Annotated in this window: 38 protein-coding genes; 12 read left to right on the top strand and 26 right to left on the bottom strand. The window is 64.1% G+C overall.

Going from position 1 to position 40,664, the window contains the following annotated elements; genetic code table 11:
- The 8 genes from GGD61_RS37985 to GGD61_RS37950 form a co-directional block, all read right to left on the bottom strand.
- Nucleotides 1-988: IS30 family transposase (locus GGD61_RS37985; RefSeq protein ID WP_210311335.1), on the bottom strand; the 988-nt coding region annotated here is incomplete at its 3' end.
- Nucleotides 989-1,072: 84 nt separating this feature from the next.
- Nucleotides 1,073-3,769, bottom strand: coding sequence for a nitrate reductase (locus GGD61_RS37980; RefSeq protein ID WP_092259672.1), 2,697 nt, complete (start codon nt 3,767-3,769; stop codon nt 1,073-1,075).
- Nucleotides 3,770-3,797: 28 nt separating this feature from the next.
- Entirely contained in the window at nt 3,798-5,015 is a 1,218-nt protein-coding gene (locus tag GGD61_RS37975; RefSeq protein ID WP_177237257.1) for an NAD(P)/FAD-dependent oxidoreductase, read from the bottom strand.
- Nucleotides 5,016-5,025: 10 nt separating this feature from the next.
- Nucleotides 5,026-5,454, bottom strand: a complete 429-nt coding sequence (locus GGD61_RS37970; protein ID WP_092259963.1) for a globin family protein — start codon at nt 5,452-5,454, stop codon at nt 5,026-5,028.
- A gap of 119 nt (nt 5,455-5,573) precedes the next feature.
- The gene (locus GGD61_RS37965) at nt 5,574-6,953 is read right to left on the bottom strand and encodes an MFS transporter (RefSeq protein ID WP_018322790.1); all 1,380 of its coding nucleotides are present in this window, start codon (nt 6,951-6,953) and stop codon (nt 5,574-5,576) included.
- Between the two features lie 336 nt (nt 6,954-7,289).
- Nucleotides 7,290-8,084 carry an ABC transporter ATP-binding protein gene (locus GGD61_RS37960; protein ID WP_183232272.1) on the bottom strand — a complete coding sequence of 265 codons (795 nt, stop codon included), beginning with the start codon at nt 8,082-8,084 and terminating at the stop codon, nt 7,290-7,292.
- A 13-nt stretch (nt 8,085-8,097) separates the two neighbouring features.
- Nucleotides 8,098-8,994, bottom strand: coding sequence for a nitrate ABC transporter permease (gene ntrB / locus GGD61_RS37955; protein ID WP_092259678.1), 897 nt, complete (start codon nt 8,992-8,994; stop codon nt 8,098-8,100).
- A gap of 61 nt (nt 8,995-9,055) precedes the next feature.
- Nucleotides 9,056-10,375 (bottom strand): CmpA/NrtA family ABC transporter substrate-binding protein, encoded by a 1,320-nt coding sequence (locus GGD61_RS37950; protein ID WP_092259680.1) that lies wholly within the window; start codon nt 10,373-10,375, stop codon nt 9,056-9,058.
- Nucleotides 10,376-11,048: 673 nt separating this feature from the next.
- On the opposite strand from GGD61_RS37950, the gene GGD61_RS37945 reads away from it, so the two are divergent.
- Nucleotides 11,049-11,888, top strand: coding sequence for a formate/nitrite transporter family protein (locus tag GGD61_RS37945; protein ID WP_092259682.1), 840 nt, complete (start codon nt 11,049-11,051; stop codon nt 11,886-11,888).
- Between the two features lie 60 nt (nt 11,889-11,948).
- On the top strand, nt 11,949-13,685 hold the full coding sequence (locus GGD61_RS37940) for a bifunctional protein-serine/threonine kinase/phosphatase (RefSeq protein ID WP_018322785.1): 1,737 nt from the start codon (nt 11,949-11,951) through the stop codon (nt 13,683-13,685).
- A gap of 834 nt (nt 13,686-14,519) precedes the next feature.
- On the opposite strand, the gene GGD61_RS37935 is transcribed toward GGD61_RS37940, so the two are convergent.
- Entirely contained in the window at nt 14,520-14,669 is a 150-nt protein-coding gene (locus GGD61_RS37935; protein WP_177237258.1) for a hypothetical protein, read from the bottom strand.
- A gap of 389 nt (nt 14,670-15,058) precedes the next feature.
- Nucleotides 15,059-15,976 carry an intradiol ring-cleavage dioxygenase gene (locus GGD61_RS37930; RefSeq protein WP_092259684.1) on the bottom strand — a complete coding sequence of 306 codons (918 nt, stop codon included), beginning with the start codon at nt 15,974-15,976 and terminating at the stop codon, nt 15,059-15,061.
- 159 nt (nt 15,977-16,135) lie between these two features.
- Between GGD61_RS37930 and GGD61_RS37925 the strand changes: the two genes are divergently transcribed.
- Nucleotides 16,136-17,410, top strand: a complete 1,275-nt coding sequence (locus GGD61_RS37925; RefSeq protein WP_092259686.1) for a serine hydrolase — start codon at nt 16,136-16,138, stop codon at nt 17,408-17,410.
- 52 nt (nt 17,411-17,462) lie between these two features.
- Here the strand turns inward: GGD61_RS37925 and GGD61_RS37920 are convergent, their stop codons facing one another.
- From GGD61_RS37920 to GGD61_RS37910, 3 genes are all read right to left on the bottom strand, one after another.
- A complete protein-coding gene (locus GGD61_RS37920; RefSeq protein ID WP_092259688.1) occupies nt 17,463-18,782 on the bottom strand; it encodes a TRAP transporter large permease in 1,320 nt (439 codons plus the stop codon).
- Nucleotides 18,779-19,294, bottom strand: coding sequence for a TRAP transporter small permease (locus tag GGD61_RS37915; protein ID WP_018322779.1), 516 nt, complete (start codon nt 19,292-19,294; stop codon nt 18,779-18,781). The genes GGD61_RS37920 and GGD61_RS37915 overlap by 4 nt, the downstream gene beginning before the upstream one ends.
- An 84-nt stretch (nt 19,295-19,378) precedes the next feature.
- Complete coding sequence (locus GGD61_RS37910) at nt 19,379-20,377, bottom strand: TRAP transporter substrate-binding protein (protein ID WP_092259690.1); 999 nt, start codon at nt 20,375-20,377, stop codon at nt 19,379-19,381.
- Nucleotides 20,378-20,919: 542 nt separating this feature from the next.
- On the opposite strand from GGD61_RS37910, the gene GGD61_RS40985 reads away from it, so the two are divergent.
- Together GGD61_RS40985 and GGD61_RS37900 are read left to right on the top strand one after the other, a co-directional pair.
- Nucleotides 20,920-21,279: a DUF1236 domain-containing protein gene (locus GGD61_RS40985; RefSeq protein WP_143109074.1), complete on the top strand. Its 360-nt coding sequence runs from the start codon at nt 20,920-20,922 to the stop codon at nt 21,277-21,279.
- 87 nt (nt 21,280-21,366) lie between these two features.
- A complete protein-coding gene (locus GGD61_RS37900; RefSeq protein ID WP_092259692.1) occupies nt 21,367-22,824 on the top strand; it encodes a sensor histidine kinase in 1,458 nt (485 codons plus the stop codon).
- Between the two features lie 39 nt (nt 22,825-22,863).
- Here the strand turns inward: GGD61_RS37900 and GGD61_RS37895 are convergent, their stop codons facing one another.
- The 3 genes from GGD61_RS37895 to GGD61_RS37885 all read right to left on the bottom strand — a co-directional run bounded on the left by GGD61_RS37895 (nt 22,864) and on the right by GGD61_RS37885 (nt 25,810).
- Nucleotides 22,864-23,328 (bottom strand): DoxX family protein, encoded by a 465-nt coding sequence (locus GGD61_RS37895; protein ID WP_092259694.1) that lies wholly within the window; start codon nt 23,326-23,328, stop codon nt 22,864-22,866.
- A gap of 87 nt (nt 23,329-23,415) precedes the next feature.
- Complete coding sequence (locus tag GGD61_RS37890) at nt 23,416-24,774, bottom strand: MFS transporter (protein WP_092259696.1); 1,359 nt, start codon at nt 24,772-24,774, stop codon at nt 23,416-23,418.
- Entirely contained in the window at nt 24,743-25,810 is a 1,068-nt protein-coding gene (locus tag GGD61_RS37885; RefSeq protein WP_092259698.1) for an amidohydrolase family protein, read from the bottom strand. The genes GGD61_RS37890 and GGD61_RS37885 overlap by 32 nt, the downstream gene beginning before the upstream one ends.
- A 177-nt stretch (nt 25,811-25,987) precedes the next feature.
- On the opposite strand from GGD61_RS37885, the gene GGD61_RS37880 reads away from it, so the two are divergent.
- Genes GGD61_RS37880 through GGD61_RS37875 form a run of 3 tightly spaced genes read left to right on the top strand, consistent with a single transcriptional unit; the run spans nt 25,988 to nt 27,779 of the window.
- Nucleotides 25,988-26,542 carry a MarR family winged helix-turn-helix transcriptional regulator gene (locus GGD61_RS37880; RefSeq protein ID WP_177237259.1) on the top strand — a complete coding sequence of 185 codons (555 nt, stop codon included), beginning with the start codon at nt 25,988-25,990 and terminating at the stop codon, nt 26,540-26,542.
- Between the two features lie 18 nt (nt 26,543-26,560).
- On the top strand, nt 26,561-26,848 hold the full coding sequence (locus GGD61_RS41340) for an FAD-dependent oxidoreductase (RefSeq protein WP_283814585.1): 288 nt from the start codon (nt 26,561-26,563) through the stop codon (nt 26,846-26,848).
- 22 nt (nt 26,849-26,870) lie between these two features.
- Nucleotides 26,871-27,779 carry an FAD-dependent monooxygenase gene (locus tag GGD61_RS37875; protein WP_312012801.1) on the top strand — a complete coding sequence of 303 codons (909 nt, stop codon included), beginning with the start codon at nt 26,871-26,873 and terminating at the stop codon, nt 27,777-27,779.
- Nucleotides 27,780-27,810: 31 nt separating this feature from the next.
- Here the strand turns inward: GGD61_RS37875 and GGD61_RS37870 are convergent, their stop codons facing one another.
- Together GGD61_RS37870 and GGD61_RS37865 are read right to left on the bottom strand one after the other, a co-directional pair.
- The gene (locus tag GGD61_RS37870) at nt 27,811-28,542 is read right to left on the bottom strand and encodes a cytochrome c biogenesis CcdA family protein (RefSeq protein WP_092259704.1); all 732 of its coding nucleotides are present in this window, start codon (nt 28,540-28,542) and stop codon (nt 27,811-27,813) included.
- Nucleotides 28,543-28,748: 206 nt separating this feature from the next.
- On the bottom strand, nt 28,749-29,015 hold the full coding sequence (locus GGD61_RS37865) for a hypothetical protein (RefSeq protein ID WP_018322768.1): 267 nt from the start codon (nt 29,013-29,015) through the stop codon (nt 28,749-28,751).
- 481 nt (nt 29,016-29,496) lie between these two features.
- Here GGD61_RS37865 and GGD61_RS37860 point away from each other — a divergent pair, with 481 nt between their 5' ends.
- From GGD61_RS37860 to GGD61_RS37845, 4 genes are all read left to right on the top strand, one after another.
- On the top strand, nt 29,497-30,546 hold the full coding sequence (locus GGD61_RS37860) for a LysR family transcriptional regulator (RefSeq protein ID WP_092259708.1): 1,050 nt from the start codon (nt 29,497-29,499) through the stop codon (nt 30,544-30,546).
- A gap of 29 nt (nt 30,547-30,575) precedes the next feature.
- Entirely contained in the window at nt 30,576-30,947 is a 372-nt protein-coding gene (locus GGD61_RS37855; protein ID WP_020608151.1) for a helix-turn-helix domain-containing protein, read from the top strand.
- 272 nt (nt 30,948-31,219) lie between these two features.
- Complete coding sequence (locus GGD61_RS37850) at nt 31,220-32,041, top strand: enoyl-CoA hydratase (RefSeq protein ID WP_092259965.1); 822 nt, start codon at nt 31,220-31,222, stop codon at nt 32,039-32,041.
- A gap of 103 nt (nt 32,042-32,144) precedes the next feature.
- Nucleotides 32,145-32,432, top strand: coding sequence for a hypothetical protein (locus GGD61_RS37845; RefSeq protein ID WP_092259710.1), 288 nt, complete (start codon nt 32,145-32,147; stop codon nt 32,430-32,432).
- A gap of 66 nt (nt 32,433-32,498) precedes the next feature.
- Here GGD61_RS37845 and GGD61_RS37840 read toward each other — a convergent pair whose 3' ends face one another.
- From GGD61_RS37840 to GGD61_RS37805, 8 genes are all read right to left on the bottom strand, one after another.
- Nucleotides 32,499-33,578 (bottom strand): isocitrate/isopropylmalate dehydrogenase family protein, encoded by a 1,080-nt coding sequence (locus GGD61_RS37840; protein WP_092259712.1) that lies wholly within the window; start codon nt 33,576-33,578, stop codon nt 32,499-32,501.
- A 129-nt stretch (nt 33,579-33,707) separates the two neighbouring features.
- Nucleotides 33,708-34,775: an alcohol dehydrogenase gene (locus tag GGD61_RS37835; protein WP_183232271.1), complete on the bottom strand. Its 1,068-nt coding sequence runs from the start codon at nt 34,773-34,775 to the stop codon at nt 33,708-33,710.
- A 75-nt stretch (nt 34,776-34,850) separates the two neighbouring features.
- The gene (locus GGD61_RS37830; RefSeq protein WP_092259716.1) at nt 34,851-35,822 is read right to left on the bottom strand and encodes an ABC transporter ATP-binding protein; all 972 of its coding nucleotides are present in this window, start codon (nt 35,820-35,822) and stop codon (nt 34,851-34,853) included.
- A complete protein-coding gene (locus GGD61_RS37825) occupies nt 35,819-36,811 on the bottom strand; it encodes an ABC transporter ATP-binding protein (protein WP_092259719.1) in 993 nt (330 codons plus the stop codon). Before GGD61_RS37825 ends, GGD61_RS37830 begins: the two co-directional genes overlap by 4 nt.
- Entirely contained in the window at nt 36,808-37,680 is an 873-nt protein-coding gene (locus tag GGD61_RS37820; protein WP_092259721.1) for an ABC transporter permease, read from the bottom strand. The genes GGD61_RS37825 and GGD61_RS37820 overlap by 4 nt, the downstream gene beginning before the upstream one ends.
- Entirely contained in the window at nt 37,667-38,617 is a 951-nt protein-coding gene (locus tag GGD61_RS37815; protein ID WP_092259722.1) for an ABC transporter permease, read from the bottom strand. Before GGD61_RS37815 ends, GGD61_RS37820 begins: the two co-directional genes overlap by 14 nt.
- Nucleotides 38,618-38,624: 7 nt before the next feature.
- On the bottom strand, nt 38,625-40,169 hold the full coding sequence (locus GGD61_RS37810; RefSeq protein ID WP_092259724.1) for an ABC transporter substrate-binding protein: 1,545 nt from the start codon (nt 40,167-40,169) through the stop codon (nt 38,625-38,627).
- 131 nt (nt 40,170-40,300) lie between these two features.
- The coding region (locus tag GGD61_RS37805) for a CoA transferase (protein ID WP_246786162.1) at nt 40,301-40,664 on the bottom strand (364 nt) is incomplete at its 5' end.

Here is a 40,664-nt window from a genome sequence, read left to right as displayed (position 1 = left end):
CGCCATGCCCCGCCAACCGGGGAAGGTGCAATAGCATTGTGAAGCGCGTCGTGCGCTCGACCAATGTGCCGATCGCCGAGCTGCCAAGACCCAGGATAAGATCTCCCTCCCAATGTCCCGGCACGGCTCGATCGGCTGCTTCAGCGGGGCGCTCACTGATCATGATCTCCGGCGAGACAAAGCCCTTGCCCCGCCTGCGTACGCGTCCCCTGGGCACGCGCAAGACGCGCCCGGTTCGTAAGCAGGCCGTCAGCTCGCTGCGCAGTACACCGCGGCCCTGAACGAAGAGAGCCTGATAGATGGCTTCGTGGCTGATGCGCATGGTCTTGTCGTCCGGGAAGTCGATCAGCAAGCGTCGGGCAATCTGCTCAGGGCTCCATGCCTTGGCCCATCGTCGATCCTTTCGTCGACCATGCCGGCGGCCGTTCCACCGAACGGAGGGGCCAGCAATACAAGCTCCGCTCGGGGCTACGACGCCGCCGGCTAGTCTCTCCTCCACATAAGTGCGCAAGGCGGCGTTGAGCGCAAGCTTGGTCGGTTTGGGCCGGCGGGCAGATCGGTCTGCATGCCATTGGGCAGTTGTTGCCCGATACTCCAACCCGCCGCCGCGGGTGGCCGCGTTCCTACGCAGTTCACGGGAGACCGTCGAAGCAGCTCGCCCCAAGCGGCGCCCGATCTCCTGTATGGAATGGCCCTGCACCTTTAAAAGGGCGATGTCCTCACGTTCAGCCAACGAAAGGTAGCGCCCGGAGAGAGGGGTGGCCGAAGATCTGAACATCGCTGGTGGCATGCCGCCCGCCCTCCGGAATAATCTGCTTCCGACAGGTTGCGATAATCCAGCCTCAAGCGCAGCATCTTCACTGCTCTGCCCTGTGGCAATCGCCCTCCAAAATCTATTCTGTTTATCGCGTCCTGCAACAGACGGCCGGCCTGGCGATGGCAATGGCGCCCGTCCTGACCGCGCCGATCGCCGATTTACAACCTTCATCGCAGCCTCCAACGTCATGGTGTTGCCACGACCGTTTGAATCCGCCCTGGATCGCCCGGTCAAGCCGGGCGATGACAGCCGAGCCTATGCGACGACCTTCGCCTGCTTCACCGGTGCCACGTCCGTCGTTGCAATCAGGCGTTTCAGCTCCGGAATGCAGGAGCCGCAATTGGTGCCGGCCTTGAGCTTGGCGCCGATCTCGGCAGCCGAGCGCGCGCCGGCCGCGATGGTCTCGCAGATGGTGCCGCGGCCGACACCGAAGCAGGCGCAGACGATCGGCCCGGTCGAGGCGGCGCCCTCGCCGGACTTGCCTGACAGCAACATGCGGCGCTGATCGTCGCTGACGTGGTCGGCCACGAACAGGCTCTTCACCACCTCCCAATCGCCGGCGTCATGCGCGGGACCGACGAACAAGCAAGTTTCGATCTGATCACCCGTGAACGAGGCCGCACGATAGACCCCGCCGCCGAAATCGCGATAGTCGGCGACGTCCTCGCCGGCGACGCTCTCGACCCAGGCCGGCCAGCGCGAAAGGTCGGCGTTGTCGGCGAAGAGATAGCCGAAACCGCCGGTGACCGTGACGCGGGTCCACAACAGGTTCGGCGGCAGATCGAGCTGCTTCCGCGACAGCGCAAAGCCACGGAAGACGAATTCGTAAGGCGCGATCGCGGCCGGCGTCGCCTTGGATTCCGGCTGCCCCGAGAACGGATCGGTGAAGGACTGAACCAGTGCTCCGACGCGGCCATGCGAGGCATTCATCGCGCTCCAATGGATCGGCGCGAACAACGTGCCACGCTGAGTGCTGTCGCTGACGACGACCTTCAGGATGCACTGACCATAATCGGTGGTAACGCGGGCATAGCCGTCGTGAACGATGCCGTATTTGCCGGCATCATCAGGATGGATCTCGACGAAGGGCTCCGGCAGATGCGCGCCCAGCCGCTGGCTGAGACCCGTGCGCGTCATGGTGTGCCACTGGTCGCGGATGCGTCCGGTATTGAGCCTGAGCGGGCGCGAGGCGCCGGTCTCGCCGCGCAGCGACGGCACCTCCGGCGCGACGAAGCGGCCCTTGCCGTCATTGGTGAAGAAGCCGCCCTTTGCAAAGAAGCGCTCGCTGGACGTCTCGCCTTCGCGCACCGGCCACTGCACCGGCTTCAAGGCGTCGAAGGCCTCGTTCGACAGCCCGGTGAGCGCGCCGATGTCGAAATCGCGGCTACCGTCGTTCTCGAACGCCGAGAGCGCAGCATGCTCGCGGAAAATCTCCGCGGCGGATTTGTAGTTGAAGCTGTCGCCGAAGCCGAGACGCTTTGCCGTCTCGCTCAGGATCCACCAGTCCGGCCGCGCCTCTCCCGGAGCCGGCAGGAATGAGCGCTGGCGCGAGATGCGGCGCTCGGAATTGGTCACGGTACCCGACTTCTCGCCCCAGGCGAGCGCCGGCAGCAGCACATGCGGACCGGCATCGACCGTGTCGTTGGAGAGCACGTTCTCGGAGACCACGAACAGCTCGAGCTTCTTCAACGCCTCGCGCACGAAGTCCGCATCGGGCAGCGACACCGCGGGATTGGTGCCCATCACCCAGAGCGCCTTGACCTCGCCGCGATGGATCGCCTCGAACAGCTGCACCGCCTTCAAGCCCTCATGGGTGGCGATGCGCGGCGCCTTCCAGAACCGCCTGACACGATCGATGTCGGGCGGCGTGAAGCCCATATGCGCGGCGAGCATATTGGCGAGACCGCCGACCTCGCGGCCGCCCATCGCGTTGGGCTGGCCGGTGAGCGAGAACGGCGAGGCGCCGGGCTTGCCGATGCGTCCCGTCGCGAGGTGACAGTTCAGGATCGCGTTGACCTTGTCGGTGCCCTGAGCCGACTGGTTGACGCCCTGCGAATACAGCGTGACGACGCGGTCCGTGTCGCGGAACATCTTGAAGAAGGTGGCGACGTCCTGCTCGGAGAGGCCCGTCGCGAGCGCCGTCGCAGTGACGCTGCCGGCGATGCTGCGCGCACGCGCCAGCGCATCGTCGAAACCGCTCGTGTTCTGCGCGATGTAGTCCTGGTCCAGCGCACCATTGTCGGCGAGATGGACGAACAGACCGGAGAACAGCGCGGTATCGGTGCCGGGCTTGAGGCCGAGGAACAGATCGACATCGCTCGCAGTGTCGGTGCGGCGCGGGTCGATCACGATCATGCGCGCACCGCGCTCCCCACGGTTCTTCAGCATGCGCTGGAACAGCACCGGATGGCACCAGGCCGCGTTCGAGCCGACGAAGACCAGCAGATCGGCCTGGTCGAGATCCTCGTAGCAGCCGGGGACTGTGTCGGCGCCAAAGGCGCGGCGATGGCCGGCGACCGAGGACGACATGCAGAGCCGTGAATTGGTGTCGACATTCGCCGTGCCGACAAAGCCCTTCATCAGCTTGTTGGCGACGTAGTAATCCTCGGTGAGGAGCTGACCGGAGAGATAGAACGCGACCGCGTCGGCGCCGTCGCGCGCCACGATGTGCTGCATGCGATGGGCGACATGATCGAGCGCATCGCTCCAGGCGACGCGTTCGAGCGCGCCCTTACAGCGGATCATTGGATAGAGCAGACGGCTTTCGAGGCCAACGGTCTCGCCGAGCGCTGAGCCTTTCGAGCACAGCCGGCCGAAATTGGCGGGATGGTCAGGATCGCCCGCGATCGCCGCACCGCCCTTGCCATCCGGCGTCGCCAGCACGCCGCAGCCGACGCCGCAATAGGGACAGGTCGTCTTGGTGGCACGAAGCGCGGGATCGATCGCCGTCATATCAAGCTGCCTTGTCACGCCGGCTCTATCAAGCCGCCTCGGAAGAACGCGCAAGCGCGCGGCCGAACATCATGTCGGTGCGGATCGCCGCCACCTTTTCGCGATTGCGGATCAGCTCGAGATACCAGAGCGCATCGACGGTATCGCCGATCAGCACCGCGCCGGTGAGCCGGCCGTCGGCGATCACGAGCTTCTTGTAGGTGCCGCGCCTGCGGTCGGTCAGCACCAGGCTCTCGCTGCCCTCCCCGCCCATGAAGTCGCCGGCGGAGAACACGCTGACGCCAGAGACCTTCAAATTGGTCGAGACCACGCTGCCCTGATAGGCGGCGGGCCGGCCGGCCAGATGCCGTGCCAGCACCCGCGCCTGCTCATAGGCGGGCTCGACCAGGCCATAGCAGGTGCCGCGATGCTCGGCACATTCGCCGAGCGCGAAAATGTCGGGCGATGCCGTCTGCATCACATCGTTGACGACGATGCCGCGGTTGACGGCGATGCCGGCGTCCTTGGCAAGCGCCACGTTCGGCTTGATCCCGGCGGCGAAGATCACCGCATCGGCCTCGATGCGGCTGCCATCGGCAAGCTCGACGGCCTCGACATGACCATCGCCATGGATGCGGGCGGTCGAGGCATTGAGCAGGATGCGGATGCCCTTGCGCTCGACCAGCGTCTTGAGCAGGTCGGCGGCCGGCCCATCGAGCTGACGCTCCATCAGCCGGTCCATCAAATGCAGCAGCGTCACCGGCGCACCGGCCTTGGCAAGGCCGTAGGCTGCCTCGAGCCCGAGCAGGCCGCCGCCGACGACGACAACGCGCTTCTTCGCAGCGGCCAGCGTCAGCAAAAGGTCGACGTCGCGCGTATCGCGAAACGTGTGCACACCGGCGAGATCGGCACCCGGCAAATTCAGCCGCAGCGGCGTCGATCCGGTGGCGAGCACGAGCTTGGAATATTCCATGCTCTCCTCGCCTTCGATCTTGAGCTCGCGGCGGCCGGTGTCGATCTCGGTGACGCGATAGCCGTAGCGCACCGTGACGCCGCGATGGCGCCACCAATCGGCCGGGCGGAGCTCGATCTCGTGCGAGCCGGTCTCGCCGGCCAGCACGGATGAAAGCAGCACGCGATTGTAAGCGAGCCGCGGCTCTTCGCCGATCACGGCGACCGCGTAGCGGCCGAGTGCGGACTTGGCGAGCTCGTCGACCAGACGCGCGGCTGCCATACCGTTACCGACGATGACCAGCGGTTCACTCACGAGGCATCTCCTATTCAGCGGCCTGCGCTTGCGCGCCATAGGCCTCGGACATCATGTAGCCGGACAGCACGCCGTAAGCGTCGGTCCAGGCCTTTGCCAATTCCGGCGTCCAGGCGTCGCCAAGGCCCTTCTCAAGGGTCCACAGCAGGGTCTCGCCGACCACGGGGTAGTGCTTGGCGGTGGCGCCATAGGCGACATGACGCTTGGCGAGCGCGGAGGCCGCGGGAAGAATCGTCTCCAGGTTCGAGAGGCCGCTGACGACGGCGGCGAGCATGCCCATCAGCTTCTTGCGCTGCTCGGTCATGTCTTCAGGGAACATCGCACGCACGGACGGCGCCACTTCGAACAGACGATCGTAGAACAGCACGGAGGCAGCTTGCGAAATCGGCGCGACCTTGGCGAAGCTCTGCTGGATGAGGGTGATCTGTTCTGGCGTCATGATGTTCTCCTGCCTGTTGGGTTTGCCTTGGTGCGCGCCATTGCGAACCAGGTTCATGGTCAAACTGTCGGGCAATGCTTCTCCCCGCGTACGGGGAGAAGCGAGATTCGTACCAAGTGTCAGACTCGCGCCTCCGCGAGGCTTGACGCGCCCTCACCCTGCGGGCCGCGACGCAGGTAGAACCACCACGTCAAGCCGAGGCAGCTGGCGTAGAAGCCGAGATAGATCGCGAGCGCGAGCTGGGGGCCGCCGGTCAGGGCGATCGACTTGCCGAAACCGGTCGGGATCAGGTAGCCGCCAACGGCGCCGATCGCGCCGATGAAGCCGACCGCCGCACCACTCTCGATGCTCGCCGTCTTCAGCGCGAGCGCGCGCGCCGCATCGCCCTTGCCGCGCACCTTGAACAGGTTCTCTTCGCGGAAGATCGAGGGGATCATGCGATAGGTCGATCCGTTGCCGATGCCCGTCGTCACGAACAGGATCAGGAACATCGACAGGAAGCCGATGAAATCCTTTTGCCCGACGAAGTAGAGCACGCCGACCGTTGCGCCCGCCATCACGATGAAGTTCCAGAAGGTGATGACCGAGCCACCGATCTTGTCGGCAAGCCAGCCGCCGAGCGGCCGCGACAGCGAGCCGACCAGCGGCCCCAGGAACGCGATCGCAATCGTGATTTGCGGGAACTGGGTCTTGATCAGCAGCGGAAACGCAGCCGAATAGCCGATGAACGAGCCGAACGTGCCGATATAGAGATACGCCATGATCCAGGTGTGCTTGCGCTTGACGATCGCAAGCTGGTTCTTCACCGACGACTTCGCCGTGGTCAGGTTGTTCATGAAGAACACGGCACCGAACACCGCGATCGCGATCGGCAGCACCCACATCAGGCCGGCGTTCTGCAGGAAGATGCCGTCGACCGGCGTCGCCTGGAACAGGTTGAAGACGGCGAGCGTCATCAGGATCGGGGTCAGGAGCTGCACGCTGGAGACGCCGATATTGCCGCCGGCCGCGTTCAGGCCGAGCGCCCAGCCCTTCATCCGGTCGGGGAAGAAGAAGGAGATGTTGGTCATGCTGGAGGCGAAGTTGCCGCCGCCGAGACCCGCGGTCGAGGCGATCAGCAGCATCAGCCAGAACGGCGTATCGGGCTGGCTCACGAAATAGGCAAGCGACAAGGTCGGAATGAACAGGATCGCCGCGCTGAAGATGGTCCAGTTGCGACCGCCGAACGTGGTCACCGCGAAAGTGTAGGGAAAGCGCATCAGGGCACCGATCAGCCCCGGCACCGCGATCAGCTGGAACAGCTGGTCGGTCGAGTAGTGAAAGCCCGCCTGCGGCAGCTTGGTGGTGACGATGCTCCAGATCAGCCAGACCGAGAAGCCGATATGCTCGGCCACGATCGACCAGATCAGGTTGCGTCGCGCGATAGTCTTGCCAGTCGCATTCCAGAACGCCTCATCTTCGGGGCGCCAGTCTGAAATCCAAGTAGGATTCTTCGTCATTGAGTATCCCTTCCAGGCTCACCGCTGCGTCGTTGCAGGCTCTGCCTCACATGGAGGCGCGCTCCGAGGCTTCACCCCGGTGGCGAGTTCACGATGCTGATTGATGATGTTGAGGGACGTCGTCGTTGGCGTCGCGCAAAGACATTTCAATTTCCGTGCCAGTTGCGCGCACGCTGGAAATACAGGGATTTCAGGACGTTATTCGTATTGCCAGAAATTTTTGCAGGGCTTTTTCGCACGCAAAATTTGCGATTCGCTCAATCCTTGTGCGACGCACAAGGATTGAGCGGGATGTCGATTATTTGTGCGCAGGCATCCGCTTGCGTTAACTCTTCGTTACGCGGCCTCGACGAAGCGATGACGCTCATAGAGGAATTCGAGCACGCGCTGGCGGCACTTCAGATAGGTGGTGTTGGTGGCGAGCTCGAGCCGCTTGCGCGGGCGCACCAACGGCACCTCCAGCACCTCGCCGATGCGCGCGCTCGGCCCATTGGTCATCATCACGATGCGGTCGGACAGCAGCACGGCCTCGTCGACGTCGTGAGTGATCATCAAAATGGTGTTGCCGAGCTTCTGATGCAGCGCCATCACCGAGTCCTGCAAGTGAGCACGGGTCAGTGCGTCGAGCGCGCCGAACGGCTCATCCAGCAGCAGCACCTTCGGCTCCATCGCCAGCGCCCGCGCAATGCCGACGCGCTGTTTCATGCCGCCGGAGATTTCGGAAGGACGCTTGTCCTTGGCATGGGCCATCTGCACCAGATTGAGATTGTGCAAGACCCAGGCGTCGCGCTCGGCGCGGGACTTGGTCCTGGCAAAGACCTTGTCGACGCCGAGTCTGACGTTCTCGTACACGGTGAGCCACGGCAACAGGCTGTGGTTCTGGAACACCACGGCGCGGTCGGGCCCCGGCGAGTTGACCTCGCGATTCTCCAGCAGCACGCCGCCGATGGTGGCGTTGGTCAGCCCCGCGATGATGTTGAGCAGGGTCGACTTGCCGCAGCCGGAATGGCCGATGATCGAGACGTATTCGCCCTTCTCGATCGTGAGATTGATCTCCTTCAGCACCTCCGTGGTGGCGGCGCCGCGGGTGAAGACCTTGTCGATGTGGTCGAGCTTCAGATAGGCGGTCATGTACCCTCTCCTCTCAGTTCAGCGCGGTGCCGCGGGTGACGACCTTGCCGAGGCCCGCGATCACGCGGTCCAGCACGAAGCCGACGATGCCGACATAGAACAGCGCCAGGATGATCTCGCTGATATGCGAGGAGTTCCAGGCGTCCCAGATGAAGAAACCGATGCCAACACCGCCGATCAGCATTTCCGCCGCGACGATCGCCAGCCACGACAGGCCGATGCCGATGCGAAGGCCGGTGAAGATGTAGGGCGCGGCCGCCGGGATCATGATCTTGGCGAAGAATTCCAGCGGATTGAGCTGCACCACCGCGGCGACGTTGCGATAGTCCTGTGGGATGTTGCGGATGCCGACCGCGGTGTTGATGATGATCGGCCAGATCGAAGTGATGAAGATGACGAAGATCGCCGAGGGCTGACCGTCGCGGAAGGCCGCGAGCGACAGCGGCAGCCAGGCCAGCGGCGGAATGGTGCGCAGCACCTGGAACAGCGGATCGAGCCCGCGCATGGCCCAGACCGACTGCCCGACCAGGACGCCGAGCGCGATGCCGGCGATCGCCGAGAGCGAATAGCCCAGGGCAACGCGCTGCAGACTGGCGGACAGATGCCAGAACAGGCCCTTGTCGATGCCGCCATGGTCGAAGAACGGATCGAGGATCAGCTCCTTGGTGTCCTTGAATACTTTCGACGGCGGCGGCAGCGCCGAGCCGGCGCGGCGGCAGACCAGTTCCCAGACCAGCGTCAAAAGCGCGATCACGACCAGCGGTGGGATCACGCGCACGGCAGTTTCCCGCGCCATCCGTGCATAGGCTTCCGTGCGCGGCGGGCGCTTCGGCGTCAGCGCGACGACCGGCGCGGCAACGGCCGCAGGCGACGCGATCTCAAGCTCAATCTTGGTGGCAGGAATGTTCATCGAAAATCCCTCTCCGGCTTCAAAGGACGAAGCGGCCGCCTGACGGCGGCCGCAGGCTCCATCAGACTTCGACGCGCTTGATCGCGAGCGACTTCAGATAGGCTGCCGGATTTTCGGGATCGAACACCTTGCCGTCGAAGAAGGTCTCCTTGCCACGCGAGGTGGAGGTTGGAATTTCCGCGGCGGCGACGCCCAGAGTCTTGGCCGCATCGCGCCACATGTCCTCGCGATTGACCTTGGCGATCAGCGCCTTGGTGTCGAAGCCAGGCTCGTACTTGCCCCAGCGGATATCCTCGGTGAGGAACCAGAGGTCGTGGCTCTGGAACGGGTAAGAAGCGAAGTCGCGCCAGTACTTCATGATGTGCGGCGAGTTTTCGACCACCTTGCCGGGGATGCCGTAGTCGAACTTGCCGGCGCTGCGATCGAGCACGTCCTCGACCGGGCAGTTCATCCACTGCCGTTTGCCCATGATGGCGGCGAGCTCGGCCTTGTTCTCGGCCTTGTCGGCCCATTGCTGGGCTTCCATCACGGCCATCAGCAGCGCCTTGGCAGCCTTCGGATATTTGTCGACGAAGGCGGCGCGCATGCCGAAGGACTTTTCCGGATGCTTGTTCCAGAGCTCGCCGGTGTTGACCGCGGTGTAGCCGATCTTCTGATTGATCAGCTGCAGATTCCAGGGCTCGCCGACGCAGAAGCAGTCCATGGTGCCGACCTTCATGTTGGCCACCATCTGCGGCGGCGGCACCACGATGGTCTCGATGTCCTTGTCGGGATCGATGCCACCCGCGGCGAGCCAATAGCGGATCCAGAGATCATGCGTGCCGCCGGGGAAGGTCATCGCGGCCTTCACGGCCTTGCCGGAGACTTTCTTCTTCTCCAGCGCCGCCTTGAACGGCGATGCGTCGACACCGAGCTTGAGGTCCGCATATTCATTGGCGACCGAGATGCACTGACTGTCGAGATTGAGCCGCGCCAGGATGTACATCGGCGTCGGCTGGTTGTTCTGCGTCACCTTGCCGGCCGAGATCAGGTAAGGCATCGGGGTCAGGATGTGCGCGCCGTCGATGCCGTTGCCTTCGGAGCCGAGCACGAGATTGTCGCGCGTGGTGCCCCAGGAGGCCTGCTTCTGCACGTCGGTGTCGGGCATGCCATATTTGGCGAACAGGCCCTTGTCCTTGGCGACGAAGAGTGGGCCGGCATCGCTCAGCGCGATGAAGCCGAGCTTGGCACCCTTGACCTCGGGGCCTGAATCCTGCGCGAAAGCGCCGGCGGGGAAATTCAGTTTTGCGGCGGCGAGAAGTGCGGCGGTCGAGCCGGTGGCCTTCAACAATTGACGGCGGCTGAGGCCACTCTCCGAGGGCCGGCGGGTGCGCTTGGTCATAGGCAGTGTCGTCCTTTGCATCGTTGCAGAATTGATGGCGTCAGTGCACACGAGCAGCCCGTCCGTCCGGCGGCGCCGCCTTTGGCGCATGCGAACGCACGGCGGGGAGACCCCCGCCTGATGGCGTCGGCAAGTCGGATGAGAAGTCTCGCGGGACGGCTTCAATGGCGTCGGCATGGAACTATTCAAGCTTCATGCCAAGCCCGACACACCGAAAACTTATTATAGATCAGTACATTAAAGAGACTGCGCGCGACTGTCGCAGGTCCAGCCCGCATGCGAAAGTTGCGGCCTGCTTAATTCTTGTGCGGCGCACAAGCCTTGTGCAACCGATCAAGCAACAGGCCGCCAAGTGCTGTGACGCCGGATTGGGCCTAGATCCATGTTATTGATGTGACTATATTTTTCTTGCCGGACGGCGCGGCACGCAACTTGCTTCTCTATGAACGTCAACGAAGACTGCGGCTCGCCGCATTGTGCAGCCTCTGGCGGCTGCATCCGGAAGCTCAACTGCCTCGCGGCCGTTCCTGGCTTTAGTCCTCGTGACGCGATTCCCAAGGCTTCCAGACATTCCATAGCCCTCGTGCGCGGCAGGCCAGCCGGCACGGCCCATGACGTTGCAGCCGCGCTCCCGGGCGCGTCGATCTCTCTTACGAAGCAAAAGGAACCATTGATGTCGTATCTCGCGCCTTCGGAATTCGTCACCAAGATGGTGGATGCGGGCGAGTCCAAGATCTTCATGTCCACCCGGGATACCATCATCCGCGCCTACATGGCCGGCGCCATCCTCACGCTCGCCGCATGGTTCGCCGTCACGATCAACGTCAACACGGGTCAGCCGCTGGTCGGCGCGCTCTTGTTTCCGGTCGGCTTCGTCATGTTGTACCTCCTCGGCTTCGACCTCCTGACCGGCGTGTTCGTGCTCTCGCCGCTTGCCCTGATCGACAAGCGTCCCGGCGTCACGATCGGCGGCGTGCTGCGCAACTGGGGCCTTGTCTTCATCGGTAATTTCGCCGGCGCGTTCACGGTCGCCTTCATGATGGCCTTCGTCACCACCTTCGGCTTCACGCAGCCGCCGGACAAGGTCGGCACCGCCATCGGAATCATCGGCGAGAGCCGGACGCTCGGCTACGCCGCGCACGGTGCAGCCGGCATGGCGACGCTGTTCATGCGCGGCATGCTCTGCAACTGGATGGTCTCGACCGGCGTCGTCGGCGCCATGATCTCGACGTCGGTCCCCGGCAAGGTCATCGCGATGTGGATGCCGATCCTGGTGTTCTTCTACATGGTGTTCGAGCATTCCGTCGTGAACATGTTCCTGTTCCCGTCCGGCCTGCTGCTCGGCGCAAAATTCTCGATCCTGGACTATCTGATCTGGAACGAGATCCCGACTGTGCTCGGCAACCTCGTCGGCGGCCTCGCCTTCACCGGCATGACCCTTTACGCCACGCACGTCATGACCCTGCCCAAGCGGCAGGTCGACAAGGCCGCGAAGCCCCGCGTTGCGGCCTGATCAAACACGTCTCGACAGGGGAGCCTCGCCCAGCCAGGGTGAGGCTCCTCTCTCCTGGTGATGACGATGACCCGCGGACTCCTGATCTCGGTCGGCCAGCACTCCGACAAGGGCCGCAAGCCGGTCAACCAGGATTTCCACGGCGTCCTGATTCCGGAGGAGCCGCTGCTCGGCCTGAAGGGCATCGCGGCGGTCCTCGCCGACGGCATCTCCTCTAGCACGGTGAGCCAGATCGCCAGCGAGTCGGCGGTCAAGAGCTTCCTGATGGACTATTACTGCACGTCGGAATCCTGGACGGTGAAGACGTCCGCCCGCCGCGTGCTGGATGCGACCAATTCCTGGCTGCACGCGCAGACGCGCAAGAGCCAATACGCCTATGACCGCGACAAGGGCTATGTCTGCACGCTGAGCGCCATGGTCATCAAGGCGACCACAGCGCACATCTTCCATGTCGGCGACTGCCGCATCTACCGCGTCGCGGGCAAGGCGCTCGAGCAGCTCACCGACGATCACCGGATCATCGTATCGTCGGAGCAGACCTATCTCGGCCGCGCGCTCGGCATCAATCCGCAGCTCGAGATCGACTACCTGGCGTTCGAGGTCGAGGCCGGCGACACGTTCCTGCTGGCGACCGACGGCGCCTACGAATTCGTCGACGCGCGCTTCATCACAAGCGCGCTGAACGAGCACGCAGGCGAGCTCGACGGAGCGGCCAAGGCGATCGTCGAGGAGGCCTACCGGCGCGGCAGCGACGACAACATCACCGTCCAGATTATCCGCATCGACGCGGTGCCGCAGCGCGAGCCGGCCGGCATCTTCAATCAGACCTCACAATTGCCGCTGCCCCCGCTGCCAGAGCCGCGCGCGATGTTCGACGGCTACCGCATCGTCCGCGAGATCCACGGCAGCAGCCGCAGCCACATCTATCTCGCCGTCGATGTCGAGACCGAGGAGCCGGTCGCGCTCAAGCTGCCGTCGGTCGATTTGCGCGACAATGCCGCCTATCTCAAGCGCTTCCTGATGGAGGAGTGGATCGCGCGCCGGATCGACAGCCCGCACGTGCTGAAGCCGCTGTCACAGTCGCGGCGCCGCAATTATCTCTATGTCGCGACCGAGTTCGTCGAGGGGCAGACCCTGAAACAGTGGATGACCGACAATCCGCGCCCCGATCTCGAGACGGTGCGTGGCATCATTGAGCAGATCGCCGCGGGCCTGCGCGCCTTCCACCGCATGGAGATGCTGCATCAGGATCTCAGGCCCGACAACATCCTGATCGACAAGACCGGCACCGCGAAGATCATCGACTTCGGATCGGTCAGGGTCGCGGGCGTCGCGGAGGCCGCGCCACGGGACGAGGCCGACGAAATCCTGGGCACGGTCCAGTATACGGCGCCGGAGTATTTTCTCGGGCAAGGCGGCTCGCCGCGCTCCGACATGTTTTCGCTGGCGGTGATCTGCTACCAGATGCTGACGGGAAAGCTTCCCTACGGCGCCCAAATTGCCAGGATCCGGCGTAAGGCGGACGTGCGGAAGCTCAAATATCGCTCCGCGGACGACGACCGCAGCGTGCCGGCCTGGATCGACGGCGCGCTCCGCCGCGCGCTTCATCCCGATCCCTACAAGCGGCACGAGGACCTGTCCGAATTCGTCTTCGAGCTTCGTACGCCCAATCCGGCCTATCTGGACACGCGGATCACGCCGCTATTGGAGCGCAGCCCGCTGATGTTCTGGAAGCTGACCTCGGCCGCTCTCGCCTGCGCCGTCGTCGTGCTGCTGGCGCTGCTGCACGCCCGCTAGGGCCGAAGCGTCGACTCTTGACGGTCATGCAGGAACTTTATCGAGGTCTCCCTAGATCAATCTTTTGTCGGACGCGTCCATCGGCGCCGACTATCCGCCAGCGTGATAGCGCCTGCAGCCACTAGGACAATGATGATGACCGTGGCAAGCGCCTCCACCGACGCCAGGGTGTCGTACCAGCTGTTCCAAAGCTCAAGCATGCGCTGGCCTCTATCGAGCGCCGCCCATCAGCGATAGAATACACTTTGTCAAAAGGACGCGCCTTCGCGCGCAAGTACAATGCTGCGTTTCGTCGCGTGCCTTTTGATCGCGCGGCAACGTGACCCATGCCGGAGGCCGGAACGTCGAGCGAACCTAGTTGAGGTCGCCCCGTGGTGAGGTCGCCGGCCCCTATGTCGAAGATGTTGACCAACTGTGAAGTGGTTTACATCCTTGGGTCTTGGCTCGGGCTAAAGTGACGAAAGCTTCTTACTTTGAAGGAGGCATCCAATGCTCGCGGCAATCAAATGGAACTCCCGATATAACGCTCGCGAATGGGTGATGAAGGCCGGGGCGCTCGTCGTCCAACTCCGCGCACCGAATGCAAACCGACAGAGCGGTGAAAGTAAGTCAAGGCGGCCACTCTGGAAACAGTTCGACGACACCCATCATTGGGACTCAACCGCGGAGGAATGGGTCCCAAACCCTGATCGGTGATCGTGCAACGCATCGTGCGCGCACCGGCCGAATTCCGAGACTTCAAGATCCCCGTCGCTGACGGGCCCATCTAGCGGTGAGGCCGCGTCTTGAGTTTTGTTTGCCTGACATCCGTATCACGGACAGACGCGGTCGGCCCTACGGGGCTTGATCGTAGGCCTGCAGGATCCTGACAAAATCAGCCATGCTGGATCGATCCTGGTTTTCAGCGATAGCCGCAATCTGAGTATTGGACGCGGGTCGGCTTCCCTGCCAGAACCGCATCAGGAGATCGGCGATGTTTCTCATGGCGTACTCTCTGCACCAACCATGGCAATCAGCAGCAATTGAGCGGCAAAGCGCCGGTTAGTTCGGGAGAAGGGCCGGCGGGCGCTACGCCGCCGGCCTTGTCCCGCAACTGCCGGCTCGCAGGCCGGTTCCGTTGCTTTTCACTCTGGATGCATCGGTACCACCAAGCACTTGGCCGGCGCCATCGCGCGCAGGTATGAAGTGACCATACCTAGGTAGACTTGGGTGGTGAATCGGGATCAGTCGACCAAGTGGCGACTTAATCGCTGGTAGGTTGACGACTTCCGTGGATGGCCCAACTCCGAACGCTGAGGTCCGTTATTGCGCCGCTATCAGAAACACAGCGGACTTCGTACGCGCCCGGAGTGCCGCGGCATCCCGGCGGGCCATCAGGCCCGCTCCACAGCCTTCACACCAAGCGGCGTCGGCGCCATGCCGCCACCGGGCTTGAGGTGGAATTCATAGCTCATCAAATGCCACTGACCGTCCGCCTTGGAGCCGTCAGGCATCGCGGGATCGTTGCGCGGCTCGACCTTGGCGACGAGATCATCCTTGACCCCGAACACCACGTCGGAATCCAGATATTTGTCGCCGTCCATGAAGACGTGCGTGATCAGCGGCTCGTATCCCTTCGCGTTGACCAGGAAGTGCACATGCGCCGGGCGCATCGGATGACGCTTGGTCTGCATGATCATCTCGCCGACCGGGCCGTCGGTCGGGATCGGATAGCTGCATGGCAAGATGGTACGGAAGAAGAAGCGGCCATCGTCATCGGTGATGAAGCGCGCCCGCGCCGAAGCGCCGACCTCGTCATAATTCGGCTTCTGGGAATCGTAGAAGCCGTCGTCATCGGCATGCCAGACGTCGACGGGGACATTGGCCAGCGGCTTGCCCTTGAGATCGGTAACGCGGCTCTGCACGAACATCCGCTCGCCGGTTTGATTGTTCGGCGAGATGTCGGTGCCGTGCGCGGCCACCTTGTGCTCGCCGACATAGAACGGGCCGAGCACGGTTGTCTGGGTGGCGCCCTCGCGGTCGCGATGGTTGACCGCGTCGACCAGCATGGAGACACCGAGCACGTCGGACAGCAGGATGAACTCCTGGCGGGTGTCGGTGCATTTCTGCCCGGTGCGGGTCAGGAAATCGATGGCGTAGTCCCATTCCTCGAAGGTGAGACCCGTCTTGCTCACGTAATCGTGCAGCGACTTCACCAATTCCTGGAGCAGGAATTTCGCGCGCGGATCGGGCGTGCTGTCGAAGCTTTTGACGACGGCCTGGGTGAGATCAGTCTCGTTGAACTGGGTCATGATGGTTTGCCCTGCGTTTTCTCATTGGCCCCGGGGGGGCCTGGAGGCGTTCCAGGGGCCAGCCTACACCAGCCGGCCCGCTCGCGTTAAGCGCGAGCGGCTTGGAATGGGGCCGTCATTTGGCTATCAACGGACCGACAAAACTGCCCGGAGGAACTGATGCTCGCCCCCACCCCCGCCTCGCCCGAATCCGTCGGCATGTCCAAGGCCGCGCTCGACCGCATCGATGCGCATCTGAAGAACCGGTACATCGATGCCGGCCGCTTCCCGGGCACGCATCTCCTGGTCTACCGCCGCGGCAAGGTCGCGCACAGCTCGGTTCAAGGCTTTGCCGACGTCGAGCGCAAGCTGGCGGTCAAGGACGACACCATCTACCGCATCTATTCCATGACCAAGCCGCTCACCAGCGTCGCCTTCATGATGCTGGTCGAGGAAGGCCTGGTCGCGATCGACGAGCCCGTCGCCAAATTCATTCCGGAATGGAAGGATCTCGGCGTGTTCGTCGCCGGCACTTCGCCTGCCTTCCTGACCCGCCCGCCGTCCCGGCCGATGCTGATCGTCGACCTCCTGCGCCACACCTCCGGCCTCACTTACGGCTTCCAGCAACGCTCCAATGTCGATGCCGCCTACCGCGCCGAGAAAATCGGCGAGGTCGAGAAGTCAGGCACGCTCCAGACCATGATCGAGAGCCTCGCAAAAATCCCGCTGGAGTTCTCGCCGGGCGAGGCCTGGAACTATTCGGTCTCGACCGACGTGCTCGGCTATCTCATCGGCAAGATCTCGGGAATCCCCTTCGAGCAATTCCTGAAGCAACGCATTCTCGACCCGCTCGGCATGACCGACACCGATTTCCACGTGCCTGCTTCCAAGGCCCACCGGTTCGCCGCCTGCTACTCGGCCGACCCCGGTGGCGGCATGACCTTCCATGCCGGCCAGCGGCGCGAGGGCCTGACGCTTCAGGACGACCCCGCAACGAGCTCGTTCCTTACCCCGCCCTCCTTCATATCCGGGGGCGGCGGCCTCTGCTCGACAGTGGCAGACTATCTCACCTTCTGCCGCGCGCTTCTCAACGGCGGCGAGCTCGGCGGCGTCAGGCTGATCGGGCCGAAGACGCTGGCGCTGATGACCAGCAACCACATTCCGGGCGGCGGCGCCCTGCCCGAAGTGTCGCGCTCGCTCTTCTCCGAGGCCACCTATAACGGCATCGGCTTCGGCCTCGGCTTCGCGGTGACCATGCGCCCGTCCGAAACGCTGATCGCCGGCAGCCCCGGCGAATACAATTGGGGCGGCGCAGCCACGACCTCGTTCTGGATCGATCCGGCCGAAGAGCTGATCGCGATCTTCATGACGCAGGTGCTGCCGTCGAGCGCCTACCCGATCCGGCGCGAGCTGCGCAGCATGGTCTACGCCGCGATCACCGAGAGCAATCTGTAACCAATCCAACCGATCCCGCGGCCCACCGCCGCGGGATCGCGCCGTCAGACGCTCATTTAAGCATCTCCGGCACGATCAGACGCGGCAGGAACAGCGACACGCTGGGCCAGACGATGACTGCCGCGAGCACGAGCAGCATCGGAATCAGCATGATGACCGTGTCCTTCAGCGCATAACGCAGCCGCACGCCCGCGATCGAGCAGGCGATCATCAGACACAGGCCGTAGGGCGGCGTCACCAGTCCGAAGGCCAGCGACACGATGGAGATGATCGCGAACTGAACCGGATGGAGATCGACCGACTTGGCGAGCGGCTCCAGCACCGTGCCGACGATGATAATGGCCGGGATGGCGTCGAGAAAGCAGCCGACGACCAGAAAGCAGAAGGAGATGAAGAAGCCGGCCGCAACAGCGCCCATGCCCCATGTCGAGACATTGGCCAGCAGTTCCTGAGGGATCTTGTAGTAGGCGAGCAGCCAGCCAAACGCACTTGCGGTGCCGACGCAGAACAGTGCCACGCCGGCGAGGCGCCCGGTATCGAGCAACGCCTTGTACAATTCGCGTAGACCCGTCTCGCGATAGAAGAATGCTGAGAGCACCACAGAATAGAGCACCGCAACACAGGCGGACTCGGTCGCGGTGAACCAGCCGAGCAGGATGCCGCCAACGATGATGAACGGCGTCATCATGGCCGGTATCGACCGCCAGATGGCGCATCGCATCTCGACCCAGCTTGCCTTCGGATAGGTCGGGTAGCCGCGGCGCACGGCATAGACATGCACCGTCGCCATCTGCGCGCCCGCGATCAGCAGGCCCGGCACGATGCCAGCCAGATACATCGCCGCAATCGAGGTCGAGATCAGCCCGCCCCAGACGATCATCAGGATCGACGGCGGGATGATTACCGCCAGAACCGCCGACACCGCCGTGATGGCAATGGAGAACGAGAGGTCGTAGCCCTCCTTGGTCTGCGCATCGATGAAGATCTTTGACTGGCTCGCCGCGTCGGCGGTCGAGGAGCCGGAGATACCGGCAAAGAACACCGATAGCACGACGTTGATTTGCGCCAGCGACCCCGGCCAGTGACCGACCATCGAGCGCGACAGCGCAACCAGGCGGTCGGTGATGCCGCCGATGCTCATCAGGTTCGCCGTCAGCAGGAAGAACGGCACCGCCAGCAGGATGAATGAATTGTACGCATTGAAGGTCTCCTGCGCGAGCGTCATCAGCGACAGATGCGGCTCGATCAGCAGGATCGGCACGCAGGCAAGGCCGAGCGCGAAGGCCACCGGCACGCGCACGATGAGCAGGCCGATGAAAACCCCGAACAGCACCATCGCGGCCTGTCCGGCAGAGAGTACATTGCCGCTCATCGCCCTGCCCCAACCAGAATGCGCATTTCATCGACGATCTGTTCACCCGCGAAAACGATCCACGTGACTCCGGCAACGGGCCAGGCGACGTGAATCAGCCAAAGCGGCAGATCGGCCAGTTCCGAAGTCCTGTTCCAGGCGAAGCGGGTGAACTCGAGGCCGGCCGATACGAACACCAGCGCCAGCGCCAGTATGCCGAGCCGCGCGAGGATTCGCACCGCGGCCTCCGACCGCCGCGACAAATCGGGCCACACATCGACCTCGAAATGCTGCGCTTCGCGCACGCCGACCATGGCGCCGATCATGATCGTCCAGACGAACAGGAAGCGCGCCATCTCCTCCGTCCAGATGTAGGACGGAATGAAGGGCGTGTAGCGTGAGATGATTTGCAGCGTGACCGGAACGACCAGGACGCCGACGCAGACGGCCAGCAGGAATTCCAGCAGCTTCGCATAGGCCGCCGAGACGCGACGCCACAGCGACGGTGTGGACGGGACGGGCATTTCAGACATTGGGGCTCCGTGCAGCAACTCATCCGCCAGTTCCGGGCAAGAAGCGGGGCTTGCCCGGAGATGCTGTCGGCGGACGCAAAGACCTCAGACGACGTTGATCTTCTCGAAAATGCCCTCCGCACCGATTTCCTTGGCGTAGGTGGCCATCACGGGGTCGGCGAGCTTCTTCATGGCGTCCCGCTCCTCGAAGGGAACGCGCTTGAGCTTGCCGGCCTTCTCGAGCGTGTCGAGCTTGACGACCTCTTCGCTCGACTCGAGCTGACGGCCGTAGTCGCCGGCCTCCTTGCCGGCCTTCATGATCGCGTCCTGCAACTCCTTCGGCAGGGTCTTCAGCGTCTTCACCGAGAAGCAGATCGGCCGGATCGACACGGCGTGCTGGGTCAGGTTGAGATGCGGAGCGACTTCGTAGAACTTCATCGCCTCGACGCCGGCCGCCTCGTTTTCGCCGGCCGATATCACGCCGTTCTGGATCGCGTTGTAGATCTCGTTATAGGCGATCACCGTCGGGCTCATGCCGACCGCCGCAAAGGTCTTCGACCAGATCGGCGCGCCCTGCACGCGAACCTTGAGTCCCTTGAGATCGGCGAGATTCTTGAGCGGCTTGTTGGCGAAGATGTTGCGGATGCCGCCGCCGGCATAACCGATCAGGACGACCTCGGCCTTCGCCGCGACCTCGTCAGCGATCGGCGCCAGGATGTTGGCCTCGACGACCTTGTTCATGTGCTCGATGCCCTTGAACACGAAGGGCGCATCGATGAAGGGGGCCGCCTTGGCGAAGGTCGACATGTGAGCCGGCGAGACGATGCCGTAATCGACCGCCTTGCCCTGCGACATGTACTCGAAATACTGCTTCTCGAGGCCGAGCGAGGAGTTCCTGTGCAGCGTGAAGTTGACGGGCTTGCCGTAATACTTCTTCACCAGCTCCTCGAACCGGAGCAGTGCCCGGTTGAAGGCGTGGTCGTCGTTGAACTGGACCGCGCCGTTCAGCGAGATCGGCGCTTGCGCCCTGAGGATCGACGGCATCCCAATCGTAGCCGCCGCAGTGGTCGCACCGATACCAGCGAGAAATGACCTTCGCTTCATCGTCTCCCCTCCCTTTGATGCTCCGGCCCTGTCGCCGGGCCGTGAGCGCAGCCGGTATCCGGCTTGCGAAGGGGAAGGGTATGAAAAACGTCGGCGGGACGGAAGTCATTTCGCGCGCGCTGGAGGTACTCTTCGTCGCAGGGCTAAGCCCCCACCACCTGTTGCACTGCAACTCGCGCCCCTGCCGGCGCGGGCGGGCTGTATGGGCACAGTCGCACTCCCGGAGGAGGCCGGCCACGAGCGGACCTAATGTGCGGCACGCACGGACCCGCTCGCCCGCTGCTGCAGGCCTAGTGTGTATGCCCGATCAGATAGATGCCGCCGCCGATCACCAGCACGGCCGGCACAGCCCACAAGATCAATACCGGCGTTTGCCGCTCTCAGCTTCGGTCCGCGATTTGTAGATCGTGCCCGACGGGCTGACGACGGTCATCGACGTGTCCGTCGGCTTCTTGTCGACGAGTACACTTCTTCGTCTTGACGTCCTGCACGACGCAGAATTCGTCGGCCGCGCGGCGCTTATTCTCGTGAGGAGGACAAAGATGAAGAAGCTGCTCCTGCTATCCGCCGCGGCGGTTCTGATCTCGACCAGTGCGTTTGCGCAATCCACCGTGGTGACAACCACCGGAACCGGTCACGAGGCAGCTGTTCAGATCGAGCCGCAATACCGGACCAGGATCAAATCCTACGTCACCGAGCATCACCTTCGCCCGATCACGACAAAGGAAAAGATCATCGTCGGCGCGACCGTGCCGGGCGACGTCGAGCTGGAGGCCGTGCCGTCCGATTGGAGCGCGGACATCCCGAACTGCGCTGCAACATCTCGTTTCCGAACCGCTCGCCATCTGCGAAAAACATGGCGCCGCGCAAGTCCCGCACGTATGGTCTGCCCAAAATCATAATCCGGCGCCGCTGCGCCGGAACCGGGACGCCCGCGTTTGTCAAAGCTCACCCTGCCGGTCCGGCTCGCTCTTCTGGTGACAGGAACGATGTTGCCGCTGATCGTCTTTGCGGTTGGCATTGTATTCTACAATTACAAACAGGATCGAAGCGACGCGACCCGCCGGGTGCTGGAGAACGTGCGTAGCATGCGCCTCGTGCTCGACTCCGAGGTGCAGCGGATGACCGGCGGCTTGCAAGTCCTTGCACTGACGAATTCGCTGCGTAACGACGACTTCCAGAACTTCCGCCGCATCGCGCTCGGCTTCGTCGACCAATATGGCAAGGGCGGGTTGGTGCTGATCTCCGATCGCAAGGGCCGGTTGCTGTTCTCCTCCGCAACGGAAGACACCGCAAGCCTGCCGCCACGCGGCCATCTCGAGATCATCGAAAAGGTATTTGCGACCAGGTCGCCGCAATATTCCGACCTGTTCACCGGCGCGATCAACGGGCGGCAGGTGCTCACCGTCGAGGTTCCGGTGTTCCGCGACGGCGAGGTGATCTACGACCTCTGCTTCAGCCCGCCGATCAGTATCTTTCAGGAGCTGGTGGAGAAGCAACGGCCCGACCCGCTCTGGACCGTGACTCTGCTCGACACCAAGGGCATCGTGTTTGCGCGCGCGCCGAACCCCAGCGAGACCTTTGGCAAGCGCGCCTCGCCCTCGCTTTATGCCGAGATGTTTCGCCGCAGCGAGGCATCGCTCCCGACGGTGTCACTCGACGGCGTCGCTCTGGCCGCGGCCTACACACGATCGCGGCTGACGGGCTGGACGATCGCCGCCGGCGTCGACGAAAGCTCGCTGATCGCGCCGCTCTGGCGCAACATCGCGATCACCAGCCTGATCGGCGGCATCCTGCTGCTGACCGGCCTGACCTTCGCGGTCAGGATGGCGACCACGATCGCGCGCGGCGAGATGCTGCACAATCTCCTGATCGATGAGCTCAACCATCGCGTCAAGAACACGCTTGCCTTGATGCAGGCGATCGCCGTGCAGACCTTCCGCAGCGCCAGCCGGGACGAGCGGATGAAATTCGAGGGACGGCTTGGCGCACTGGCCGAAGCGCATAATTTGCTGAGCCAGGAGAAATGGGCGGGCTCCGAGCTGCGGGAGGTGATCGCCCGCGCGCTTCAGCCGTTCCTGATGAACAGTCCCGACCGCATCCGCATGGCCGGACCCGCCGTACCGCTGTCGCCGCGGCTCGCCGTCGTGCTGTCGATGATCGTGCACGAGATCGCCACCAACGCCGCGAAATATGGCGCGCTGTCCAACGAGACCGGCCGGGTGACGCTGGATTGGGAGATCATCGCCGATGCCCCGAAACCGCGGCTGCGCCTGATCTGGACCGAGATCGGCGGACCGCCGGTGACCGCGCCGGTACAGCGCGGCTTCGGCTCGCGCCTGATCGAGCGCAGCGCACGCGACCAGCTCGGCGGCGAGGCCACCGTCGATTTCCTGCCGCGCGGCGTGGTCTGCACGGTGGTCTGTACGCTGGACGAGGCGCGGTGAGCGGGAGAGCAGAACTCCCGCGGCAAGCCTGGCAGACCATCACGAGAGCCGGGGAGCCCCCCTGGGATCGGCCTTCATGGCGGCCTGTACGGCATAAGCGCCGGGTCCATAGCAGGCGATGAGAGCAAGGGCGCCGAGCAGGCCGAGATTCTTCAGGAAGTTGATGGTCTGCATGACGACCGCGGCTTCCGGCACGGCCCAGAAATTGTGGAACATCAGCGTCGCGGCGACGGTGAACGGAATCAGAGCCATCGCCGCCTGGCGCGCGAACAGCCCAAGCAGCAGGGCCATGCCGCCTCCGAGCTCGACCGCAATCGCGCCCGCGGCGAGAACGGCCCCTAACCCATCCGCTCCTCCCGGAAGCCTGCCGGCGGTCACGGCAAATGCCAGCACCTTTCCGACGCCGCTGTAGAGAAACAGCGGCGCGATCGCGACGCGCGCGAACAGGAGCACCCAGGCATCGAACTGGCCTGCGGCGTCAGTGGAACGAGTGGATATCGGCATTCGGGATCTCCTTCCAGTTTTTAGTTTTCGTCGGGGAAAGCGGAGGGATGATCCACATCACCCCCATGGATGGATCAACGCGCCTCGTCACTCCGCGGCGGCGACATCGGCCGTCGGCAGGCGCGTTGCAGCGGCAAGACCAAGCGATCCGATCGCCAGCGCGCCGACGATCGACGCTCCGCCGATCGCCCAGAACACGGCATCCGGACCGCCGGTGGCTTGCTGGAGGAGACCGATGACATAGGGGCCGAGGATCGCTCCGACACGGCCGATGCCGAGCTCCATCCCGACGCCGCTGGCGCGGAAGCAGGTTTCGTACGAGCCGGCGGTGAAATTGTTGAGGACGTGCTGCGCGCCGATGATGCAGAAGCCGGCAATTGCGACGATGGCGAGATTGACGCCGTGGCCGCTGACGAAGACGAGCGCCAGCACCGCGATCCCGCCGCTCAGCCACCATGTCGCCAGATAGCGCGGCGTCAGCGTAAAATTGCGGTCGGCCAGCATGGCCAGCGTGAGACCGCCGATGAAGGACATCGCCTGCATCAGGGCCCCGAAGCCGAACGAGGCGGCAAAGGTCTCGCCGCGCTTCAGCATCACCGTCGGAATCCAGCTGGTGAGACCGAAGATCGCGAACAGGCTGAGGAACGCCGTGACCCAGATGGTCAGCGAGACGCGGCGATAGCGCGGACCGAGCAAGGCACCGATCGTGCTCTGCGGCGTCCCGCCGCCGGCCGCGGCGAATGTCGCAGTCTGGTAGACGGACGCCCGCTCCGGCCGCAATCGCGCAAGCAGCGCGCGCAGCTCCGGGACCCGCGACCTCGAGGCCAGAAATTGCGGGCTTTCGGGCAGGACGGCGTGCGCCACGAAGGTCAGCGGGATCGACAACGCGCCAACATAATAGAGGATCTGCCAGCCGTGTTGCGGCGTCAGGAAAACGCCGACGAGACCGGCGCAGACGCCGCCGAGCGACCAGCCCAGCGTCACGCCCCAGAGCGAGAACGTGTTGCTGACACGCTTCGGCGCAAGCTCGTTGATGAAGGTCGTGCCGAGCGGCAACAGCACGCCGAGGCCGAGCCCGGTGACGAAGCGGAGGGCGCAGTAGCTCCAAAAATCGTTCGCCAGCACGGCAGTCAGCAGCGTGAAGACGTTGACGATCCACAAGCCCGCGAGCAGCGTGCCGCGCCGGCCGAAGCGATCCGCCACGCTACCGTGTCCGATTGCGCCGAACAGGAATCCGACGAGACCCGAGCTTACCAAAAACCCCGCCTGGCTTGGTGCGAGCCCCCAGGGCTGGACCACGTAATGGATGACATAGGCCGGATTGAAGGTGTCATAGCCGTCGAACAGCGTGATGAGCGTGATGAGAATGCCGAGCAGCTTGTGGAACGGGCCGATCGGAGCGGCGGACAATTCCTCATGCACGTCGATTTCGGACGAGATGCTCACGGGGTTCCTCCATGGAAATTGATGAATTGCTCTGCTCTGCGGCAGATTGAATTGAGGCCTTGCCGAGCCCGAACAGGGCGCACGCGTTGTCGCGGCCGATCTTGATGCGGTCGCCTTCGGAGATGGCAGCCGTGTCAAACCAGTCGGCGGCGTGGCCGATGTTCTCGAATGGCCAGTCGGCGGAGAAGAGGATGCGGTCGGCGCCGATTTCGAGCATCGCGTCGATCAGCGCCTGGGTGCGGAAATTGCCCGACGTGGTGATGTAGAAATTTTCCCTGAAGTAGTCGGCGATCTTGCGCCGTGCGGGATAGACGTTCTGCGCCCGCATCCACTTGTTGTGGTTATCGACGCGCCACATCGAATAGGGCAACCCCTCCCCCATGTGGCCGAGGATGATCTGGAGCCGCGGGTGCGCGTCGAACAGGCCGGATCCCATCAGGCGCAACGCATGCACCGCGGTCTCCTGCCCGAACGCCCAGGTTGGGCCGAGCAGCCAGCGATGCCCCTCGTAGATGGCCGCGTCCTTCGGCAACGGATTGCGCGGATGCAGGTAGAAGGGAACGCCGAGACGCTCGACCTCCGACCAGAACGGCCAGAACTCCTTGCGATCGTAATAGATGGCCTGATCGACACCGGCGAGCTCGCTGAAACCGTTGACGAGCGCGCCGCGAAAGCGAAGCGCGCTGACGCAGCGATCGAGTTCGCTTGCCGCCGCCTCGGGATCCTGCATCGGCAGCGCCGCGAGGCCGCGGAAGCGGTCAGGCCGTCTTGCGACCTGCTCCGCCAGAAAGTCGTTAGCGCGGCGCGACAGGTCCAGCGCCCGGTTGCGGTCGGGAATGGCCTGCACGGCGGGCGCGTTCAGCGACAGCAGCATCATCTCGATGCCGTGGGCGTCCATCTCCGCGAGCCGGCGATCGTGGATGTCGAGCAGCCGGGCCTTCAGCTCGACCCAGTCCTCGGTCGGCGCGAAGCCCGCGCTGTCCTGGACGGTCTCGTCCATCGCGAAATGCTCCTCGAGCGCAATCTTTCCCTGCATGGCGTCGTTCCTTCGGCTCCGCTTTCGGCGTTGACAAAGCAAAGCGCCTGATCCAGATACTTGTCAATGAGAAAGTTGTATTTGCAAATGATTGATATGCAAATATTGCACATGCGAAGGTTGACGCTTATTCCGGGCGTAGCTCTCCCGCCAGGACCCAAGCCCGGACCTAAACTCATGTACCGATTTTCGAATTCGCTTCCCTATCTGCTCGCCCGGCTGGGCGTGCGCATGGGCGACCTCTTCGCGCGCGTGATCCGTCACGAGAAGTTGACGCTTCCGATGTACCGCGTGCTGGCCGCTCTATCCGAGCAGGGTCACCCGCTGCGTCTCGGCGAAATCGCCGAGCTGACATCGGCCGACGTGTCTACCTTGTCGCGCATCGTCGCGGAGATGAGCCGTGCGGGCCTGTTGACGCGCGACCGTCCCGAAAACGACCAGCGCAGCCTCCAGGTCGTCCTGACGCCCAAGGGCACCGAGTTGGCGGGAAGGCTGATGCCGCTCGCCGCCTATTATGAAGAAGTCGTCACCGGCAGCATGTCCGCCAAGGAAGCGGCGGAGCTCAAGCGCGTGCTGGTCGAGCTCTACAAGAACATCGACCGGCTCGAGCAGGAAGTCGAAGCCGGATCGATCAAGGTCCCGCCGCCCGCGCGGCCGAAAGAAATCCGCGACGAGCGGCCCGAGGCGAAAGCCAGGACGAGCCAGCCGCGCGGCAGGACATCTAGAAAATAGGGAAACCAAGGAGAGGCCATGCGACAGGATCCCATCATCATTGCAGGCGGCGGCATCGGCGGGCTCGCAGCCGCGATCGCGCTGGCGCAGAAGGGTTTCCAGGTCACGGTCCTCGAGCGCGCGTCGCGCTACCAGGAGATTGGCGCCGGCATTCAGCTCGGTCCCAACGCATTTCACGCCTTCGATCGTCTCGGGCTCGGCGATGCCGCGCGCGCGATTGCCGTCTTCATCGACAAGCTCCGCCTGATGGACGCGATCTCGGCGGAGGGAGATCACCCATGTCGATCTCGCCAGCTATTTCCGTAGGCGCTTCGGCAATCCCTACGCGGTGGTCCATCGTGGCGACCTGCACGGCATCTTCGTCCGCGCCTGCGAGGCGCATCCCAATGTCACGCTGCGAACCGACTGCGACGTAGTCGCCTATGAGCAGAACGGCACAGAGGCCTCGGCAGCGCTCAAGTCCAGCGAGCGCGTCACCGGGTGTCTGCTGATCGGCGCGGACGGGCTTCGCTCCCGCATTCGCCAGCAGATGGTCGGCGACGGCGCGCCGCGCATTGCCGGCCACACCACCTATCGCTCGGTCATCCCGACCGAACAGATGCCCGAGGATCTGCGCTGGAACGCGGCGACGCTGTGGGCCGGCGCGAAGTGCCACCTCGTGCACTACCCGCTTTCGGGCTGGAAGGTGTTCAACCTCGCGATCACCTGCCACAACGACCCCGCCGAGGCCTTCGCGGCGAGGCCCGTGACCCACGAAGAAGTCCTCGCAGGTTTTCCGGATGTGCATCCGCGCGCAAAGGCGATCATTCATCACGGAAGGGACTGGAAGGCGTGGGTGACCTGCGACCGCGATCCCACCGAACGCTGGATCGACGGCCGCGTCGTTCTGCTGGGCGATGCCGCGCATCCGATGCTGCAATATTTCGCGCAAGGCGCCTGCATGGCGCTGGAGGACGCGGTTTGTCTCGCTGATGCGCTCGACGAGACGCAGGACGACATCGCGCATGCGCTCGATCGCTACAGGAATGCCCGCCTGCTGCGCACCGCGCGCGTCCAGCTCCAGGCCCGGGAGCTCGGCACTCACGTCTATCACCCGGCCGGCGTCCATGCGCTGCTGCGCAATCAGCTGATGCGCGAGACCAGCCTGGAGCGCTTCTGCGAGAATCTCGCCTGGCTCTATGAGGACCCGTTCTCCGAGCGGCCGTCAGATGCGGCACGGCGAGTCGCGCAGTCCTGAGCCGATGTGGCTTACCCGGCCGGGCTTGGCTCTATCCGAACGTCTGCAGCGCCGGGAACGTCTCCAGCAGCCAGATGCTCACATTCGAGACCGCGCCGGTGAGAAAGCCGATGCCGGTGATCACCATCAGGACGCCCATGGCGCGCTCGACATTGACGAGATGGCCCTTCATGCGCGCGAACAGCGCGGAGAACTGCTCGATCATCAGCGCGGCGATCAGGAAGGGAATGCCGAGACCGGCCGAATAGACCGCAAGCAGGCCCGCGCCCTTCGCCACCGTGGCCTCAGCGGCGGCGATCGACAGGATCGCGGCGAGGATCGGGCCGATGCAGGGCGTCCAGCCGAAGGCGAAGGCGAGCCCCATGATATAGGCGCCCCAGAGGCCGACCGGTTTGGGGATCGGCAGCCGTCCCTCGCGCATCAACAGGCCGATGCGCGTCAGTCCGAGGAAGTGCAGGCCCATGATGATGATGACGATGCCGGCGAGGATCGACAGCTCCGCCGACCAGGCACGGATCAGCCCGCCGATCAGCGAGGCGCTGGCGCCGAGGGCGACGAACACCGTGGAGAAGCCGAGCACGAACAGGAGCGCCGACATCATGATCGCGCGCTTGGAGGCCGAGCCCGGCTCGTCGCTCTCGACATGCTCGATCGTGGCGCCCGTCAGGTAGATCAGATAGGGCGGGACCAGGGGCAGGACGCAGGGCGAGAGGAAGCTGACGAGGCCGGCAATCAGCGCCGCCGGGATCGAAACATTTTGCATGATGCCGTCTGAGCCATCTCAGGCACCGGTGCGGCGCGCCGGGAATGCGCGCGGCCAGGAGCCGAACCGGCTCTGGTGTAACCGATGCCGGAGAATGCGCAACAGAGGCGCACCAAACCAGGGCTCCTCCCGATGCCGCCTGCGATCACAGGTGCGGCATCGGGACGCGCACAAACCTCGCCAAAAAGCGAGATTCGGCGGCGTGGCTACTTCACCACGCGGAGCAGCGGACGCCGGGGCTGGTCCTGCGTCTGCTTGGAAGGGGACGGCGGCTCGCTCGCAGCGCTCCGCAACATTTCGTCGCACAGTGCCTTGAGTTCGGCACTGTCAATTCCTTTGAGTTTCATCCTGACGTCGAGGATGACAATCGACAGCAGCTCGGCCGACTCACGGCTGTCGCACGCGTTGAGAACCCTGCGGCACCCCTCGAGCGTTTCCAGCACCGACTGCAATTGTTCGTCTGAATGCGACACCGGCGTTCTTTCCGTTAATTCGGCCTGCGAGACGTGTTGGTGACGACCCCTTCGGCCCCCATGGAATACGGAGGATAGCACGAGGCCACAGCGCCTCTGAACCTGATTTCAGTGGGTTTCTGCCGCGGAACAGCGGTTCTGGCTATCTTCGCCGCGCTGCGCCGTTGGCCGCGATCGAAGCAGTCCGAGAGCAAACGCCCGGCCTGCTGTGATTGATCCATTGAAGGAGACGGCGCCGGCTTTCGCGCAAGCACATTCATTACGGACAGCGCCTGCAATCCCGCAGCCATTTCACGGCTCGCAACGGAACTCACGCCACACCCCTCATCCGGGCGATGGTCCGCCCGATTCCCAGCCTTGGCAGCATTCAGATACCACCCACGAGGTAGTAAGGATGACGTTCAAAACTCATCATCCCCCAACTCGCAGTAGTTGTGGTTTGCGCCAGATTCTGCCAGTTTAGCCACCCGAAGGAAATTGTATGCACTCCTTGGCGGAAAGGGGCGTTCCTGTGGCGGAACGCCCAAAAACAAATCTCAGCGGCCTCTCTGATTGGGATGCCGCCCGCATATTCCTTGAAGTCGTCCGATCCGGAAGTTTCCGATCGGCGGCCGAGCGCCTGTCGCTGTCGATCAACGCCGTGCGCCGGCGAATCGACGATTTCGAACGCCAGACCGGCACCACACTGTTCACGCGTGACGTCCACGGCACCCATCTGACCGATGAAGGCGCGCTGGTGGTCTCCGCCGTCGAGCGCATGGAGGCCGCCACCTTCGACGTGCTGCGCGCCAGCGATTCGATGGCCAACGCGCTGTCCGGCGAGGTGCGCGTCGCCGTCACCGAGGGGCTCGGCACGTTCTGGCTCGCCCCGCGCCTGGTTGAATTCCAGCAGGCCTATCCGAAGATCCTGGTCGACCTGCATTGCGCGATGCGCTCGGCCGACGTCTCGCGCCACGAGGCCGACGTCGCCATCCATCTGTCGCGTCCCTCCGCGCTCGACATCAAGCTGGTGCGGCTCGGCCGCATGCATCTGATGTTCTGGGCCTCCGAGAAATACATCGAGAAGCATGGCGCGCCGCGCACGGCGGCGGAATTGATCAAGCATCGCCTGGTGCTGCAATTCGCCGACCAGCTTGCCGCCAAGGAATCCTTCGAGAGCTTCTTCCCGGGCGTGTCGGAACGTGACCTTCTGGTCATGAAGACCAACGTCTCGAGCGCCAACTACTGGGCGGTCGCGAACGGCGCCGGCATCGGCGTCTTTCCGAGCTACGCCATTGCGCTTGGCGGGAAGTTGATTCCACTGGAGGTCGAGTTGAACCGACCGCTGGATATCTGGTTGTCCTACCATCCCGGTAGCGGCCGTATTCCGCGCGTGCGGCACATGATTGATTGGCTGATCGAAGCTTTCAGTCCGGCTCGCTTCCCGTGGTTTAAGGAAGAGTTCGTGCATCCGCATGAATTCAAGGACTCGTATATGGGCGAACCCCTGACCCAGCTCTTCGGGGGATTTTCAACCGAAGAACAAAGGTGAAAACGAAGATGAAAGCAGCGGCGAAAAGAATGAAGCAGCGCAGCGCTGGCAAGCCGGACATCGAGCTTGGCAAGCGGATTCGTCTGCGGCGCGTCGAGATGAAGATCTCGCAGGCCGAGCTCGGCGAGAAGCTTGGCGTCAGCTTCCAGCAGGTCCAGAAATACGAGAAGGGCGTCAATCGCGTCGGCGCGGCTCGTCTGCAGCAGATCGCTTCCGCCCTCGACGTGCCCGTGACCTTCTTCTACGACGGTGACAACAAGGCGCGCGAAGTCGAGAGCCTGCTGTTCCTCGATTCGGCCTTCAGCCTCCGCTTGCTGCGCGCCTACAGCAAGATCAAGGACCAGACCGTGCAGCGTCAGCTGGTCTCGCTGATGGAATCGATCGCGGCGAACGAGAGCTGAGACCGGTCGGCGGTCTGGCCTTTACGGCCGATCTTCAATCCGCCGCGTCGCGGGGACGCGGCCGGATTGAACGATCATATTCCGGCTCGCGCGCTTGCGCGCGGCCTTTGCGGGGCGGCACGACCGCCCCTTTTCTTTGCACGCGCGACACTCGGGACGACGCGCCATGCAATCCCGGTACAGGCGGATGCAGACTCGCCCACCCTGCCGCGGTTGACCCCGGAAGCGCCACCGCAGCACATTGCCCCTCGCACATGACGAGCGAGCGCGCGATGTCCGACATATTCAGCACGACCGGTATCCCCTACGCGGGCGGCAAGATTTTCCAGCACACCACCGACGGCGTCGGCGTGATCACCTTCAACAATCCCGACAAGCGCAACGCGATGTCGCTGGAGATGTGGGAGGGATTTGGCGAGGCGCTGACCGCCTTGCGCGACGACGAGACGGTGCGCGTCGTGGTCCTGCGCGGAGCCGGCGGTAAGGCCTTCGTCTCCGGCGCCGACATCAGCCAGTTCGAGAAGACCCGGCACAACGCGGCGGCCTCTGAGGAATATGCCAGGCGCAGCGCCGCCCAGCGCGCACTGCTCGCAGACTATCCCAAGCCGACGATTGCCTGCATCGAGGGTTTTTGCCTCGGCGGCGGCATGCAGGTCGCGATGCTCGCCGACATCCGCATCGCCGCGCACGGCAGCCAGTTCGGCATTCCCGCGGCCAAGCTCGGCATCGCCTATGGCTTTGACGGCCTCCGCCACCTGGTGTCGCTGGTCGGCCCGTCCTGGGCGCGGCTCCTGATGTACACGGGCATGCGCATCGATTCCGCCGAAGCGCTGCGCATTGGCCTTATCGAGCGCGTGTTCCCGGTCGACGAGCTCTGGGGCGAGACCATGACGATTGCCGAGACGATCTCGCAGAACGCCCCGCTCGCGATCAAGGCCGCCAAGATCACCATCGCACAGGTGCTGAAGGATGAGAGCCAGCGCGACATGGACGCGATCAAGGCGATCGGCAACGCCTGCATGGATTCCCGGGATTTTCGCGAGGGCCGGCAGGCCTTCATGGAAAAGCGCAAACCGCAGTTCCAGGGGCGTTGAAGCTGAACCGACGTTCAGGAAGATTAAATTCCTCGTGCAACTCCGGGCGGTTGCAACCAGTTGATCTGACGAAAGTTCTCCCGTCACAACGAGGGAGATCGCGATGACACTGAAATCTGCTGTTCTTGCTCTGGTTGCCATCGGCGGTGTGACGCTCGCGTCGGGCGAGGCGCTCGCGGCCATGCCGAATGGCATCCCGCAGGCGGACAGGATTGCAAGCGGTCCGGCCGCTGACGTCGATCAGGTGCGCTGGGTATGCAACCCCTGGGGCCGCTGTTTCTGGCGTCCGAACTATTACGGCGCCTACGGCTATTACGGCGGCCCGCGACGCTTCTACGGCCCGCGTCCGTGGGGCTGGGGCCATCGCCACCATCATTGGCGCCGCTGGTGAACGACAAAGGGGCCGCGAGGCCCCTTTTTCTTTTGTGATGAACTGGCGCCGCGACTCGGCTGCTTCTCAGAGCGCCCCTAGCACCGCCTTCGTGATATCGGCGGTGCCGTTGTTGCCGCCGAACTCCATCGGCTTGATGCCGCCGGCATAGATCTGATCCACTGCACGCTCGATTGTCTCGCCGGCTTCCGCCGCGCTCTCGACGCCGTGCTTGTCGGCGAGCCAGTCCAGCATCATCGCCGCCGACAGGATCATGCCGGTGGGATTGGCCTTGCCCTGCCCCATGATGTCGGGCGCGGTGCCGTGGCAGGGCTGGAACACGGCGTATTTGTCGCCGATGTCGGCCGACGGCGCCATGCCGAGGCCGCCGATCAAGCTCGCGGTGATGTCGGAGACGATGTCGCCGAACATGTTCTCCATCACCATCACGTCGAAATCCCAGGGACGCTTCACCAGCATCGCCGAGCAGGCGTCGACATAGAGCCGGTCGGTCTTCACCTCGGGATGCTTCTTGGCGATCTCGTCGAAAATGCCGCGAAAGAACGCGAACGCCTTGAACACGTTCGCCTTGTCGACGCAGGCAAGCGCGCCGGGCTTGCCGCGCGCCTTGCGCCGCTCGGCGAGGCGGAACGAGAAGTCGAACAGGCGCTCTGATGTCCTGCGCGTGATCACCATGGTCTCGCGCGCGTCCTCATGGGTGACGACACCCTTGCCCATCGAGGCGAACAGGCCTTCGGTGGATTCGCGGATCACGACGAGATCGATGCCGCGCGCATCAGCGCCGATGATCGGGCTCGGCACGCCCGGAATGAGGCGCGCCGGCCGCACGCCGGCATAGAGATCGAAGATGAAGCGCAGCTCGATCTGCGGCGCGATCTCGGTATTGTCGGGGTAGCGCACCGACGGCAGGCCGCAGGCGCCGAGCAGGATTGCGTCCGCCTCCTCGCACAGCTTGATGGTCGAGTCAGGCATCGACTTGCCGGTGGCACGATAATTGTTGGCGCCGGCGGGTGCCTCGGTGAAGCGAAAGCGCAAATCCGATTTCTGCTCGATCTTGCGCAGCACCTCGAGGGCCGGCGCCATGACTTCGGGACCGATGCCGTCACCGGCGAGCACGGCAATGTGGAAGGCGTTGTTTGCGGACATTTAGGGCCTCAAGGAAAGGAGCTAGCCAAGTCGTCACTGCGAGCGAAGCGAAGCAATCCAGAAATCCATCCGCAGAGGCAGTCTGGATTGCTTCGTCGCTTCGCTCAATGACGGAGGAGAGAGTGTTCACTACGGCGTCAGCACTGTGCGCCCGACCACCGCGCCCTGCTGCAATTGCACCAGCGCGTCGTTGGCCTTGGCGAGCGGTGCCGTCGTCACCGGGATCGGCGGCACCTTCTTGGTGCGGACGAGATCGAGCAATTCCTGCGTCTCGCGCAGGTTTCCGACATAGCTGCCCTGAATCGTCACTGCCTTGATCGGAATCAGGGGCAGCGCCCAGGTCGCCCCGCCGCCGAACAGGCCAACGATCACGAGCTTGCCGCCCTTGGTCAGGCAGTCGAATCCAAGCTGCGTCGTCGCGGCATTGCCGACGAGGTCGATCACGGCGCGGATCGGCCCGCCCGCCTTCTTGGCAAGCTGCTCCAGCGCATCCGGCGCCTTGGGGTCGACGGTGGCGAGCGCGCCGGCCTTCTCCGCCGCCTCGCGCTTCCTGGCATCGATATCGACCATGATCGCGCCCTTGCCGCCCATCGCCTTCAGCAGCGACAGCGCCATCAGGCCAAGCCCGCCCGCGCCGAACATCACGATCGGGGTGTCGAAATGCTGCTCGACCTTCTTGAGCGCGCTGTAGGTGGTGACGCCCGAGCAGGCATAGGGCGCGGTCGTCGCCGGGTCGAGCCCTCTCAGATTGAGCAGGTAGCGCGGATGCGGCACCAGCATGTGATCGGAATAGCCGCCGTCGCAATAGACGCCGAGCGAGCGCGGCGTCAGGCACATGTTCTCGTCACCGGCCAGGCACGTCGCGCATTTGCCGCAGCCGATCCAGGGATAGACCAGGCCGACTTCGCCGAGCTTGAGGTCGCCCTGGTCGGTCGGTTTCACGTCGGGGCCGAAGGCCAGGATTTCGCCGACCGTCTCGTGACCCATGGTCAGCGGCAGGTTGATGCCGCGGTCCTTCAGCGACAGCGGCTTGCGGCCGTGGCCGAGATCGTAGCCGCCCTCCCAGATGTGGAGGTCGCTGTGGCAGACGCCGGCGGCCTTCACCTTGATCAGCACCTGCGTGCCCGACGGCTGCGGCGTCGCCTCGTCGAACTCCTGCAGCGGCGCCTTGAAATCGGCAACCTTGAAACTCTTCATCGGCGTCCTCCCGCATTCTTCTTGTCGCCGCGCCACCATGCCATGGCCGGCAAGGCGAGACAAACCGGTCTTAGTTCAGGCCAGCGGATGATGGCAAGCCGCGAACTGGCCGGGTGCGATTTCGCGCAACTCCGGTATCTCAGCGCTGCATCGCTGGTCGGCCCGCGGGCAACGGGTTCGGAAGCGGCAGCCGGACGGCGGCGCAATCGGCGATGGTGGCTCACCCGCTGCCACACTCCCGGCGGGACGCATATCCGGATCGGGCACCGGGATCGCCTGCAACAAGAGCCCGGTATAGGGATGCGCCGGATTTGCAAACAATTGCTCCGACGGACCGACCTCGCAGAGCCGGCCGAGATACATCACCGCAACGCGGTCGCTGACCGCTTTGACCACCGCGAGATCATGCGCGATGAACAACAGCGTCAGGCCGAAGCGCGCTTTCATCTCCTCCAGCAAATTGAGGATTTGCGCACGGATGGAGACGTCCAGCGCCGAGACCGGCTCGTCGCAGACAATGAACTCGGGGTTGAGCACCAGCGATCGCGCGATACAGATGCGCTGGCACTGCCCGCCGGAGAACTCATGCGGCAGGCGGCCCGCGACGAGATCAGGATCGAGCCCGACCGCAGAGAGCACCTCGTAAACCCTACGCTTGCGCTCGGCGGCATCCCTGACGCCGGCGATGATCAGCGGTTCGGCCACGATGTCGCCGATGCGACGGCGCGGATTGAGCGAGGCGATCGGATCCTGGAAAATCAGTTGCACGCGGCGTCGCATCTTGCGCAGCGCCTCGCCCTCCATCGCGGTCAGGTCCTCGCCGTCGAACAGCACCCGGCCGGATTTGGCGCGACGCAATTGCAGCACGGCGCGCCCCAGCGTCGACTTGCCGCAGCCGGATTCTCCGACCAGCCCGAGCGTCTCGCCGCGCGCGACCTGGAGGCTGACGCCGGAGACGGCGTGCACCGTCTTGTTGCCGAGGCCATATTCGACCACGAGATTGTCGACGTTCAGCAGCGGCTCGACGCGCGCGGCAAGCTGCATCATGCGCCGATTCCTTCCGCCATCTGGATCGGGTGGAAGCAGGCATAGAGATGATCGGGCCTCTCAGCGCTCTTCAGGTCGGGCTTGGCCTCATGACAGCGGCTAGCGGCATAGCGGCAGCGCGGCGCAAAGGAGCAGCCCTTGAGCGGTCGTGTCGGATCGGGCGGACGTCCGGAGATCGCCGGCAGCGGCGTATGCGGCGCGGCATCCAGCTTCGGGATCGCCGCCAGCAGCGCTTCGGTGTAGGGCATGTGCATACGCTTGAACAAGGCTTGCGTCGGCGCGCGCTCCACCACCCTGCCCGCATACATCACGGCGACCTCGTCGGCGCGGCCCGCGACAACGCCGAGATCGTGGGTGATGATGATCATCGCCATGTGGCGGCGGCGCTGCTCGCGCGCGAGCAGATCGAGGATCTGCGCCTGGATGGTGACGTCGAGCGCCGTGGTCGGCTCGTCCGCAATCAAGAGCTTCGGCTCGCAGGACAGCGCGATCGCAATCGCAATGCGCTGGCGCATGCCGCCGGAACATTGATGCGGATATTGCGCGAGCCGCTGCTCCGGCGCCGGAATACCGACAGCCGCCAGCAGCTCGATGCTGCGCTTCCGCGCCGCGGAGACGTCAAGCTCGAGATGCTCCTGGATCGTCTCCATCAGCTGCGTGCCGATGGTCAGCACCGGGTTGAGCGAGGTCATGGGGTCCTGGAACACGACTGCCAGATCGCGCCCGCGCAAGCGACGCAAGCGTTCCGCATCGAGTCGCACCAGGTCCTGGCCGTCGAACATCACGCGTCCCGTGAGCCTTGCTTTTTTCGGCAGCAGTTGAAGCACCGCGCGCGACAGCATGGTCTTGCCGCAGCCGGACTCGCCGACGATGCCGAGCGTGCGGCCCGCCTCCAGCGACAGGTCGACATGATCCACGGCGCGCAGATTACCGCGCGGCGTCGGTAGCTCGACTGCAACGTCCTCGATGGTCAGCAGCGCAGCGCTCACAGCGCCCCCTGACGCGGGTCGGTCAGTGCCCGCAAGGTGTCGCCGACCAGATTGAAGGCCAGCACGGTGAGGAACAATCCGGCCGCGGGCAGGAACGCAAGCCGCGGCGCGACGTCGAGGCTGTCGCGCCCCTCGCCGATCATGCTGCCCCAGCTCGCCATCGGCGGTGGCACGCCGAGACCGAGGAAGGACAGCGCCCCCTCGACCACGATGGTGACGGCGACGCCGAGCAGGAAGAAGGCAAGCAGCGGCAGGATCACGTTCGGCAACAGCTCGCGCAGCAGGATGCGCGCATGGCTGGCACCTAGCGCCTCGGCCGCGATCACGAATTCGCGGCGAGCCAAGCTCAGCGTCGCCGCGCGCGCCACGCGCATAAACGCGGGAATGCCGAGCACACCGAGAATCAAGGTGAGGTTGGGGACGGACTGGCCGAGATAGGCGGTCACCGCGAGCGCGAAGATCAGCGGCGGAAAAGCGAGCAGCACGTCCATGCTGCCCACCACCAATGTCTCGAACCGGCCGCGGAAATAGCCGGCGAGCAGGCCGAGCGCGCCGCCGAGCGTAAGGCCGATCATCGGCGCGATCAGCCCGACAGTCAGCGACACCCGCGCCCCGAAAATCAGGCGGGAGAGTTCGTCGCGGCCGAGCCCATCGGTGCCGAGCCAGTGCTCGGAAGAGAACGCCGCACGGCGCTCCAGCATGTCCATATCTACAGGGTTCTGCAGCGGCAGCACCGGCGCGAGGATCGCGAGCGTCAGGATGATCGCGAGCCAGGCACTCGCGATCCAGAACAACAGGCCGAGCCTGCGCTTGCGGCCGACCGGCACGGGCACCGCCTCGTCCTGCATCGAGAGCTCAAGCGTGGCCATGGCGGATCCTGGGGTCGAGCACGGCGTAGAGCATGTCGACGATGAAATTCACGATGACGAAGCCGCAGGCGACCAGCAGCACCACGCCCTGGAGGATGACGAGATCGCGGGTGTAGATCGCCCCGACTAGAAGCCGGCCGATGCCCGGTAGCGCGAAGATCGATTCCACGATCAGCGTGCCGCCGAGCAGGCGGCCGATATTGATGCCTGTGACCGTCACCAGCGTCAGCGACGAGGGCTTGAGCGCATGCACGAACAGGATACGCGCGGGCTTGAGACCCTTGGCCTTGGCGAGCGCGATATAATCCTCCTGCAGGGTCGCGATCATGTCGGAGCGTAGCACCCGCATGATTCCAGGCCATTCCGCCAGTGCCAGCGTCAGTGCCGGCAGCACGAAGAAGCGTAAATTCGCCAGCGGCGCTTCGGTGAACGGCACATAGCCCGTCGCCGGCAGCCAGTGCAGTTCGACCGCGAACAGATAGATCAAGAGGATCGCCACCAGGAAGGACGGCATCGACAGCATCGCAAACGCACTGCCGGTCATGACGCGGTCGAAGGCGCCGCCGGCGCGCGCGGCGCAGGCGATCGCGACGGGAACGCCGATCAAGAGGCCTATGAACTCAGCCATCAGCATCAATTGAAGTGAAACCGGAATGCGCTCGGCGACCGCCTGAAGCACCGTCTGCCCGGTACGGAACGAGCGGCCGAGATCGCCCTGCAAGACGTGACCGAGCCAGCTCAGGTAACGCCACCACAGCGGCTGGTCGAGCCCCATGTCCCGGCGTAGCGCCGCGACATTCTCCGGCGTCGCCTGATCGCCGAGGATGACGAGAGCGAGATCACCCGGCAGCAGCGAGGCGATCAGGAATGTCAGCAGCGAGACGGCGAGCAGCACCGGCAGCATGGCAAGCAGCCGCCGAACGACGAAGTTCAGCATCGCGCCATCATTCCAGCCAAGTCGTCGAAACGTCGATCACGCCATTGTAGATCTTTGGGAAGCCCTTCAGCTTAGCGCTCGATAGCGCGTAGTAAGTATTCTGGAAGGTCCAGAACCAGATTGCCTCCTTGTTGATCAGGCGGCTGATGGCGCAGTAATCCTCGGTGCGTTGCCCAAGGTCGGCGGTGACGCGCGCGTGGTCCAGCAGCTTGTCGAGCTCCGGGTTCGAGAAACCGGCCAGTGCCAGCGGGCTGCCGCTGCGAAAATTCGCGTACATCTGCGGGTCGGGATCGGCGAGATCGACGATGCGCCATGGCGTCATCTGGAACTGGCGTGTAAAGGCGCGCGAGGGAATGGTGGCCTGATCGACCTGCTCGATCTCCATGTTGGCGCCGACGCGCTTCCAGAATTGCTGGAGCACCTGGCCGATCATGCGGCCGCGCGGCGTCGCGGTCACCAGCATCTTGAACTCGACCGGCTTGCCGTACTCCTTGATCAGCGCCTTGGCCTTCTCGACGTCGAACGGCAGCGCGCCGTCGTCCTTGCATTTGACCCAGGAGCCATCGCCATAGGGATTGGTCGCGGGCCGGCTCAGGCCGTTGCTGATCGCCTGCGACATTTTCGGGCGGTCGAGCGCCATCACCAGCGCCTGACGCACGCGGACATCGTCGAACGGCGCGACCTTGGTGTTGAAGGCGTAGACCTGGGCGCCCGAGCCCTTGTAGGTGTGCACCGTGAGCTTGGAGTCCTTCTGCGCCCTCATGATGTTGTCGGCGTCGTTCTCGTCGTCCCAGATGATGTCGGCCTCGCCCGATTGCAGCGAGGCGAAGCGCGACTGTGCATCGGGCAGCGGCTTCAGGATGATGCGATCGAGATAGGGCCGGCCCTTGTCCCAGTAATTGGGATTCTTCTCCAGCACCATGCGGTCGCCTGCGGTCCACGATTTCAGGATGTAGGGACCAGTGCCGACGGGATTGCGATTGTAGTCGTCACCCTTGGTCTTCCACGCGGTCGGCGAATGAATGACGTTGTTGGAGCTCTGGATTGTGATCACCGCCGGCCAGTTCACCGAGGGATCGGTCAGATTGAAGACAACGGTGGTTTCGTCCGACGCCAGCACCTCCTTGACGTTGGTGATGTAGAAGGCACAGCGGCACTTGTTGGCGGGGTCCTTCTGTCGGTCGAAATTCTCCTTGAAGGCCTGCGCATTGAACGGCGTGCCGTCGTGGAATGTCACGCCCTGGCGCAGCTTGAAGGTCCAGCTCTTGTAATCGTCGGAATGAGTCCAGGACATCGCAAGCTTTGGCGCGGCTTCGCCCTTGTCGTCGAGCGTGGTCAGCGTATCGAAGATCGCGGCGGCCGCGGTGAAGGTGGAGGTATCGTAGACACCGACCTTGAGCGGATCGAAGCCCGCAATCTCCAGCTCCTGGCCGACTGTGATGCTGCCGCCCGGCTTCTGTGCCTGCACCGGCCCGGCCAGCGGAAGGAGGGCAAATGCCGCAACAAGGAAAATCGGCGCGTGCTTGCGCGCTGCGGCAGCGATGTTCGTCATGGTTCCTCCCGGGATCCCTCGTCCGATGTTTCGGATCGTTGAATGACTGAGGACGAGATTGGCGACAAAAGCTCGCCACGGCAAGAGGAACGCGCGACAGATCACACGCCGCACGTGCGGCGTAATGGTGCTCAGCCTGTCGCGGCAGTTTTGCCTGTCGGAATTGATGCATCATCAGCGAGGCTGATCTCCTCGCGCAGCGCATCCGTATGCTCGCCGAGCACGGCCATCGTCTTGGCCGGCGTGATATCGGCACCCGACATCCGGAATGGCAGGTTGAGCACCTGAAAGGAGCCGCCCTCGTCCCGCACCTCGGAGAGCGCCTGCCGGTGCGCGAGCTGCGGATCGGCCAGCGCCTCGGACACGGTGCGATAGGCCGACGCCGGCACGCCGGCAGCCCCTAGCAGGCTGTTGAAAAAGGCACTCGCCGTCGACCGGTGACCGTGATTCATTGGCTCCGACGAGATTCGGAGATGGTGCGTGCGCGGCGGGGAC

The sequence above is a fragment of the Bradyrhizobium sp. SBR1B genome (genome assembly GCF_014198205.1).
Classification (GTDB): domain Bacteria; phylum Pseudomonadota; class Alphaproteobacteria; order Rhizobiales; family Xanthobacteraceae; genus Bradyrhizobium.
This window is presented reverse-complemented; position numbering and strand designations above follow the sequence as displayed.

Excerpts from the sequence above, each read along its gene's own strand:
- GGD61_RS37930 (WP_092259684.1), bottom strand. The coding sequence starts at position 15,976 with ATGACCCAGTTCAACGAGACTGATCTCACCCAGGCCGTCGTCAAAAGC.
- GGD61_RS37940 (WP_018322785.1), top strand. The coding sequence starts at position 11,949 with ATGACGATGACCCGCGGACTCCTGATCTCGGTCGGCCAGCACTCCGAC.
- GGD61_RS41340 (WP_283814585.1), top strand. The coding sequence starts at position 26,561 with ATGCGACAGGATCCCATCATCATTGCAGGCGGCGGCATCGGCGGGCTC.
- GGD61_RS37840 (WP_092259712.1), bottom strand. The coding sequence starts at position 33,578 with ATGTCCGCAAACAACGCCTTCCACATTGCCGTGCTCGCCGGTGACGGC.
- GGD61_RS37910 (WP_092259690.1), bottom strand. The coding sequence starts at position 20,377 with ATGAAGCGAAGGTCATTTCTCGCTGGTATCGGTGCGACCACTGCGGCG.
- GGD61_RS37870 (WP_092259704.1), bottom strand. The coding sequence starts at position 28,542 with ATGCAAAATGTTTCGATCCCGGCGGCGCTGATTGCCGGCCTCGTCAGC.
- GGD61_RS37960 (WP_183232272.1), bottom strand. The coding sequence starts at position 8,084 with ATGACCGCCTATCTGAAGCTCGACCACATCGACAAGGTCTTCACCCGC.
- GGD61_RS37895 (WP_092259694.1), bottom strand. The coding sequence starts at position 23,328 with ATGCCGATATCCACTCGTTCCACTGACGCCGCAGGCCAGTTCGATGCC.
- GGD61_RS37810 (WP_092259724.1), bottom strand. The coding sequence starts at position 40,169 with ATGACGAACATCGCTGCCGCAGCGCGCAAGCACGCGCCGATTTTCCTT.
- GGD61_RS37845 (WP_092259710.1), top strand. The coding sequence starts at position 32,145 with ATGACACTGAAATCTGCTGTTCTTGCTCTGGTTGCCATCGGCGGTGTG.
- GGD61_RS37915 (WP_018322779.1), bottom strand. The coding sequence starts at position 19,294 with ATGTCTGAAATGCCCGTCCCGTCCACACCGTCGCTGTGGCGTCGCGTC.
- GGD61_RS37965 (WP_018322790.1), bottom strand. The coding sequence starts at position 6,953 with ATGACGAAGAATCCTACTTGGATTTCAGACTGGCGCCCCGAAGATGAG.
- GGD61_RS37835 (WP_183232271.1), bottom strand. The coding sequence starts at position 34,775 with ATGAAGAGTTTCAAGGTTGCCGATTTCAAGGCGCCGCTGCAGGAGTTC.
- GGD61_RS37855 (WP_020608151.1), top strand. The coding sequence starts at position 30,576 with ATGAAGCAGCGCAGCGCTGGCAAGCCGGACATCGAGCTTGGCAAGCGG.
- GGD61_RS37920 (WP_092259688.1), bottom strand. The coding sequence starts at position 18,782 with ATGAGCGGCAATGTACTCTCTGCCGGACAGGCCGCGATGGTGCTGTTC.
- GGD61_RS37880 (WP_177237259.1), top strand. The coding sequence starts at position 25,988 with ATGTACCGATTTTCGAATTCGCTTCCCTATCTGCTCGCCCGGCTGGGC.
- GGD61_RS37830 (WP_092259716.1), bottom strand. The coding sequence starts at position 35,822 with ATGATGCAGCTTGCCGCGCGCGTCGAGCCGCTGCTGAACGTCGACAAT.
- GGD61_RS37860 (WP_092259708.1), top strand. The coding sequence starts at position 29,497 with ATGCACTCCTTGGCGGAAAGGGGCGTTCCTGTGGCGGAACGCCCAAAA.
- GGD61_RS37885 (WP_092259698.1), bottom strand. The coding sequence starts at position 25,810 with ATGCAGGGAAAGATTGCGCTCGAGGAGCATTTCGCGATGGACGAGACC.
- GGD61_RS37820 (WP_092259721.1), bottom strand. The coding sequence starts at position 37,680 with ATGGCCACGCTTGAGCTCTCGATGCAGGACGAGGCGGTGCCCGTGCCG.
- GGD61_RS37900 (WP_092259692.1), top strand. The coding sequence starts at position 21,367 with ATGTTGCCGCTGATCGTCTTTGCGGTTGGCATTGTATTCTACAATTAC.
- GGD61_RS37950 (WP_092259680.1), bottom strand. The coding sequence starts at position 10,375 with ATGACCAAGCGCACCCGCCGGCCCTCGGAGAGTGGCCTCAGCCGCCGT.
- GGD61_RS37850 (WP_092259965.1), top strand. The coding sequence starts at position 31,220 with ATGTCCGACATATTCAGCACGACCGGTATCCCCTACGCGGGCGGCAAG.
- GGD61_RS37815 (WP_092259722.1), bottom strand. The coding sequence starts at position 38,617 with ATGCTGAACTTCGTCGTTCGGCGGCTGCTTGCCATGCTGCCGGTGCTG.
- GGD61_RS37945 (WP_092259682.1), top strand. The coding sequence starts at position 11,049 with ATGTCGTATCTCGCGCCTTCGGAATTCGTCACCAAGATGGTGGATGCG.
- ntrB (WP_092259678.1), bottom strand. The coding sequence starts at position 8,994 with ATGAACATTCCTGCCACCAAGATTGAGCTTGAGATCGCGTCGCCTGCG.
- GGD61_RS37925 (WP_092259686.1), top strand. The coding sequence starts at position 16,136 with ATGCTCGCCCCCACCCCCGCCTCGCCCGAATCCGTCGGCATGTCCAAG.
- GGD61_RS40985 (WP_143109074.1), top strand. The coding sequence starts at position 20,920 with ATGAAGAAGCTGCTCCTGCTATCCGCCGCGGCGGTTCTGATCTCGACC.
- GGD61_RS37980 (WP_092259672.1), bottom strand. The coding sequence starts at position 3,769 with ATGACGGCGATCGATCCCGCGCTTCGTGCCACCAAGACGACCTGTCCC.
- GGD61_RS37970 (WP_092259963.1), bottom strand. The coding sequence starts at position 5,454 with ATGACGCCAGAACAGATCACCCTCATCCAGCAGAGCTTCGCCAAGGTC.
- GGD61_RS37935 (WP_177237258.1), bottom strand. The coding sequence starts at position 14,669 with ATGAGAAACATCGCCGATCTCCTGATGCGGTTCTGGCAGGGAAGCCGA.